The organism is Cohnella lubricantis (assembly GCF_014212015.1).
Lineage (GTDB): Bacteria > Bacillota > Bacilli > Paenibacillales > Paenibacillaceae > Cohnella > Cohnella lubricantis.
Genome location: NZ_JACJVN010000028.1, coordinates 56,989 through 114,659, shown reverse-complemented (window position 1 = coordinate 114,659; position 57,671 = coordinate 56,989). Strand labels below are relative to the sequence as shown.

Genomic DNA, 57,671 nt, shown 5'->3' with positions numbered 1-57,671 from the left:
CCAGGCGTGAAGGAGGATCTCGGACGCTTGATCGGACGGTTCGGCTCGAAGCCCGAACCGGATCGCATCCGGTTCGACGAGGTCCACGAGCTGGCTGGCGTTCTGCGCCACCTTCTGGAACGCAAGCTGCCCCTTCAAGCGTCAGAAGTGGCGCGCCGAACGGAGGAGCGAACCAACGAATTGCTGGATCTGCTATTAGTTGCCGATTCGTTGGGAGACGAGAAGTGGAAAGCCGAGCTCAAGTGCCGGCTCGCCCAATTAAGCGCTCAATACATAGCGTAAGACGAGACCGTCAAGGTCTCTTTTTTTTGCGCTTGCAGGATAATTCTGATACCATGAAAATGAACAGACTTATTTTCAAGGAGGGGTATCGATGGCCGACATGAGAAGCTTAATGTCGCTAGAGGACTGGGAGAACACGCTGCGCAAATCAAGCGAGAAGCCGCAGCTCATTTTCAAACATAGCACGCAATGCCCCATCAGCGCGGGAGCTTATGAGGAATTAACGCAATATATGGCGAGATCTGCGGGTGAAGAAGCGGACTTCTCGATCGTTCGCGTCATCGAGGAGCGTCCCGTCAGCAACGCGATCGCCGAAGCGCTCGGGGTGACGCACAAGTCGCCGCAAGCCATTCTAGTGAAGGAAGGACAGCCGGTATGGGACGAATCCCACTGGCGGATCACGCAGTCGTTCCTGAACGAGAAGTTTGGCGAATCAGGAGTTTCCGAGGCGTAACGGAGGCCGCTCGAATGCGGCCAAGAAGTGGAAGACCGTCTCCGCGATCATTGCGGAAACAACGTTTTTATCGTATCATTACCTTAATATCCCATGGACGAGCCGGTATGTGACGAGGTTGTTCATGACAATGGAGCGAGTGACGTGACCGTAACTATTTATGATGTGGCTCGTGAAGCCGGCGTATCAATGGCAACGGTATCGCGGGTTGTCAACAACAATCCGAACGTGAAGCCTCAGACCCGCAAGAAAGTATATGAAGCGATCGAACGGCTTGGCTACCGTCCGAACGCCGTCGCGCGCGGCTTGGCGAGCAAGAAGACGACGACGGTAGGCGTCGTCATTCCGGACATTTCCAACGCGATATTTGCCGAAGTAGCCCGCGGCATTGAAGACATCGCGAACATGTACCATTACAATATCATTCTCTGCAATGCAGACAAGCGCAAGGAGAAGGAGATTCGCGTCATCAACACGCTGTTAGAGAAGCAAGTAGATGGCTTGCTGTTCATGGGCGGCGCGGTGACGGAAGAGCATCTGCAGGCGTTCAGCTCGTCGAATGTGCCGATCGTGCTGTGCGCGACGACCGACGAGAGGGGGACGATGCCCTCGGTGGACATCGACCACGAAGCGGCTGCATTCGATGCCGTGAGCCGTCTTATTGCCGACGGCCATCGCCGGATCGGCATGATCAGCGGGACGCTGCAGGATCCGGCCAACGGTTATGCGCGTTACCAAGGCTATAAGCGCGCGTTGGAGGAAGCCGGCATCGCGGCGGACGAGCAGCTGGTCAGAATCGGTAATTATAAATACGAATCTGGCATGGAAGCCGCTCAATATTTCCTCGATCTAGCGGAGCGCCCGACGGCCGTCTTCGCGGCGACGGATGAGATGGCGATCGGCGCGATTCACGCCATTCAGGATGCGGGCCTTCGCGTTCCACAGGATATCTCGGTCATCAGTGTCGACAACATCCGCATGGCGTCTATGGTTCGTCCTCAACTGACCACTGTAGCTCAGCCGATGTATGACATCGGTGCGGTGTCGATGCGCCTGCTGACGAAGCTGATGAAGAAAGAATCGGTAGAGCAATCTAAAGTCGTGCTCCCGCACGAACTGATCATACGCCAATCGGCAGCATCGGTCTAACGGAGGTTATGGAATGATCGGCATTATCGGAGCGATGCAGGAAGAGGTTGATCTGCTGCTCGCAGCGCTGCAGGACTTTGTTGAAGTAGAGCGTTCCGGCATGCGTTATTATACAGGATCGCTGCACGGCAAGAACGTAACCGTAGGCAAGTGCGGCGTCGGCAAGGTGAATGCGGCCGTCTATACGCAAGTGATGATCGACCGCTTCAGCGTGAACAAAGTGCTATTCACCGGGGTAGCAGGCGCGCTCGACCCGGAGCTTGAGATCGGCGATATCGTGATCTCGACGAGCTGCCAGCAGCACGATATGGATGTGACGCCGCTCGGTTATCCGAAGGGCGTCATTCCTTATCAGGAAGTGTCGGACTGGCCGGCTGACCCGGAGCTGGTGCGGATCGCATCGGAAGCGGGCGAGACGGCTGCGCCGGGACGCTGCAGGAAGGGCAAGGTACTCTCAGGCGATCAATTCATCGCCGACCGTGAAGTCGTGAAGCAGCTCCGCGAGACGTTCGGCGGGGCTTGCACTGAGATGGAAGGGGCGGCCGTTGCGCAGACGTGCGCGATGAACCAGGTGCCATACGTTGTTATCCGATCGATGTCGGATAAGGCGAACGGATCGGCTTCGGTGAATTTCGCGGAATTTACGGTGGAAGCATCTAACCGATCGTATGCGATCGTCCACGAGATGCTGAAGCGGATATAATTGAAGCAGGGGCGCATGGCAGCGTCCCGCTGCTGAATTTGCGCAGCATACACAGAACAGCGGTAACGGGGACATGGTCTCCGTTACCGCTGTTCTTGTTGATCAGGAATACGGGCTGCCTCTTCGCGGCTAACGGGATATGGAACGGTATTCCCGCGGCGACATGCCCGTCCATCTGCGGAATTGCTTGCTGAACGTGGCAGCATCCTCGTAGCCGAGGCGCGCGGCGATTCCCTCCATGGTCAGGTCGGGGTCAAGCAATAGAAGCTTTGCCTCGCGAAGCATGAGGGCGGAGCGGAATGCGCGCGGCGACATGCTGTAGGTCTCATGGAAGACACGCCTGCAATAAGCGGCGCTGTAGCCGAGCATGCGGGCAATATCCCCGATCGCCGCCTCGCTGTCAACGCCAGCCTCGCGGCTCGTGACAGCTAGCTCGATGCGGCGGGCGATCGACTCGGCGAGCCGCGTTGCCTGAAGCGAGACGGACTGCCGCTCGCCGCTTCCGCCGCCGTCCTCCGGCGCCGCTTCGGATAGAGCCGCCAGCAGGCTGTAGACGGTGGACAATGCCTTCATGCGGTCTGCGGCGGTCTCGGCCTTCGTAACTGTGGCGAGCTCGATCAAGCGGGAGACGGCAGGGCCGATGCGGAGCTCCAAGGGAGAACCCGCCGGGTATAGACCGCGGTCCAGCGCGAGCAGCGTCCGGCGCAGTACAGGATCGTCCACGAGGAAGTGCATGCAGAAGTAAGACATCGTTCCTTGCCCGTCCGAGACGCACTCGTGAAGCTCTGCCGGGCGGACGAGGAAGATGTCGCCGGGCTGCTGCTCGTAGACGGCGCCTTCCCTCGTGAAGCGCTGCATCCCTTCGGTAACTACATTCAACTCGAACATAGCATGGGTATGGGAAGGGTACGACCACGGGGTTTGAACCCGGCGCAGATGTGCGGCGAACAGCTGGAACGTCGTCCGAATGTCAGGTAAGATATGCAGTTCCTTCGTTCCTTGCAACAGCATTTGGCCCGTGGTGTCTTCCATGCTACTTCACCCTTCGTATGTCGCGTCATCTGGACCCATTATACAATATTCTCTGGCTGTAGTCCGATTTGTCCAACTTTATACCTGATATGTCCCTGCCCGCCGCCGCGCGGTTACGATAGCATAGAACATGATTCATCTTAATAAAATTATGTGATCTTGGAGGGGAATTCCTATGCCCAATAATAATTGGTTTAATGCCCATCATGCCCCGATCGGAGCGTTCTCCAGCTTTACGCTGGGGTACCCTGGCGCGAATGGGGGGCTGGATCTTGAACGCGGCCGTCCTCCGGGACAGAAGATCTATATCGGCTTGGAGCGAAATGACGGAAGCGGGACGTACGACGCTTTGCCGTTCTTCGAGGACGTCGTGGACGAGAGCAAACGCTACGCGGTAGGCGGCATCGGCGCTTCGGAGGCGGCGCAGGGGCTGGGTGCAGGCGCGGTCGTCGCGCTCGACAAGAGCGCCGTATCGCGCGAGTTCCGCTTGACGACAGACACATGGAGCGCCGGGGATATGACATTCAAAGTATACTCACAAGCGCCTTCGATCCCGAACCCGGAGACTGCCAGCGAGGACGAGCTGAGGCTCGCGCTCGTGCCGGCTGTTCTTGTCGAAGTGACGATCGACAACACGAAGGGCTTGGCGCCGCGTCGCGCCTTCTTCGGTTACAAAGGCGACGATCCGTATGCAAGCATGCGCCGCTTGGAAGAGACGACCGACAACCGGCTTGCCGGCGTCGGGCAAGGCCGCTTAACCGCGATTGCGTCGACGGCGGCGCCGGACGTGCGCTCGGCGCTCGGCTTCACGCTGGAACGTATTCTGACGACGCAGCTGCAGGAGAACTGGACATTCGGTCTGGGCGGCGTGGGCGTCGTCCTGATGGATACGCCGGCGGGGCAGAAGGCTACGTACCGTTACGCGGTTGCTTTCTACCGCGGCGGTCTGGTGACGACAGGGATCGATTCGTCTTACTATTACACGAAGCTGTTCCCGAACATCGAGGCCGCGGCCTCATTCGCACTGGAGCGCTTCGACGATATCAAGGCCGCTTGTGAAGCAGCGGAATCGCGTTGGCGCCTCGAGGGCTTGAATGAGGACCAGCAGTTCCAGCTCTTCCATTCGATTCGCAGCTATTACGGTTCGACACAGCTGATGGAAGCGGACGGCAAGCCGGTGTGGATCGTCAACGAAGGCGAATATCGCATGATGAACACGTTCGACTTAACGGTCGACCATCTGTATTTCGAGATGCACATGAATCCGTGGGTCGTGAGGAATGCGCTGGACCTGTTCGTAGACCGCTACTCATATCGCGACAATGTCCGCTTCCCTGGCGACGAGACGGAATATCCGGGCGGCATCTCGTTCACGCACGATATGGGGGTCGCGAACGTGATGTCCCGCAAGCACTACTCCTCCTATGAGATGTATGGCTTGCACGACTGCTTCTCGCACATGACGCACGAGCAGCTTGTCAATTGGGTGCTTTGCGCCACCGTATATGTGCACGGGACAAGGGATGAGGAATGGTTCGAACGGCGCCGGCAGGTGTTTGTCGATTGCTTGGAGAGCATGCTGAACCGAGACCATCCGGATCCGGCGCAGCGCAATGGCTTGATGAGCCTCGACAGCACGCGTGTGATGGGCGGCTCGGAGATAACGACGTACGACAGCTTGGACGCTTCGCTCGGTCAAGCTCGCAATAACATCTATATGGCCGGCAAGTGCTGGGCTGCTTATGTGGCGCTCGAGCGGATGTTCCGCTTGCGCGGGATGGGGGACCTGGCGAATACGGCAGGCGTTCAGGCGGAACGCTGCGCATCGACGCTCGCCAGCCACTTGAAGCCTGAAGGCTATATTCCTGCGGTGCTCGAGAACGGCAACGACTCGCGTATTATACCGGCGATCGAAGGACTTGTGTTCCCTTACTTCACTGGTTGCGAAGAGGCGCTTGATCCGAACGGCCGCTTCGGCGGGTATATCCAAGCGCTCAAGAAGCACCTCGACACGGTGCTGGTGCCTGGCGTATGCTTATTCGCGGACGGAGGCTGGAAGCTGTCCTCGACGAGCGACAACTCCTGGCTCAGCAAGATCTACCTGTGCCAGTTCATCGCCCGCGAGATTCTTGGTCTGCCGTGGGACGAGAAGGGTATGGCGGCGGATGCGGCGCATGTGGATTGGCTGACGCATCCGGAGCTGTCGTTCTGGAGCTGGAGCGATCAGATTATCGCAGGCGAGATTACCGGCAGCAAATACTATCCGCGCGGGGTGACCAGCATCCTGTGGCTGCAGGAGACCGGCGCGGCCCAAATATTGCCGCAGCGTTAAAGAAGCGCTAGAGAAGGCGCCCAATCGGGAAGACCGATTGGGCGCCATTTGCGTTTGAACATATAGAATCATGGCAGAACCGCCAGCAAATCGACATCTGTCGCAGCGGGAATGAACCGGAGCCGGCGGCTCTATCGCCTTATCCAAGATGCTGAAGCGCGATCTCCAGCACTTCGCGATTCCTCGCCGCAATCTCCGAACGGCGGGGCATCGGCGTCCAAGCGGCGGGATCGTCAAGCCAGGTGCGAGGAAGCTCAGCCGGCCGTCGGTCGGAGGCGACTCGCGCCGCCCAATCCGGCGGTAGCTGGCCTCCGTCCGCGGCCGCATCGATGGTTCGAAGCAGCGGGTGATCGCTCATCTCCAGCCACAGGAGCCCCCATGCGCGCGGAACGACGTTCCAATGGTCATAGCCGCCGCCGCCGAGCGCGATCCAGCGGCCGCCGGTCCATTCATGCGCGAGTCGGTGAATCCGCTTCGGCATCTCCCGATAGATGCGCATGCTGCAGTGAATGTGCGCGAGCGGGTCGAACGCATGGGCGTCGCAGCCGTGCTGACTGACGATGACGTCGGGCTTGAACGACCGCATGAGCAGCGACAACGATTCCGAGAAGCAGTCCAGCCACGATTCGTCTTCGGTATAAGGCTCTACCGGAACGTTCAGGCAGGTGCCGTACCCCGAGCTGACGCCGCGCTCGTTCGCGAAGCCGGTTCCGGGGAACAGGAATTTGCCCGTCTCATGGATCGAGAACGTGAACACGTCCGGATCGGAGTAGAAGCACCACTGCACGCCGTCCCCATGGTGAACGTCCGTATCGATGTAGAGCACTTTGGCGCCGTAGCGCTCTTGAATCCAAGAGATCGCTGCCGCAGCGTCGTTGTAGATGCAGAAGCCCGAGCTCCTGTCGGGAAAAGCATGGTGAAGCCCGCCGCCGAGATGAAGGGCGTGCGGCGCGCGGCCGGACATGACGGCTTCCGCGGCGGCGAGAGAGCCGCCGACAACGGCTGCCGCCGCCTCATGCATGCCCGGGAAATACGGCGTGTCGCCGTCTGTCTCGAAGCCATACCGGGCGGCCTGCTCGATTGCGCTTCTCGGCGGGGCGGCGGCGCTCAGCTCCTTGACGATCTGCAAGTAATCGGAGCGGTGTATTCTTCGAATGGTCTTCTCGATAGATTTCGAGGAAGCCGGGATCATCTGTTCAGGCTTCAGCGCGTCGCAGGCGGTGAGCAAATCTTCGGTCAATTGCAGGCGAATCGGATGGAACGGATGATCGTCATGGAAGCGGTACCGCTTCGATGCGGCGTTATCGATCCACACGGGAGCGGAGGCAGATGAAGTCAACGCAATCTCTTCCTTTCGCTAAGCGATCGAATTCTACTACACTCTATCAATACATGAACCGCTGCCGGAAGCGAACGCGGTCGAATTGCTCCGCTGAAGCGAGCGGAACGTCCTTGCCGATCCGAACCATAAGGCAATTCGCCGGATGCGCGCAGATCTCCGGGTCGTCCGTCGCGAACCAGACCATGCCGACGGACTTCATGAGCTTCTCCATCATCTCCCGGTATTGCCAGACGGTTAAGCCGCTGCCTTCCAGGTCCCAATGCCAATAATATTCCGTCGTATAGACGATGGCGTTGTCGAGCTGGCCGTCTTCGAAAGCGGTAATAATCAGCGCTTTGCCGAGGCCTAAGCCGCGGTAATCGTCGGCGACTTCGATCGCGCCAAGCTCGATCAGATCGTCCATTCCGCCTTCGGACCAGCGTTCCAGCTCGTCCGGATAGTGGAAGGTGACGTATCCGACGATGACGTCTTCGTCGAGAGCGGCGATAATTCTCCCTTCGGGCAGCCCGGCAATCTCGACGAGCGCCGCATGCTGTTCGGCCGGCCGCCTGAAGGCGTCCAGTGACGGATGCATGCGATACCGCAGCAACTGCTCCGGCGGAATAGGCCCTTCAACGGCGATCGGCCCCGCTTTGCCTGGCCGGACGCGGCGCTTATATCGCTTCAGATGCTCCATTTCCGATCTCTCCTTTGGCTGCTGTCATTATACACCAATTGCCGCTTCGGCGATATTGTCCCTTCGTGGAGGATAATGTCCGCCTTCCGGAATGACCAATCGCGCATGCCTGTGCTATAATATAATGGTAACATCCTCCGATTCGCCGGTTGTAAGCGCATACTTAATTGATTATTCGGAGCGATTCACGTAACTATACGGGATGGTGATGGGAATGACGCTGCAGCACGATGAGAAGCTGGCGGTAACGGCTTCTGCTTCTAATCTTGGTTCATACGAAGAAGCGGTGAAGAATTTCCGCCTGGAAGACATTGAATCGCATTTCTCTTGGGCGGCGACGGGCAAGGTCAACATGGCCTATGAGGCAATCGATCGGCACGTCGAGAACGGCAAAGGAGAAGTCATTGCCTTGCACTACAGCGACAGTGTGCGCGACGAGAGCTACACCTACGCGGACCTGTCCCAAGCGTCCAACCGGTTCGCCAACGTATTGCGCGGACTGGGAATCGGCAAGGGAGACCGCGTCTTTATTTTCATGCCTCGAACGCCTGAATTGTATGTCGGCTTGCTGGGCGCGTTGAAGGTAGGCGCCGTCGTCGGCCCGCTGTTCGAAGCGTTCATGGAGACGGCGGTCAGGGATCGGCTGCAGGACAGCGGAGCCGTCGCCATCGTGACGACCCCGGCGCTGCTCCCTCGGATCGACAGAGATCAGCTCCCGGAGCTGAAGCATCTGATCGTCTACGGCGACGAGGTGGCCGAAGGCAACGGCATCGTCGATTACAAGAAAGCAATCGAGAGCGCCTCCGAAGAGACGAAGATCGAATGGCTGGACCGGGAGGACGGACTCATTCTTCATTATACGTCCGGTTCAACCGGCAAGCCGAAGGGCGTCTATCACGTTCAGAACGCGATGATTCATCACTACTATACCGGACGCGTCGTGCTGGATCTGCGGGAAGGCGATGTCTACTGGTGCACCGCCGATCCTGGCTGGGTGACGGGAACTTCCTACGGGGTGTTCGCTCCATGGCTTAACGGCGTCACCAACGTGATTCGCGGCGGGCGCTTCAGTCCCCAGGATTGGTACGAGACGCTGCAGAAGTACAAAGTCACCGTCTGGTACAGCGCGCCGACGGCATTCCGCATGCTGATGGGCGCCGGGGACGAAGCGGTGAAGCCTTATGACCTGTCGAGCGTTCGACATGTGCTCAGCGTCGGCGAGCCGCTCAATCCGGAGGTCGTGCGGTGGGGAGTGAAGGTATACGGCAAGCGCATTCACGATACCTGGTGGATGACGGAGACGGGCGGGCAGCTCATCTGCAACTATCCGAGCATGGAGATTAAGCCTGGATCGATGGGCAAGCCTGTGCCGGGCATCCGAGCCGCCATCATCGACGATCAAGGCAACGAGCTGCCGCCTTACCGAATGGGCAACTTGGCGATTCGCACGCCATGGCCGTCCATGATGCGCAAGATTTGGAACAACCCGGCGAAGTACGAGGAATACTTCCGGATTCCGGGCTGGTACGTCTCCGGCGACTCGGCGTATATGGACGAGGAAGGTTACTTCTGGTTCCAAGGACGGATCGACGACGTCATTAATACGTCCGGCGAACGCGTCGGACCGTTCGAGGTCGAGAGCAAGCTGGTCGAGCATCCGGCTGTAGCGGAAGCCGGCGTGATCGGCAAGCCCGACCCGCTGCGCGGAGAGATTATCAAAGCGTTCATCTCGCTGCGCGAAGGCTTCACGCCGTCCGATGAATTGAAGGCAGACATCGCCCAATTCGTGAAGCTCGGCTTGTCCGCGCATGCCGCGCCGCGCGAGATCGAATTCCGCGACAAGCTTCCGAAGACCCGCAGCGGCAAGATCATGCGGCGGGTGCTCAAAGCATGGGAGCTGAACCTGCCGGCCGGCGACTTGTCTACGATCGAGGACTAATCTAATCGCATCCTGCTCTCAAGCAATAAAGCCGCGTCCCGGCGCTTNNAAGCGCCGGGACGCGGCTTTTAGCTTGCCTTTTGTTATGCTTTGCTTGGAATTATTAATTGATTTGAATCTTGCCAGAAGGACTGGACGATCCGGCCGCGTTAACGGCGGTCACTCGATACCAGCCGGCGGGACTTACCGTCGGATAATTGAAGCTCGTGGATTCGGTCGACCCGAGCAGCGTGAAGTCATCGTTGTTCGGACTATACCATACCTCATACTTGCTTACTTTGTCGGCCGCCGGGTTGGCACTCCACGACAGCGTCACGCCGGTCGGCTCTCCTTGGCCGCTAAGCCCTGTCGGTACGGAAGGAACAGCTTGCGTTCCTTCCGGCGGAGCGGCGCCTCCTGTACCGCCAGTGCCATCCGTGCCTCCGCCAATGTCCCCTCCCGGAAGAGGCAGGGTCGGATCGATCAGATCGCCGTCTCCGCCGCCGACATGAACGACGGAGCTCGGGCTTGATTCGTTGCCGGCCACATCCACCGCTGTAACGTAGTATTGGTATTGGTTGCTAGCCGAAATGTAATTGACGAATTTCGGTTCATCGCCGGCGAACACGGACGCCTCGACCTTCTGGAAGGAACCGCCGCTTACCGAACGGTACAGACGGTAGCCGGCGACGTCCGCTTCCGGGCTTGGCGTGAACGTGATGCGGGCGAGACCGTCGAGCAGCTCAACCGCCGGGTTGCCCGGCGCAGTAGGCGTGCGTCCGTCTTCCGTTCGCGGATCGAGCTTGGACGGCGCGCTGGCTTTGGCATCTGTCGGCAGATAATAGCTGAGCGGCTTGCGGGCGTCGGCCGAGACGTTCGGCAGCGCCGCTTCAATCTCTTCCATCAGCTCATCGAGCGGCTTCTCGCGCTTCACCATGACCGATTCGCGCATGAGATCCTCCGGCGTTCCCGGCTGAGGCAGGTAATTGACGCCGTTGTAGGTAATGTACTTCACCTTGACGAGCGAATCGTCCTGTTCGGTCGGAATGTACTTCTTGTTGAAAATGTCGGTGGTCAGCTTGCCGGCTTCGCGAGTCAAATCCGTCGGCAGCTTGCCGCTGACGCTCGATACGGTCATCGATACGATGTCGTCGGGCTTCTCGAACGACTCGGTCGGGAACAGCTCAGGCTTCGCCTCGGTGACGGCGTTCATAATCTTCGCCCAGATCTCCTTCGAGCGGTTATGCCCTGCCGTCGACAGCGTGTAAATAGACTTCTCGTAGCCGGTCCAGACGCCGAGTGTAATGTCCGGCGTGTAGCCCTCGAACCAGACGTCGGAATAGTTCTGCGTCGTACCGGTCTTGCCGACGAACGGAATCTTGCCGTATCCCTTGAACAGCGACTTCAGCGAAGTTGCGGTGCCTTCCTGGATGACGCTCTTCAGCATGTCGGTCATCAGGTAAGCGGACTGCTCCGACGCCACGCGCTGAGGGTTAGGTTCGTGCTTGTAGACGTCCTCGCCTTTGGCATCGACAATCTCTTCAATTAGGTAAGGTTCGTTCAGCACGCCCTTATTGCCGATCGCGCCATATGCGCCTGTCAGTTCTTCGACGCTGACGCCGTACGTCAAGCCGCCGATAACGCCGGTCTGGGCTTGATAGTCCTGCTCGACGAGCGTCGTAATGCCCATCTTGCGGGCGAATGCCAACGCTTCTGGAATGGTTACCTTGTCGAGGTATACCTTGAGCGCCGGAATATTAAGCGACTGCGCAAGCGCCGTGCGGGCGGTGACAAGCCCCGAGTAACGATTGTTGGAGTTCTTCGGGATATGCTTGCTCGTTCCCCCGTTATTCAGAATGATAGGGGAGTCGTCGAGCACGCTAGCGGGCGATATAAGCCCTTTGTCAAGAGCCGGCAGATATGCGGCGATCGGCTTCATGGCCGATCCTGGCTGCCGGGTCATCTGCGTCGCGAAGTTCATCTGCTCGATGTGGAAGTCGCGTCCCTCGATCATGCCGAGGATAGCGCCAGTCTTCTGGTCGAGCATCACCGCTGCGGTTTGTTCCACGCCCTTGGTCTTGTTGTCCGGCGTGAAATTGTCGGGATCCTCGGCGATCTCGTGCATCAGGTCGTAGACCGTCTTGTCGATCGTCGTCGTGACCTTGTAACCGCCGCGAAGCAGCTGCTCGCGAGCTTCCTCAACCAGCGCGGCGTTCTCCGACTTGTTCAGATCCTCCATCGTCATATCCGGATTGTTCTTCAGCACAAGCAGTTGAGCGGCTTCGCGCTCCGCCTCGAGCATCAGATACGGATAAGTGTTGTACGCTTTCTCCGTCGGCTTGGCGAGTGAAGCATAGAGATCGAATGAGATCGCTTCGTCATATTGCGCTTGCGTGATTTTGCCATACTCGAGCATCTTCTCGAGCACTAGCTTCTGCCTTTTCAACGCGGCGTTGAAGCCGGACTCCCTAAACTCCCCTTTGCTCGTGAACGCGGAATAAGTGGAGGGAAGCTGCGGAACCCCTGCGAGATAGGCAGATTGAGCCAGATTCAGCTGGTTCAATTCAAGACCGAAAATGCCTCTGGCAGCCGCTTTGATACCGTACAGCGTATAGCCTGAAGAACCGTTGCCATAGTTGATCTTATTCAAATAGGCGGTAATGATCTCGTCTTTGCTTAAGTACTGCTCCAGCCGAAGCGCCAAGAAGATCTCCTTCGCCTTGCGGCTGGTCGTCTTGTCGAGCGTCAGGAACACCTGACGGGCGAGCTGCTGGGTCAGCGTACTGCCGCCGGTCTGCACATCTTCGTTCAGAAGCTGCTGCTTAACCGCGCGCAATAAGCCGTTCATATCGATGCCAATATGGTTAAAAAAGTTATGGTCTTCGATCGAAGTGACGGCATCGATAACGGTCTGGGGAATTTGGTCGTATGTAACCGGTTGCCGATCTTCCTCCGTGCGGAGCTGGCCGATCAACGTATTATCACGGAAATAGACGAATCCGGTGATGGCGTTTGCATTAATTTTCTCTTCAATAAGAGATTGCGGGCGGACCGGATCGTCCTTGACCAGCGCTGCTACATATCCCCCTACAGCCCCTACGGCGACCAAGCCGGACAGGATCCCGAATAGAACCAGCCAGAGAATCGTATAAATGAAAATGCGCGTCGCCATCCACCAGCCGGAGCCTTTCCGTTCTTGCGGCGGAGGGACTTGTTTCGACTCGTTCATATGCAGCCTCCTTCAAACAAACAACACATATTATAGCACACTCGACTTCATTTGACTTCCATCGGAAGGACGCTTAAATAAGAGAGAGAAATACATGCAATAAGAAACTTTATCCTGATTTGTCACGTATAATTGAATAATTACCGCTAATAGGAAATTAAGAGGAGCATCAGGAAAGGGGGAGGGTTGTCATGGAGGCGTTGTTCTGGTGCTGCCTCGTCTTCGGAGCGTTGATCGCGATTATCACGCTTATCTTCGGCGACGTGCTTGGCGGAGCGGCGGACGGCGCAACGGGCTGGCTGCCGATCGACGTGAATCATCTGTTCCAACCGGTTGTCCTGTCCGGCGCGGTGACGGTGTTCGGCGGAAGCGGACTGCTGCTGGACCGCTATTCTTCTTGGCCGAATGCTGGCGTATATGCAGGGGCTGTCACGATTGCTGTCGCAATCGGTGCGGGAATGTACTTCATCTACGTTCGCCCGATGCGGGACAGCGAGAATTCGACAGGGTATTCGATGGAGGATCTCGCCGGCAAGAGGGCGGAGGTGCTGACCTCGATTCCGGCGAACGGCTTCGGCGAAGTGCTGGTTCGTGTCGGGGCGGGCAACGTGAATCACACCGCCGCTAGCTTCGACAGAGAGGAGGTGCCGAGCGGAACCGCGGTTGTAGTTGTTGAAGTTAAGGAAGGAACGCTTTACGTGTCGCGCATGGATTAATAGAAGAAGCAAGACCAAATTGGACAGATAGAAGGAAGGATGCGTGTTAAATGGATAACATTCCGGACTTTTTGTACATACCCATCATTGTCGTTGCTGTATTGCTCGTGTTGGGCATCGCGTTCTGGGCTCGCTACAAGACGGTAGCGCCAGACGAAGCGATGATCGTCACCGGTTCGTTCCTGGGGAGCAAGAATGTGTCGATCGACGACTCCGGCCGGCGCATCAAGATCGTGCGAGGCGGCGGTGCCTTCATTCTGCCGATCTTCCAGCAAGCGCAATTCCTGTCGCTGCTGTCGCATAAGCTGGATGTGACAACACCGGAAGTGTATACGGAGCAAGGCGTTCCGGTTATGACCGATGCGGTGGCGATCATTAAGATCGGCGGGTCGGTAGAAGACATCGCCACAGCGGCGGAGCAGTTCATGGGCAAGCCGACGGAAGCGCTCAAGGGGGAAGCTCAGGAGGTGCTGGAAGGCCATCTGCGCGCCATTCTCGGCATGATGACCGTCGAAGAAATGTATCGCAACCGCGACAAATTCGCGCAGGAAGTACAGAGCGTCGCGGCGCGCGACCTGAAGAAGATGGGCCTTCAGATTGTGTCGTTCACGATCAAGGATGTTCGCGACAAACACGGCTATCTGGAGGCGCTAGGCAAGCCGCGGATCGCGGCCGTCAAGCGGGACGCCGACATCGCCGAGGCGCAGGCGATTCGGGATTCGCGCATTCAGAAGGCGGCGGCCGAGGAGGAAGGGCAGAAGGCGGAGCTGCTGCGCGACACGAATATCGCCGAAGCGACGAAGGCGAAGGAGCTGAAGGTCGCATCGTTCAAGAAGGAACAGGATCAGGCCAAGGCGGAAGCGGATCAGGCCTATTCTATCCAAGAAGCGCGCTCGAAGCAGAGCGTTGTCGAAGAGCAGATGAAGGTCGAGCTCGTTCGGAAGGAGCGCGAGATCGATCTGGAGGCGAAGGAAATTCTGCGCCGCGAGAAGCAATATGACGCGGAAGTGAAGAAGAAGGCGGACGCCGACCGCTACGCTGTCGAGCAAGCGGCCGAAGCCGATAAGGCGCGGAAGATGAACGAAGCGGATGCGCTGAAGTATAAGATTGAAGCGGAAGCGAAGGCGAATGCTGAGCAGAAGCGGCTCAGCGGCTTGGCGGAAGCCGAAGCGGAGCGGGCGAAGGGGACGGCCGAAGCGGAGGTTATCCGGCTTCGCGGCCTGGCGGAAGCAGAAGCGAAGGAGAAGCTCGCGCAGGCGTTCGAGAGCTTCGGCGAAGCGGCTGTGCTCGACATCGTCGCGAAGATGCTGCCGGAGCTGGCGGGCAAGGTGGCGGAACCGATCTCTTCGATCGACAAGCTGACCGTCGTCGATACCGGCCACGGCGAAGGCGCGGCTCGCGTCAGCAACTATGTAACGTCGCTGATGGCGACAGCGCCGGAGATGCTGAAGAGCGTGTCGGGCCTCGATATCAGCAAGCTCGTGCAGGGGCTGACGAACCGTTCTGCCTCGCCGGCCGCATCGGGCGTTGTCTCGCCGGCCGCCCCGGCCGCGAATCCGAAGCCAGCCATCGAGCCGGCATCGGCTCCGGCGGATTTGCCCCCGGGGAACGCGTAACGCAATCATTCATTATATGCCGTTCAATAGGATAGCGAATGAAAAACCCCGAACCGCACTGGCGGTTCGGGGTTTCGTTCCATCGCACGCTGAATCGAACGATTAGCGGTTGTAGAACTCGACGATTTGCTTCTCGTCAATCTCTTGGGACAGCTCGTCGCGGCTCGGCAGGCGAACGTACTTGCCTTCCATTGCCGCAGCGTTGAAGTCCAGGTACGTCGGCAGGTGATGACGGCCTTCGATCGCTTCCTTGATCGTCTTCAGGCCGCGGCTGCGCTCGCGCAGGCCGATCACGTCGCCCGGTTGTACGGTGTAGGAAGCGATGTCGACCTTCTTGCCGTTAACCGTAACGTGGCCGTGAGAGACCAATTGGCGAGCGCCCGGACGGGAGTTCGACCAGCCCAGACGGTACACGAGGTTGTCCAGACGGCTCTCGAGCAGGAACATGAAGTTCTCGCCCGCTTTGCCCTTCATCGCGGAAGCGCGATCGAACAGGTTGCGGAATTGCGTCTCGTTCAGGCCATACATGTGGCGAAGCTTCTGCTTCTCGAGCAATTGCTTGCCGTATTCGCTGACTTTGCGACGCTGGTTAGCGCCGTGTTGACCCGGAGGGAACGGGCGCTTCAGATCTTTGCCATTGCCGAGAAGGGAAATGCCCAGACGGCGGCTTAATTTAAACTTGGGTCCTGTATAACGTGCCATTAGTATGCGTAACTCCTTTTTCAAAATCAGATTTTGAAAATGGGGGTCCGTTGCGCCGGTCCATTCCAAACTTGGCGGAAAACTTGTCCGTCTTCCTACAAGACCCGGCAGGATCTCAGCCGCTGCCCGCCGGTGAATCTTCCGTGAGGGTGACACAAAGCGTTTGCCCAATATTCAACAAGTAATATTATACGATCATAGCTCGCGAAGTCAAGGGGGAATCAGCTTGAAATCATTCCCTAAGCCCAACTATTCGCGCCTTCGAAAACTCGCAACGAAAGTCCCTTTATTTTGAAGATGATATAGTGCAAAATTCCTGTATTCATTGTATAGTTAGGAGAGAAGAATTGGCAGAACGGAGCAAGGAGGTGCGGGGATGGCGCCTAATGGAGATAGCGGTCTATCGAACGGGTTGGTTCAAGCGGACAGCAGGCTGCCCCGTGCTGCGAGCGATTATCCGCAATGGCTGGAACGCCAAGATTTGGCTGAAGCGGATTTGCCTTATATGCATCGAATACTCGCCGAGAGCTTCGCGGATTGGCAGGAGCAATCCGAAGGGTTCCCATGGCCGTATGAGATTCCGATCTATCTGCTCCATCCGGACGGCTCGGTTGTCTCCTCTTTAGGAAGAGGAACTGAAGATCCGCCGTCCGCGCTGTCCGACTGGAGCCCGGATCTCATCGGCGCGAACGCGGCTGCAGCTGCGTTTAAGGCATGCCGTCCTATGACGCTTCGGGCGGACGAGCATACCTTGGCGCCGTTAAAGGCGTTCGATTCAGTCGCGGTGCCGGTCTTCACCCGCGCAACGGGAATTCCTTGCGCGGCGCTAGCCTGCCTGCTGCCGCCAGGAGAAGCGCATGCCGTTGAGATGAAGCTGCTTCAGGCGGCTGCGCTTCACTTCAGAAGCTGCTTGTACAAGCGCTTCGAGATGATGTTTGTCCGAGACCAGCTGCATTCGAATCAGCTGAGCAACCGCGAAGAGCTCAGACGGGACATGCTATTCGAAGTGCTGAGGCGGTTGAACGACCATATTGATGTTGAGAGCGTCTTGTCAGAAGTGTTCAACATCTTGGAACAGCTGTATCCTGCATGCAGGACCGATCTGTTCTTGTCCCAGGATTACAACAGCTCCAACGAGAGAGTGCAGCCGTTAGCGTTCCATCAGCAGGAGATGGACATCTGCTGGAGAGCTTTCATGGAAAGCGCCATTCGAGAAGAAACGGAAGGCGCCCGGCGGCGTTTCGCTTTTCCGCTGACGGGCAAGCAAGGCGTATACGGCGTTCTTCTGCTTGACGTGTCCGGCAAGCGCTTCGAAGAAGAGGATATGCGCTTCCTGCGAATATTGACAGGGGCGGCGGGGACAGCTTTCGAGAAGGCGAAGCTCCATGAACAGTCCAATACGCTGATCGGAGAGCTTCGGCTGATCAACGAGCTGACGAAGCGGCTCAATAGCAGCCTTAAGCTGTCGGACACGATGAAGTTCGCGACAGACGAACTGTTGGACATTTTCAAAGCGGATTATTGTTTTATCCTGCAGTTGGACCGGATGAACGGCCATTTCGTGGTCATGTCCACGAATGCGGCTAATATGGAGAGCGAGAAGTTCTCGATGGATTACGGCTTCTGCGGCGTCATGCTGTCCACCAAAGAACCGATCATTCTATCCGATTATCGCTCGGCTGCGCCGGTCGGTTCTTATGTGATGGACGTCACTCAATCACGGTCCTTGCTCGCTGCTCCGCTGCTGCTGGACGGCCTTGTGACCGGCGCCGTGATGGTAACCCATCGCCTGCCGAATCATTTCTCCTACGACAATTACAAGCTTCTGCAGGTTCTGTCCGCACATCTGGGCTTGGCGGTATCGAATTCTTCCCTGCATGCGGAAGTCCGGCGAATGGTCATTACCGACAATTTGACCGGCCTGTTCGCCCGCCATTATTTGAACGAGCGAATTCAGCACAAGCAGCAGAAGGACAGCTACGGTTCGCTGATTCTGGTTGATATCGACCATTTCAAGCAGATCAACGATACGTTCGGGCATCAGATCGGGGATGCGATCCTCGTCCAGGTGAGCTCGATCATCCGGTCGGCGATTCGGGATACGGATATCGCGGCCAGGTGGGGCGGCGAGGAATTGGCGATCTACTTGCCGAAGCTGACCATGGAGCAGACGATGCGGGTTGCCGAACGGATTCGTATGCGTGTGGAGGAAGAGACGAATCCGACGGTAACGGTCAGCTGCGGGCTGTCCGAATGGTCGGCCGCCGACGACAAGATCAGCGTCGAGTCGCTGTTCTACCGCGCGGACATGGCGCTCTACAGCGCCAAGCACAAAGGGCGCAACAACGTCGCGGTCGGGTGACTGCGCTTCAGAACTGCGGATAACCAGCCAATAGCCGCCGCAGGTAGAAGGTCGAGTTCAGAAGACTAGAGGACGAATCGGTTGAGGCCGGTTCGTCCTTACTTGTTGTTGCTTGGCGGCTGGAATAAGGTACGCCGAGGGGGAGACGCTAGGGGCGAGAGGGGCGTAGCGAATGAACGTCTGTGTTATGCGCTTGCGCTTGGCAGGCTCCTTGCTGGCTGCGCTAAGCTGCCTCGCGGCTTGCTCGGGCTGTCTGGCCCCTGCCGGGATGCCGGCGGACCAAGCATTCGCGCTGTCAGCATCGGCCCTTGCGGGAAGCGACCGCTACTCGTTCTCCGGTGAATATACCGTTATGAACGAAGGGGGAACGATGGAACGGCGGCGCCAGTTCCGCGGCGAGGTAGCGGGCCATCGGCTGGCTGCGCTTCAATGGGAGGCTTCTTCTGCCCGGCAGCCGGACGCGGATGGCGGAACCGATCCGTTATCGCTAATGGAAGCTGTGCAGCTTCAGGCGGCGGCGGTTGCTTACGAGCCGTCAGGCGCTAATACAGTTGCGCTTATGATAGCGCTGAAGCCTGAAGCAGCGAGGGCTAGAGCAGTCGATCTGCTGCGTGCCGACCTGAAGGCGTCCAAGCAGCGGGATGAGGCGCTCCAATCGCTGAAGGCGACTACCGTCTGCCGGTGGACGGCGGACCGGCGTACCTGGTTCCCGGCGGAGCTAAAGGAAGAGACCGTCCTGCAGTACCGAATAGGAGGCGCTTGGCGGACGCAGAAGCGAGCTTCCATCACACATTTTCGCCGGAGGGCGGACAGTGCTATAATAAACCAGGAAGAGGGGCATTAACGGCTGCTCTTCGCTTGGCATTCATTGCCATGGAAGCCAAAGTCGAGAGGGGATAACCATATGCGCGATTCGCGTATCCAGAAGCTTGCTGAGAATTTAGTCGGCTATTCCGTGAAGGTGCAGCCGGGAGAGAACGTATTGATCGAGATGATCGGTTCGGAACGCGAGCTGCTCAAGGCTTGTATCGAAGAAGTCGCCAAGCGCGGCGGACATCCGTTCGTGGAGATCGAAGACCGTTCCGTCACCCGTGCGCTCCTGAATCATGCGACCGAGGAACAGATGAAGACCTGGTCGGCCTACGACCTGAACCGGATGGAGCGGATGCAAGCCTATATCGGCATTCGCGCGGGCGACAATCTGAATGAACTGTCCGACGTGCCGTCCGACAAGATGAAGCTGTATGACCGCATTCATCGTCATCCCGTACATATGGAGCAGCGCGTGAAGAGAACGAAGTGGGTCGTCCTTCGCTATCCGAACCAATCGATGGCGCAATCGGCCAATATGAGCACGGAAGCGTTCGAGGACTTCTACTTCGATGTATGCAACTTGGATTACGCCAAGATGGACGAGGCGATGAATCCGCTCAAGAAGCTGATGGACCGCACGGACAAGGTGCGCATCGTCGGCCCGGGCACGGATTTGACGTTCTCGATCAAAGGCATGGGCGCGGTGAAGTGCTCCGGCGAGCGCAACATTCCGGACGGCGAAGTGTATTCCTGCCCGATCCGCGACTCCGTCAACGGCACGATCTCTTACAATACGCCGAGCGTCTATAACGGCTTCACTTACGAGAACATCTCCTTCACGTTCGAGAAAGGCAAGATCGTCAAGGCGACCGCTAACGACGATGCGCGCATCAACCAGTTGCTGGACAGCGACGAAGGAGCGCGCCGCATCGGGGAGTTCAGCCTCGGCTTCAACCCGTTCATTCTGCATCCGATGAAGGATACGCTGTTCGATGAGAAAATCGCCGGCAGCCTGCACTTTACGCCAGGCCAGGCTTATGAGACATGCGACAACGGCAACCGCTCGTCCATCCACTGGGATCTCGTCCTCATTCAGCGGCCGGAATACGGCGGCGGCGAGATTTACTTCGACGACGTCCTCATCCGCAAAGACGGCTTGTTCGTCATTCCGGAGCTGGAAGGGCTAAACCCGGAAGCTCTGAAATAAAGCGCTTTCCTACTTGCGCCTGAAGCAAGTTCAAGGTATGATGAGGGAAGAAAATGACCACCCTATAATTTGGAGGGATTTCCATGTCCAACAACGCAGCAATCGTGGAACTGTCTCAAACCGCGAACAAGTACCGGTCTTCCATCGTGTTGCAAGCCGAGAATAAATACATCGATGTGAAAAGCATCCTGGGGCTCTTCACTACGCTGGTGGGCGGACATGCTTACGAACTGCACGTGCATGGTCCCGACGCTGACGAAGCGAAGAAGGAACTGGCATCTGTATTCGCCAAGCACAACTTGAACGTCACAGTCGTCGACTAATCTTGCAAGGCAATCAGCTTTGACTTATTAACCGTATGTTGTACCAATAGTTAGAATCGCGCCCTCGTCCGCACTTGCGGACGGGGGCTTTGTTCCCCCTAAACGCAAGGAGATGTTCACGTGTCGATTACCGATCAACTGCTGGAGCTGGTGTTCCAGTATTCGTATTGGGGCTTGTTCGGGGCGACGGCGCTCGGATTGTTCGGGCTGCCGGTGCCGGATGAAGTGCTGCTGACCGCAGCGGGATATCTCATATCCCGCGGAAGCATGCACTTGGGTTGGACGATGCTGGCTGCCGTCGGCGGCAGCGTCGTCGGCATGTCTGCCAGCTATTGGCTGGGCCGTTCGCTAGGGCTTGCCTTGCTTCGCAGGTTCGGCAAGCGATTCGGCCTGACGGACAAACGATTGGAGCGGCACGAGAAGCTCGTGGAGCGTTGGGGGCAGGCCGTCGTGCTGATCGGCTACTTCGTGCCGGGACTGCGCCATATGACCGCGCTTCTCTGCGGCGTCGGCAAGCGCTCGTATGCGTCCTTTCTGTTCCATACGGCGCTAGGGGCGCTGCTCTGGACAAGCGTGTACGAGCTGGCTGGTTCCCTGTTGGGCGAGCATTGGCGCGATGTCGCGACAGTCGTGAACCGGGACTCCGTGATGCTGCTGACGGGAGCCGCCGTTCTCTCGGCGACGGCCTTGATCTGGAAGCGGATGTTCGGAGCCAGAAGCTAGACCGGACCATAAGGCTCCGGTCTTTAGGGCGAGGCCGGCTGCGCTTCGGGCGGCTACTGACTTTCTCCCTTCCTGTCCTTGTGTTTGCCGAGGATTTCGTCTAATATGAAAGGGATAGGATCGTAAGGGCACAGGGGGAGTTGGAATGGCTTCATCGGATGTCATGGTGCACCTGAATCAGAAGGCGCTTCGCCTCCTGCAAGAGGATGCGGACAAGATCGAGAAACTGATCGCCATTCAAATGGAGAATTTGGCGACCCGCAAATGCCCGCTTTACGAGGAAGTGCTGGACACGCAGATGTACGGCTTTTCGCGGGCGGTTGACTTTGCGGTGCGCGCGGGACTCGTGGACGAAGGCGCGGGCAAGCTTCTCATTATGCAATTGGAACGCAACCTTGCGTTGCTATACGAAGCACAAGCGCAGAGACAAGAGTAATTTGCTTGCTTCCCTGCGAGATAAGTACAAAAGAAGCCTTGGAGCGGCCGAGCCGTCCAAGGCTTTTTTCGTATGCTTATTTCGCGTCACTCTTGTGGAATTATTACTACACGAAGAAGAAGGCGACGCCTAGCACGATATACACGAGCACGAGCAGCTTGCCCTCATACCAGGTGGTTGAGCCGTCCCGCGAGATGGATGTAGCGATCAGCACAGCGACGGCGATGGCCGCCAGTTCGATGGTCGAGAACAGGATGTCCATGTGCTGGTTGAAGAAGAGGCTAATGAACACCAATACAGGTGCGACGAACAGGGCGATCTGCAGGCTGCTGCCGACGGCGATCTCGACGGCTGCGCCGATCTTGTTCTTCATGGCCAGCATGACCGCTGCGCTGTGTTCGGCGGCATTGCCGACGATCGCGACGACGAAGGCGCCGACGAACAGCTCGGACAATCCGAACTTGTGCGTGAATACCTCCAGCGTACCAACGAGCCATTCGCTGACGAAAGCAACCATGACAGTAGCGATAACCAAATAAAGAATCGACTTGCCTTTGGACCATCGCGGTTCTTCGTCATGGTCGACGCTAGTCTCGCTGCTGTCCTCCAGCAGGCTCTTATGTGTGATCATGGAGTAGACCAGCCAGCCTCCGTATGCGATGATCAGCACGGCGGCGACCGTCACGCTGATCGACATCGAATCGTGGGTGCTCAAGTGCTCGGTCTTGACGAACACGGCCGGGATGAACAGCGCGATAACGCCGAGCAGCATTAGCGAAGCGTTCTGCCCTGCCAGGTGGACGTTGAAATTCTGCACTTTGTGCTTGAGGCCGCCGGCAAAGGCGCTAATGCCTAGAACCAGCAGCAGATTGCCAATGATCGAGCCGGTGAGGCTCGCCTTGACCATATCGAATAAACCTTCCTTCACGAGGAAAATCGCAATAATCAACTCCGCGGCGTTGCCGAACGTTGCGTTCAGGAAGCCGCCGAGACGCTGGCCGGCGTAATGGGAGACGGCTTCGGTCGCTTGTCCGAGGAAGCCGGCGACGAAGATGACCGCGACAGCCGCAAGCCCGAATTGGACCATGGAATTCCAACCGGCATAATGGGCGATAGCGCTAAGCACGAAGAAGACGATCAGCAAGGGGAAAAACAGCTTTTTCAATGGAGCGACACCTCTGATTGGTTGATCTTGGAATGTAGACTTCTAACTTACTATATCGGAAAGCGGCCTTTAAGTAAATGTGAACACCTTCATGCCCCTTATATTGCCATACGGCACGTTCTTCCATTACAATAAGAACATAATGTTCCGGGAGAGTGAGCCGCCAATGACCGAAGAGATGCAGCAAGGATTGATCCGAATTTCCGATGATGTCGTCGCCACGATTGCAGGGCTGGCGGCCCTGGAGACGCCAGGCGTCGCCGCGATGTCGGGGGGCATATCGGAAGGGCTTGCCAAGCGGCTGAGCGGTCGCAACGCACAGAAGGGCGTGTCCGTTGAAGTCGGCCAGGTGGAAGCGGCCATTGATCTTCGAATCGTTATCCAATACGGCATACCGATTCAAGATGTCGGGCTTCGTCTCCAAGAGAACGTCCGGGAGGCGGTTCAGAATATGACCGGCCTTCGCGTGGTTGAAGTCAACATCAAGGTTGAAGGCGTCGCCTTCAAGGACGAGACAGAGATCGAAGAGACGCAGCGAGTCAAATAACATTCGCTGTTCAACAACAAAGCGCCTCATCGGCTGAACCAGCCGGTTGAGGCGCTTTGTTGTTAGATAAGCCTAAGCGGAACGGCTCTGTTCTGCATCGCGAACATTCGCTTTGCCGACCCGGTTGTATTCCCGGGATATGCTGAGCAGAATGCCCATGCCGATCATGAGCGCCAGCAAGGAGGAGCCTCCGTAACTGATGAACGGCAGCGTGACGCCCGTCATCGGGATCGCTTTGCTGACGCCGCCCATGTTAATGAGCGCTTGGAACGCGATAAGCGCCACCATGCCTACGCCGACCAGCGTTCCGAAGGTATCGGGACAGCGCAGCGCAACGATAATTCCTCGCCACAGGAGCAGAATGTAGCCCAGCAAGAAAACCATCGTGCCGATAAAGCCCAGCTCTTCGCCGATAATGGAGAAGATGAAGTCATTGTATGCGTAAGGCAGATAGAACAGCTTCTGCACGCTGTTGCCGAGCCCGACACCGTTAATGCCGCCGTGGCCGAACGCCTCGAGCGAGCGGAGAATCTGCATGCCGGAGCCTTCCTTGTCGGCGAATGGGTCTTTGAACGCCTCGAAGCGGGCAAGCTGATAGTCGCTGATAATGTCCGGCTTGATCAGCAGCGCTAGCGCGGCCAATAGGATACATACGCCGTATACAGCTGCCACCTGCTTCAGATTCGCGCCGCCCGCCAGGATGACCGAGGTCGCGCACAGGGCTAGAATGACGCAGGAGCCGAAGTCATTCTGCATCAAGACGAGAACGGAGATGATGAAGACCACGAACAGAACGGGAAACAGCCCGCTTTTGAACTCGCGGAACTTGTCCCCTTTCTTCGTAATAATAGCGGCTAAATAAAGAATGACCGCGATCTTCGCGAACTCGGTAGGTTGGATGCCTAGACCGCCGATGCCGAGCCAGCTGTGGGCTCCGTTAATATCCGAGGATACGAACAATACGGCAACAAGCATGACGAAGACCAATAACAGGAAGGGCGCAAACCATTGCTTGTACTTGACATAAGAAATGTTCATGAGCACAACCATTACAACGAACCCAAGTCCGGCCCACATGATTTGCCTCTTCGTAAAATAAAAGGCGTCATATCCGAATTTCTCGGAGACGGCGGTCATGCTGGAGCTAGCGCTGAGCACCATGACTAATCCGAAGCCGACCATGAGCAGCGTCAGGATGAGCAGCAAGAAATCCGGCGAACCTCGCCCAGCGCCGGCAGGGGTCTTCATATGAATATCTCCCCCGGCCGATCAGCTAAGCAGCTGCTTCAGCTGTTGAACCCGCTTGGAAGCTTCTTCGAGAATAGCTGCTGGAACCGGAGACTCATATTCCAGGCCATGCGGGAAGGTGGCGCGTCCGATATAGACCGATTCGATCTGAAGGATGGCGTCCGGGTTCTCCAGCTTGCCTTCCATGGCGCGTGTGCTGATGCGAAGATAATAATCGTTCTTGCTGTCATTATCCGGCAGCTTCAAATCGTAGGTAGCGCGGGTATATTCCCACTGCCAACGAATAAAGCCGATGCTTTCGGCGGACTCGTCCAAATGAGCCAGATCGCTCTTCAACCCATTCAGTCCCGTGTTCTCGAGAATCATTAAAGTTCCTCCTTTGGAAAATGCAAACAAGCCTCTGTTTACCCTCCATCATAGACGGTTTCAGAGCCATCTGCAAGCATCGGATGGCTTATAGCGCCTCCTTTCTTTGTCGTTCGACAACCTTCCGTTAAGATCCTTTTTTCTGTTACAATAAGAGATAAAAGCTTTTGTGGGAGAGGAGCGGCGCTGTGCCTGTAATAGAAAAAACGCTGCAGTCGCTGTATAGCGATATGGTGGAATGGCGCCGACACTTGCATCGGCACCCGGAGCTCTCGTTTAAGGAAGTTCAAACATCGTCATGGATTGCGGAGCGGTTGGAAGCGTGGGGACTCGAAGTCACCCGCGGAGTCGCCGGCACCGGCGTCATTGCCAGGCTGAAGGGAGGCCGGCCGGGGCGGACGATCGCGCTTCGAGCCGACATCGATGCACTGCCCATTCAAGATGAGAAGACTTGTGAATACGCATCGACCGTTCCCGGCGTGATGCACGCTTGCGGGCATGACGGACATACCGCGCAACTGCTGGCTGTCGCCCGGTATTATACGCTGCATCGGGAGGAGACAGCGGGGACGAGGGTATTCCTGTTCCAGCCGGCGGAAGAGGTGCTTCCCGGCGGCGCTGTCAGCATGATTGCAGCCGGGGCGCTTGAAGGGGTCGACGCCGTGTACGGCGTTCACTTATGGTCCCCGTTCCCTTACGGCATTGCGGCATCCCGTCCAGGACCGCTAATGGCTTCGCCGGACGAATTCGAGATCGAGGTTGCCGGCAGGGGCGGCCATGCCGGCTTGCCGCATCAGGCGGCGGACGCGCTAGTGGCAGGCGCTCACTTGGTGACGGCGCTGCAGACGATTGTCGCCCGCAACGTCGACCCGCTTGACTCGGCGGTCGTGACGGTCGGGCAATTCAGTGCGGGCACTGCGCGTAACGTCATCGCCGAGCGCTGCAAGCTCGGCGGCACGGTGCGCACGTTCACGCCCGAAGCGAGGAAGCTTGTGCGCGAGAGGATGGAGCAAGTCGTTCGCCACGTTGGCGCCATGCATGGAACCGAGGTGAGCTTCAAGTTCTACGAGGGCTATCCGCCGGTCGTGAACGACGCGGCGGAGGCCGAGCGTTTCCTGCGAGTCGCCCAAAGCCTGCTGGGCGCGGAAGACGCTTATCTCTGCCAGCCGATGATGGCGGGCGAGGACTTCTCGTATTATTTGCGCGAACGGCCAGGTTGCTTCTTCTTCGTCGGCGCAGGCCGGGAAGACGGGGCGAGCGCGCCGCATCACCATCCGCGCTTCGACATCGACGAGCGCGCGATGCTGACGGCAGCGAAGCTGCTCGTAGCGGTTGCGGACGATTCGGCGGAGGATGAGCTGCCGGCTAAGGGCTAATGGCTAGGGTGGTTTAAGGCGCATGCAAAGACTCCTTTTCGGCTACGCTATATCGAGCATCCCGAGAAAGGAGGAGAAGCGTTGTGCGTAAAGTGTCAGACATCATGACCAAAGACTGTGTAACCGTGACGCCGAAGGATAATATCTACGAGTGCGCGGTTCTCATGAAGCAGCACGACATCGGATTTCTGCCCGTCGTCGAAGGGCGCAAGCTGATCGGCGTCGTCACCGACCGGGACTTGGTCATCCGCGGTTACGCGAACAAGAATCCCGGTTCGGAGTCCGTTATGAACGTGTGTACCCAAGATGTGGAGACAATCTCGCCGAATTTGTCGGTAGATGAAGCAGGCGCAAGGATGGCAGCGAACCAGATCCGTCGGCTGCCCGTCGTCGAGAATGGCGAATTGCTGGGCGTCATCTCGATCGGCGATCTTGCCATGAGGGAGATATTCGTCAGCGAAGCGGGTGAGGCGCTCAGCGGCATCTCGGAGCATGAGCATCGGGAGCCGTCCTTCACGCATTGAGACTTTGGCTGCCGGAACGGCAGCAAGAGACGAAGCGGCATATGTTGCCGTTTCGTCTTTTTTTGCGTTGCCGAGCTTCTGCTTTAAATTGCGGTGAAATGGACATCATGGGGACGTGAGGGCATATCTGTGCTCCGGGCGAAGGGGAGTCCGGAGGAATCGCGACAGAAGGAGGAATCGCCGATGCTATCGGTCCAACCGCTGCCGATTCTCGCGCAGCAGGACGGCACGCTGTTAGTCAGCGAGTCGCATCCAAGATATGCAGAAGCCCGCGACCTGCTCCGGTCAATCGCGGAGCTTCGGAAGAGGCCGGGGGAATGGCATACGTACCGGATGACGCCGGTTACGTTGTGGAATGCGGCTGCTTCAGGCTGGACGGCTGACAAGGCCGTTCGCGAACTGTCATCGCTGACACGGTACGGCTTGCCGGCTTCTCTGGAAAGGGAGATCCGCCTGCTCATGGGCCGGTACGGCAAGCTGCGCCTAGTCGAGGATGAGGGGCTGATGCTCGTATCAGACGCCCCGTCTCTGCTGTCGGAAGTATTGTCTGGGCGCGGATTCGATGCCTGCCTGCTGGAGCGCCCGGCGACCGGGAGAAGTCGAATCCGCATTCGCCCGGATTCGCGAGGTTGGATCAAACGCGAGCTGATCGCGCGAGGCTATCCTGTCGTGGACGAGGCCGGCTGCCGGCAAGGGGAAGCGCTGCAAGTGAAGCTGCTGGGCCGAACGGAAGCGGGCCAGCCGATTGCGCTGCGCGATTATCAAGCGGAAGCGGTTGAAGCATTCGCGCCGGAGCCGGCGAATGGCCGCGAGGACGGCAGCGGCGTCGTTGTGCTGCCGTGCGGCGCAGGCAAGACTTGGGTTGGCATAGGCGCGATTGCGAGGCTGCAATGCGAGACGCTGATTCTGACGCCGAACGCGACGTCGGTGTCGCAATGGATTCGCGAGCTCCTTGCGGCAACGACGCTGAAGGAGGAGGAGATCGGCGCCTATACGGGGGAGAGCAAGGAAGTGCGGCCAATCACGGTGGCGACCTATCAAATATTGACGCACCGCAAATCGAAGGAAGAGGAGCATCCGCATTGGAAGCTGTTCGAGGGCCGCAATTGGGGGCTGATCATTTATGATGAGGTGCATTTGCTCCCCGCGCCGGTCTTCCGATTGACGGCGGATCTGCAAGCGACCCGGCGGCTCGGCTTGACAGCGACGCTCGTCCGGGAAGACGGGCGCGAAGGAGACGTCTTCGCACTGATCGGGCCCAAACGGTATGAAGCTGCATGGAGCGGCTTGGAGCGAGAGGGCTGGATCGCGAGGCCGACTTGCCGGGAGTTGCGGGTGCCGCTTCCGGAAGAGACGGCTGCCCGATACATGGAAGCGCCGAAGCGGGACCGGCATCGGATCGCGGGCGAGAATCCCTGCAAGCTGGATGCCGTTCAACGGCTGCTCTCGCAGCACCCGGAGAAGCCCACCCTAATTATTGGACAGTATTTGGATCAGCTCCGCAGCGTATCCCGGCGGTTCGGATTCCCTCTCATTACAGGAAGCATGCCGCAACGGGAACGGGAACGGCTGTACGATAAGTTCAACCGCGGCGAGTTCAGCGTGCTTGCCGTCTCCAAAGTAGCCAACTTCGCGGTGGATCTCCCCGATGCTTCGGTGGCCATTCAATTGTCGGGCAGCTTCGGCTCAAGGCAGGAGGAGGCGCAGCGGCTTGGCCGTATTCTGCGTCCGAAGCGGGACGGCGCAGACGTGTTCTATTACGCGCTTGTGAGTGAAGGGACGGACGAAGAAGAATACGCACGCAAGCGCCAGCGATTTCTATTGGAGCAGGGCTATCAATATGAGCAGGCCCGGTTCGAATCGGACGCCGGCTTGCGGGAGGAGGCTTAGAACGTGAAGCTGGCGGACACGCTTGCCCGTCTTCCGGCAGAGGAGAAGGAGCGGCTGCAGTCTCAGCCGCTTATAAGGGATCACATGCTGAGCGGCCATACGCTCGATGCGGCGTTAAGCGGCGCTGAATGGGCGGCACGCTGGGCGGAAGCCGCGAAGCCGCTTGATCGACAGCTGTTGCTTCGCCTTGTGCGCAGCTACGCAGGGCAGCCCTTCGGCGAAGAAGAAGCGGAGGCCAGGCTTCGGCAGGCGCCAGCTTGGACAGGGGCTGAGATTCGCGTGGCGCTCGCCCGGATGCGCCGGGACGGTGTTCTGTTCGCGATCCGCAAGGCGTGGGGTGAACGGCTGTTGTATGTGCCGGCAGATCTGGTCGGCGTCTGGCAGCTTGTTCTTCGGCCGCTCACAGCAGGAACACCGATTCGGAAGGAACCGGATCTCGGCGAGCGGGAAGCGCAGCTCCGGCTGCCTTTGTCATTGGCTCTGCTGAGCGCATGGTCGGACATTCGGCGGAAGGGGCTCCCTCTGACAGCGAAGGGAGCTCCGAACAAGCAACGGCTGGTGAAGCTGGCGGAAGCCATGGCTTTAAAGGAAATAGAGCTGAAAGGATTCGAGTTCTTTGCGCTGCCCGATCCAGCGGTGCCCGCCAATGTCGCTTTGGCGCTGGATCTGGGATTAAGTCTAGGCTGGCTTATTCGGGAGCCGCAAAGAATCGTTGCGGCGTCTAGCGCGCTTGAGTCTTGGGCGGACTTGCCGCTTGCCGCCGTGGATGCCAAGCTGCTAGAGATAGTGACCATACGGTATGCCGGGCAGGAGGCGACGATGCATTGGGCCGCCATCGCGCTTCGAGCGATGCCGCCGCATGAATGGTTTGAGGCGGACGATGCGCTCCGGCAGTGGGGCGAGGAACTGGTAGAGCGCGAGCGATTAGCGCTCGATCGGTGGACTGGGCTGCTCGTTGCCTTCGGCTGGATGGAGAGAATAGCCGGAAGGGATCAGGTATTCCTGCGGTGGCTGATCGATCCAACTCTTCCGGCGCTGCGGTCAACTGAACGTGCGCATGCCGGACATGACGGCCCCGGAGACGGCGTCTTGTACATTCAACCCGATCTCGATATTATCGTGCCGCCCGAAGCTACCTACGGCGTGTATTGGCGATTGGAACAAATTGCGGAGCGAACCTCGCTGGACATCGTATCTACGTATCGGATCACACGATCTTCTTGCATTCGCGCGGGCGAAGACGGTTATACGCTGTCAACCTTGACCGACTGGCTGGAGAGGGTGTCCGGCGCAGCGCTGCCCGACCCTGCCGCACACGCGCTGGAGGATTGGTTCGGGCGCATTGGCAAGCTGTCGATCGTCGACGCGAAGCTGCTTCGCGTGGCATCCAAAGAGCTGGCGGATCGGATTGCCGGGGATGGCCCGTTATCCGATTGGCTGCTGGAGAGGCTGAACGACTATATCTTCGCGGTCAAGCCGGAAGGTGTTCGCGTGCTGGCCAGACGACTGAGCGAGCTCGGTTATCCGCTCGCCGAGAACCGCGACTCCGCTCGGCCAGGCAGCTCCGCAAGCGAAGCCGATTCAAGCGCTAACGCTTCTGAAGCAGCGGCAGAAGCTTCAGCCGTAAAGGCTGCCTCCGGTGCGGATTTAGGTTGGATCCGCCTGAAGCAGCTGCTCGCGATATACGAGCCGGACGGTTCGATTCCGAAGCGAGAGGAGCTTTTTCCCGGCGTGGAATCCATCCCTTCTGTCTGGCTGGAGAAGCCGCGCAGCTATCATCCGTCAACCCGGCGCGAGATCATCGAACGGGCGATGGCTTGGCGCACAGGTGTCCGGGTGAAACGGGTAGACGGCTGGATCGAATTCATACCGGAAGCGCTGGTGACGGCAGACGGCAGCTGGAAGGTCGAGGGAACGGTTCGAACGCCGCACCCGGGAGGGACCGCCAAAGTCGAATGGTCCGGCGACAGCTTGGGAGAGCTTATGATCGAACTGCCGGACGGCGCTTCCGAGCTGCCAAGGACAAATCATTGACTGCCCGAACGTCCTTTATGGTATGATAGGAGGGAGTAAGGCTAAGGGAAGGTGGAATGAGCCCAATGGTCGAGACAATGACCGAGCACCTGCCCGACACAGCGGCGCCTGGAAGCGCAGAGGCCGGGGAATCCGCCGATTTTGCGTCTCTGATGATGCGCGCTTACGAGTTGGGCGAGATGATCAAACAATCCGCGTTAACCGCGGAATATGTTTATTTGAAGGAACAGGTGAGCCAGGACGACGACGTCCGCAAGCTGGCGCAGGATTTTGCCAAGGCGAAGGAACGGTTTGCCGAATGCGAGCGGTTCGGCCGGTTTCACCCGGATTATAACGAAGCGTTGGATCGGGTTTATGAATTGGAAGCCCGGATGGACGCCATCGAGCCGGTTAGACAATTCAAGCAGGCCGAGCAGGCTGTTGATCTTCTGCTGCACGAAGTGTCATTGATGATCGCAAGAGCGGTATCGGACACGATTAAGGTTCCGGACAATAATCCGAACCCCAAAGGCTGCGGAAGCGGCGGCAGCTGTTCGTGCGGCGGGGGAGGATGCGGATGACGAGCGAAGCGTTAGAGCCGATGGGACCCGAACCGGAAGAGAAGCAGGATAACGGGATCAGCCGGAAATTCGGGGAACGCACGGGATTCATCGTGTGGTACAGCGATTGGAAGGCGGCCCGCGGGTTGGAGAAGTACGGCTCGCTTCATTATTTATCGCGTAAGATGCACTATGCGGTGCTGTACGTCAATGCCGAATCCGCCGAAGAGACGATGCGGAACTTGCAGCGGCTGCCATACGTCAAGAAGATCGAGCGTTCCTACCGCAATGAGATCAAGACGGAATACGAGCGCAACGTGCCGGATAAGACCAGATTTTATGGGCTGTGAACGGTGCCGCGAGAAGGGCTTCCAGCGCTTGGAAGCCCTTTTTGCTGCGCTTATATTTGGTTAACAATTTCGTTCGAAAGTCCGAAGCAATGCGGAATGTGACTGTATAGACATCATTTTGTGATCCATATATAATTAAATAAAGTAAAATGTTAGCGAAATTTTAAGAATCAAAACAATTAACGTCGATTCGAGGTGCGGCTAAATTGACCAAAATTCTCGTTATCGAAGATGAGATAATAATCGGTGAAATGATATCGATGTATTTGACGGACGAACAATTCTCCGTATGCCGAGTCGAGAACGGGAAGGCCGGGCTCGAAGCGATGCAATCTTTCGCGCCGGACGTTATCCTTCTGGATCTAATGCTGCCGGATCTAGACGGCATCGAGCTTTGCGAAAGCGTGCGCAGGCATTCGGATACGCCGATCATCGTCATCTCCATGAATACGAAAGTGAACGAGCGTGTGAGGGCGTTGAATGCGGGAGCGGACGACTATATGTGCAAGCCGTTCAGCATGCAAGAGCTTAAAGCTAGAATCGGCGCGGCGGTGCGAAGGTACAAGCTCCCGCATCCTGCGTCGGCGGAAGAGGTTGAAGTTCAAGGCAAGGGCGAGCACGGCATCGTGCTGGATCTGCATAAGCGCCTCATATCGGTGGGCAGCGTCTCTGTCGAGACGACCTTCTCCGAATTCGAGCTGCTGAAGCTGCTGTTCGAATTTCCCGGACGAGTATTTACGCGGGACGAGCTGATCAGCGCGCTGCGAGGCATCGATTCTTACGTGAACGATAGGGCCATTGATGTCCATATTACGAACTTGCGCAAGAAGATCGAGACCAATCCGAAGGAACCCCAGTTCATTAAGACCGTTTGGGGCGTCGGCTACAAGCTTTCGCTCGATTAGCTGATCGTCTGCTGCATCTCTATCTCCTTCACGCCGGAATCTAACATTGTTACTGCGGCGAGAAGGAGGTTTTTATTGTCGCCGTTCAATTGCGGCCAATAGGCGGCGCTCCGAACGGCAAGCCACAATGTCCAGACTACCGGAGGGAAAGGCCTCATATGTTCCAATCGCTGCGCTTGCGCACCTGGCTGCTGCTGCTGTTAAGTACGGGAATTACGCTGCTGATCTGCGGATGGATCTATTATGCTTCCGCTCAGAAGACCATTCAAATTACGCTGACGAGCAGTGCGGACAATCTGGCAAGGACGAGCGCGGCTTCGCTCGCGTCGAGCACCAGCACCTTGCTGAAGCAAGCGAACGCGCTAAGCGACCGAATCTCCGTTGTCGCCCGCGGCGACGGAGATTATATGAAGGCTCTGAGGGAGGAGTTCTGGTCCCTTAGCTCGTTCTATGCTCTCGGCTATAGCGATTTAAAAGGAATTCTCTGGCGAACCGACGGATCGATTGAGAATATAAGCCGCGACCCTGTCTTTGTAATGGCGGCGGCAGGGCAATCGATCATTTGGAATATTCATGAAGGTATTGGCGATACCGGCCATCCCGGAATCAACCTGCTTGTCCCGGTGCGCGACCAATACAGGGTAATTACGGGCGTACTGTGGGCGTCGGCTCCAATCTCGGAGATAGAGAACGGACTGACTCTCTACCGGCCGGCGAATGGGGACTTGAAGGAACCGCTGGGAAGCTATTTGTTGTTCGACGGCGATGGCGACAAGATCTTCTCGACGGAGTCCGCTCCGGTCCTAAGCGATGACCTTCGCGGAAGCCTGCTTCGATTGGCGGGATCCCGCAATGCAAGCTTGGCTCGCGGAGGCAATCATTATTATGTCTCGAATGTAACCGGCACAGATTGGACGCTCATACTTGCCATTCCGACGGAAGAGTTGTATAAACCGCTGCAGACGCTGAAGCTCCGGACGATTCTGGTCTGCCTGTTGGCGGAGCTGGTGCTGGCATTCCTGTTGCTGCTTATGATCACTCCGCTATTCAAACGAATTCGGGAAATATTGCGATCGACGGAGAAGGTCGCAGCCGGCAACTTTCACGTGGAGCGGTTAGAGACCGGCGTCCGCGACGAGATCGGGGCGCTTGCTTCTTCGGTGAACAAGATGACCGAGCAGCTGCGGAACTTGTTCGAACCGCTGCAGGCGGTAACGAACCAGAATGATTACGGCATTATCGTGACGGATGAGGATGGCATTATTACGAGGTTCAACAAGACGGCACAGCTGATGCTGGGCTACGAGCCGGAGGAGATTGAAGGCGTCGTCACCCCGTTATTTTTCTCTCCTGCAGAAGAAGCCGAGATGAAGGCCAAGCGGTTATCGGGGAAGCTCGGACGCCATGTGTCGCCAGGCATCGATTATATGCACGCCATGATGGCAGGCGGAAAGTCTTTCTCAGACGAATGGATCTATACGCGCAAGGACGGGCGTCCGATTCCGGTGTACTTGAACGCGAGCAAAATCATCGACCCGTTGGGCCGAACGACGGGTTACGTAGCCTTGTTCCGGGACATCTCACATCAGAAGCAGATCGAGGCCGAGCTCATCGAGGCGAAGCAGATTGCGGAGGACGCCAACGAAGCCAAAAGCTCGTTCCTCGCGCGGATGAGCCATGAGATTCGGACGCCGATCAACGGCATTATCGGATTGTCTCAGCTTATGCAGCGAACCGATCTGACGGATGCGCAGCAAGATTATATGCAGAAGATCGTCACGTCTTCCGAAGTGCTGCTGGGCATCGTCAACGACATTCTCGATTTCTCCAAGATCGAAGCGGGCAAGGTTGAGCTGGAGAAGGATGTGTTTGATCCGGAAGAGCTGTTCCTCAGGCTCGGCGACACGATCGGCATTTTTCTGGGCAAGAAAGAATTGGATCTGATTTTCGACATATCGGACCAACTTCCAGCCCGTCTGGTTGGCGATTCGCTGAAGCTTGGCCAAGTGTTGATTAACTTGATGAACAATGCCGTCAAATTCACGAATTACGGCCATGTGCTTCTTCGGGTTCAGCCGGTAGCCTTGGAAGAGGGATTGGCAAGTATCGAATTCTCGGTCGCGGATACGGGCATTGGCATTACGCCTGATCAGATGAGCCGATTGTTCCAGCCCTTCACTCAGGCTGACGGTTCGACAAGCCGCAAATACGGCGGGACGGGTCTGGGTCTGGTCATCGCCGAAGAGTTGATCCGGATAATGGGAGGAAGGCTGGAGGCGGAGAGTATACCGGGCGTTGGAAGCCGATTCTTCTTCACGCTGTCGATTCCTGTCGCTCCGGAGTCGGCGTCGGAGCTCGTACCTGTTGCCGCTGCTGCGGAGAAGCGTTTAAAGCTGCTTTGTATCGAGCGGGAAGGTATGATGCGGCAGGCGCTCCAAGGCATGCTGGCGTCCCTTCCGGTCGATGCCGGATTCATCGGCAGCTGGAAGGACGCGATCTCTCTGTTGGACGAAGCAGAGGGATTCGGCGGCTTCGATTGCGTTCTGTGCAATATGGAGATGCCCGATATGCACGGCGTAGAGACGTGGCGGCAATTGAAGCAATCAGCGGGCTCCGCTCGCATCGTCGCGATGACGACCCCGCTCGGCCAGAGCGAATGGCTGCGAATGGACTTCTCCGACAAGCCGGACCGCATGCTGGTGAAGCCTGTGAACCGGCGCTCGCTCGTTCGGGTGTTCGACAGCTTCAAGCTGGAAGAGGCCCACGAGCGAATGAATAGTCAAGCTCAGGTCACAAGAAGAGGCGGCTCGAGCCGGCCGCGTATCCTGCTGGCTGAAGACCATGTCATCAATCAACAGATCGCCTGCGAGCTGCTGCAGAGCAAAGGCTACGAGACAGGCGTCGCGGCTAATGGCCGCGAAGCGCTGGAGATGCTTCAAGAAGAACAATGGGACCTGATTCTGATGGATCTGCATATGCCCGAGATGGATGGGATCGAAGCAGCGCTAGCGATCCGAGAGCATTGGAACGGATGGCAGCTTCCTATTCTCGCGATGACGGCGAACGTCATGGCGGAGGACAGGCAGAGGTGCTTCCAGGCCGGGATGAACGATGTAATTACGAAGCCGGTTCAGGCGGAGGTGCTGTTCGAAGCGGTCGATCGTTGGTTACAGCATGCCAAGCATATCGACTGGGAGGAAGCATTGGCGAGAGTGAACGGCAAGGAGACGATCCTTCGACACATGTTGAGCCGCTTCGTCGTGGAATATAATGGATTTTGCGGCGAGCTTCGCGAGTTGCTGCTGGCCGGGGATGCCGACGAAGCCGGCAAAAGGCTGCATACCTTAAAGGGAGTGTCTGGCAATTTGTCAGCCAAGCCTGTCTTTGATGCCGCGGAAGCATTGGAACGGGAAATGGCGGCAAGCGGCGTCTCGGCGATCGGCCAGAGAGGAACGGTATATATGGCGCGTTTGGAGACGGTTTTGCGAGAGCTTATCGACGCGGTCAAGTTAGAAGAAAATAGGCGTTCACCCTTATATTTTACATAATTGTATCCGTTTTATTTTTTTGTTGAATGATCGGGAAAGTGTGAGTTAGAATGTACTTAACTTCCTATTTTTTACCCTTGAACTAGTCCTTTGGACTCATACCCAGGAAGGGGGTAACCCGGTGAAAGACAAGCATACCGAACGTTGGAGTACATATGAGCCTTTTCATGTTCCGTTAGGGGACAAGAAGATTGTCGATATCATTATCACCAACCATGCTCGCGCCAGGTGGACTGACCGGGTGGAGTCCGACAAGACTGGATACTCCGATATCGCCCAGTTCATGTGGGAATGTCTGAAGGAAGGGCGCATCGTATCGTATTACAGGAACGAGCAAGATGTCTATACGATCGACGACGATCTGGTGTTCGTCGCCGAGTTCTCCGTCTCGGATAAAGAAGTGGATCTGCTGGGCAATCCGCTTCACAAGATGATCGTGGTGACCTTCCTGGGCCGTATGTCGGAGACGATGGAACTGAGGGATTTGAAGACGTATTATTCCTGGCTTCGCCATTCCAGGCGAATGACGTTAATTAAGAATAACCGCAAACGAAGATAATGCGGACGGCCTACGACGAAGCATGCCTTAAGGCATGCTTTTTTTTTAGATGGATTAGGCGATCGATCAAGCAGGAGCATGGAAATCCTATGTTATAATGGGAGACAACGCAGGATCGGAAAGGCGTGAATGAGACGGATGTCGCTTAATGTGCATCAACTTCACATATTCTACACAGTGGCGGAGAGGGGAAGCTTCTCAGCAGCCGCTCAAGCGCTTCATATGACGCAGCCCGCCATCACGATGCAAATCCAGGCTCTCGAAGAGCGCTTTGGCGTGAAGCTGCTGCTGAGGTCGACCAAGCGGCTGGAGTTGACGGAAGCCGGCCGCTGTCTGCTTCCGCAGGCGCGCAAAGCGGTGGAGCTTATGCGCGAGACAGATGCTCTGATGGCTAAGCACGTCGACAATTTGAAAGGCCAATTAAAGTTCGCCGCTAGCCTCACCATCGGGGAATATGTGCTGCCCAGGCTGTTAGGTCCGTTCCTGCTTCAATATCCGGAGGTGTCGGTTAGCATGCGGGTCATGAATACGAGCGAGATCGTCGAGGAGATCGCTCATCATGGGTTGGCATTCGGGCTTGTGGAAGCGCCGACCGACGACCCGGCCGTGATAACCGAGCCGGTCATGAACGATGAGCTCGTTCTCGTCGCGCCGGTCAGCCATCCGTTCGCTTCCCGCGAAGCGGTGACGCTTGAGGAAGTGCTGCGAGAGCCGTTGGTATTAAGGGAGAGCGGATCTGGAACGCGGCAGGTAATGGTGGAGGAGCTGGAACGCCAAGGCATCGGCGAGGACCAGCTTCGAATCGTCAGCGACTTCGGCAGCAACGGAGCGGTCAAATCGGCGGTGGAAGCGGGGCTGGGATTGACGTTCTTGTCGATCTGGGCGATCAAGAACGAATCGGCGCTGGGGTTGCTGAAGCCGGTTCGAATCGAAGGCATCTCGTTCCGCCGCCAGTTCTATGCGGTTCGGTCGAAGTTGGCTGATCTGCCGCTCCACGCTTCCGTATTAATCGAATATTTAAGGGGACTTTCATCATGAACAAGGCGGATCTGCATACCCATACGACGGCCTCGGATGGGCTTCATCGGCCGGAGGAGAATGTCCGGATGGCGAAGGAGGCAGGGCTTGCAGCCATTGCGATTACCGATCATGATACGACGGCAGGGATTCAAGAAGCGCAGAAGGCTGGCCATGCGCTTGGCGTCGAGGTGGTTCCGGGCGTCGAGATCAGCACCTCCTATGAAGGCCAGGAAGTACACGTGCTCGGCTATTATATCGATCCGGCCGATTCGCAGCTGACTAGCAGACTTCATTCCCAACGGAGCGTTCGCGAGCGGCGCAACGAGAGCATCCTTGAGCGTTTGAACGGGCTTGGCATTCCGATTACGATGGCGATGGTCGAAGAGGCAGCGGGACGTCAGCCTGGCAAGGACGAGACGATCGGCCGGCCGCACATCGCAGAAGCGATGGTGCGTCTCGGGACGGTAGCGTCGGTGCAGGAGGCGTTCGATCGGTATTTGGCGGAAGGCAAGCCGGGCTATGTGAATCCTCCCGAGCGTATATCGCCGGTAGAGGCGTTCCGATGGATTCACGAGGCCGGAGGAACGGCCATTGTCGCGCATCCGGGGCTGTATGGCAATGATGCCTTGGCCGAGAAGCTGCTCTTGAATGGCGCCGACGGACTCGAGGCGTATCATTCGGATCATGGCCCTGAGGCCGAAGCGTTCTTTCGCGAGATAGCGGAGCGCCATGGCAAGTTCGTCACAGGCGGCTCCGACTTCCACGGTGCGCGCAAAGGCAAGCTGTACCACGGTGCGATCGGCAACCGCACGGTGGACGCCTCCATGCTGGCGCAGCTTCGCCGCAACGCGGGAATGTAGGCGCGGGCGGCCGGCGGGTCGGTTTGGGCGATGCGCGCGGCGGATCGTTCCAGAGGGCTTACGGCAGCGGATTCCGTTATGCGTCCTGCTGCCCCGGCGTCTGCATCTGAAGCACTGCTTGCGAAGCATACAAAGAAGCCGTCCCGGGCAATAGAACCTGGGACGGCTTCTCTATGGTTATACCTGCTTGATTTGGCTAGGCAGACTGCGGATAGCCGCTTCATCCGGCGTCACGTATAACGTCTTCTGTCCGTCGTAAATGACGAAGCCGGGCTTCGCGCCGCTCGGCTTGCGGACGAGGCGGATGCGCGTGTAGTCGACCGGCACCCGGCTCGATTCCTTCGCCTTGCTATAGTAGGCGGCCAGCATGGCCGCTTCGTGCAGCGTCGTCTCTCCGTAATCGGTGCCGCGGATGAGCACGTGGGAGCCGGGAATGTCCTTCGTGTGCAGCCACGTGTCCGTCGGATGGCCAAGACGATTCGTGACATAATCGTTCTGCGTATTGTTCTTGCCCACATAGATCGGTACGCCTTCGCTGGACGTATAACAGAGCAGCGAAGGGCGGTCGCCGCGCTTCTTCTTCGCGCCTCTGGCCGATCTGCGAAGGCGGACGTAGCCTTGCTCCGCCAGCTCCTCGCGGATCTCTTCGATATCGGCAGGAGTGGCCGTCTCGAGCCCCTGCAGCACCGATTCGAGATAACGAATCTCCGTCTCGGCCGCTTCGATCTGTTCGCTGACGACCGCCTTGCTGTTCTTGAGCTTCGTATATTTGCGGAAGTAGCGCTGCGCGTTCTCGGTCGGCGTCAATTGCGGATCGAGCGGAACCGTCACCGCGGGCTGCTCTTCATCGTAATAGTCGATCACTTCCGCAGAGGCGTCTCCGCGCTTGATCTGATGCAGATGAGCGGTAAGCAGCTCGCCGATCCGGCGGAAGCGGTCTGCTTCGTCCGCTTCGATCAGCGTCTCCCGCAGCTTCTCCAGCTTCTTCTCGTTCTTCGCCGTCTCGTTCAGCAGCAGGCGGGTGAGGTCAGTCGTCCGCTGGCGGACGAGATCCCGCTCGGCCTTGTCTCCGTAGTAAACGTCCAAGCATTCGCCCATCGACTCGAATGCCCGCATCGTGCCTCCGAGATGAAGAAGACGGACAGCGGAGAAGTAAGTGCGTCCGTCCGCCGTCTCCGCCATGGACGGTTCGTAGCGATGATGGTGAAATGCTTCCATCATCTCGCGGAATGCGGGCCAGAGCTTCTCCTGCAAGCCGTCCGCGCGGTGAACGATCTCCTTGGCCAGCAGCGGGCTTATGCCGGAATAGGCGGCGACGAGCGCGCCGGCCAGCGCTTTGGCATTCGGTACGGCGTTGGCCGCCATAGCATCGCTCTTCGCGCCGCCGCCCGCACCGGTGACTACGCTAACGCTCGTGCTGTCGCCTCCGGCAAGTGCTGTCTCCAGCGCTTCGCGGAACGACGCCTCGGAGAGGCCGTTGAACGGGTTGCGCTTGCCCTGCGGAGGCGGCGAGACATATGGCGATCCCGGCATAACGACCCGATAGCTGCTGATCGCAGGCGTGACGTGGCGGATGCTGTCCAGAATAATGCCGGCGGCCGGATCCAGCAGGATTAAGTTGCTGTGGCGTCCCATGATCTCGAGGGTCAACCGTTTGATCGACAGGTCGCCAAGCTCGTCCCGGTGGCGAATGTCGAACCAGACGATCCGCTCTGCGGCGTCCTGGCGAATCTCTTCTATAATGCCGCCTTCGCAATGCTTGCGCAGAAGCATGCAGAACATCGGCGGCTCCATCGGATTGGTCCAAGGCTTCTCGGTGTAATGTACACGCGGCATGGAAGGGTGGGCGGACAGGAGCAGCTTCTTGCCGAACCCTTGTCCGCGAATATGAAGCACGGCTTCGTTGTCCGTCGGTTGATATATTTTATGAATGCGCGCGCCGGCCAAGACTTGCAACTCATGGACGAGCGCTCTCGTTACGATCCCATCGAGCGACATGGCGAATAACTCCTGGTTAGATTCAATTCGGAAGGATTCCGTTATCCTATGATGCCATAGTTGCCCGCAAAGGGAAAGTCTCGGGGCAGGGGATATTCCTCGGCTTGTCTGAATAGACATAGGGGAGAACGGCTGTCCAGCTAGGCGGCGGACGGCGATTGCGGGAGGGGATGACCGTCGTGGAAGGGAAGGCTTGGCACCAGTTAACAGAGGACGAGCTGGCAAAGTCGCTGGCGACCGACATCAAAGGAGGCATCGCGCCGGAAGAGGCGGAACGCCGGCTGAACGAGCACGGTCCGAACGAATTGGCGGAACGGCAGGGAGAGTCTCCGATTAAGCTGTTCATTAACCAATTCAAGGATTTCATGGTACTTGTGCTCGTAGGCGCGACCGTCGTCTCAGGATTGCTCGGCGAGATGCTGGATGCGCTGACGATTATCGCGATTATCTTAATTAACGGGGTGCTCGGGTTCCTTCAGGAATATCGGGCGGAGCGTTCGCTCAAAGCTCTTAAAGAGCTGTCGGCTCCATCCGCCAAAGTGATGAGGAATGGGGCGCTTGTCATCGTGCCGGCGAAGGAGCTCGTGCCGGGCGATCTCGTCTTGTTGGAGAGCGGCGACCGGGTTCCGGCCGACCTGCGGCTCATCGAGAGCAATCAGTGCACGATTGAGGAGGCCGCGCTGACCGGCGAGTCGGTGCCGGTCGCCAAGCATGCCGCAGCGATCGGTTCGCCCGAGCTGGCGCTGGGCGATCGGAAGAATTGCGCCTATCTCGGCACGATGGTCACCCGCGGGACGGCCAAAGGCATTGTGATTAAGACGGGCATGGCGACGGAGATGGGGCATATCGCCAATCTCATTCAGCAGACGGAGGAGTCCGAGACTCCTCTGCAGAGACGCTTGGAGCAATTGGGGAAAATTCTGATCGTCCTGGCTCTTGCGCTCACCGTTGTCGTCGTCTTGGCCGGCGTGCTGCACGGCCAGCCGATCTATGATATGTTCCTGGCTGGCGTGAGCCTCGCGGTGGCCGCCATCCCGGAAGGTCTTCCGGCGATCGTCACGATCGCGCTTGCGCTAGGCGTGCAGCGGATGATCAAGCGAAGAGCGATCGTGCGGAAGCTGCCTTCCGTCGAGACGCTCGGCTGCGCTTCGGTCATCTGCTCGGATAAGACCGGCACGCTGACCCAGAACAAGATGACCGTCACGCGGCTGTGGATCGGCGGCCGCCAGGTGGATGTGTCCGGCGAAGGCTACGAGCCGACGGGGCAATTCCTGTCGGGCGGCAAGCCGGTGGAAGTGAAGGGCGACGCCGGGCTGCGGCGGCTGACGCAGATCGCTGCGCTGTGCAACAACGCCGAGCTGGCGACGGAAGAGCGCAGCGATGAGGCGAAGCGCAAGAAGGCGGCCAAGGAGGCGGAGGCCGCAGGCTCGACGCCGTGGAACGTCAAGGGCGATCCGACCGAAGGCGCGCTGCTTGTGTTAGCCGGCAAGTCGGGCGTGTCGCGCTCCTCCCTCGAAGCGCTGTACCCGCGCGTGAAGGAATTTCCGTTCGACGCCGAACGGAAGCGGATGTCCGTCATGGTCGCTCATCAAGGCGGTAACCTCATCTGCACCAAGGGCGCGCCAGATATGTTGATTGAGCGCTGTTCTTACGTGCTGTGGGACGGCAACGTCGTGCCCTTCACCGGAACGCTTCGAACGAAGGTGCTGCAAGCGAACGAAGCAATGGCGTCGGACGCGCTGCGCGTGCTTGGCTTCGCCTATCGCGACGTCCGCGCTCACGAACAGTGCGACAATGAGGATCAAGCGGAGAACGGTCTCATCTTTATCGGCTTAGCCGGCATGATCGACCCGCCGCGGCGCGAGGTGTTTGAAGCGATCGTCAAGTGCCGGCAGGCCGGCATCAAGACGGTGATGATTACCGGCGACCACCGCACGACGGCGGAAGCGATCGCCCGGACGATCGGCATTCTGCCGAAGGACGGCAAAGCAATGAGCGGCGCCGACGTCGGGCTGATGACCGACGAACAGCTCGACAAGACGTCCGACGACGTCTATGTGTACGCCCGCGTCTCGCCGGAGCACAAGCTTCGCATCGTTCAGTCGCTGCAGCGGCAAGGGCATGTCGTCGCCATGACGGGCGATGGCGTCAACGATGCGCCGGCGGTCAAGGCGGCTGACATCGGCATCGCCATGGGCATCACCGGCACGGACGTCACGAAGGAAGCGTCGTCGCTCGTGCTCGCGGACGACAACTTCGCGTCGATCGTGGCCGCCGTCGAGGAAGGGAGAGGCATCTATGAGAACATCCGCAAGTTCATCCGCTACCTTCTCGCTTCCAACGTAGGAGAGATTCTAACGATGTTCCTCGCGATGATGGCCGGGCTGCCGCTGCCGCTCATCCCGATCCAGATTCTATGGGTCAATCTCGTGACGGACGGCCTGCCGGCCATGGCGCTTGGCGTCGATCAAGCGGAGAGCGACCTGATGCGCCACAAGCCCCGTTCGGCCAAGGAGAATATCTTCGCCCGCCGGCTCGGCTGGAAGATCATCAGCCGCGGCGTGCTGATCGGCGTCTGTACGCTTGCGGCATTCGTCCTGACGCTTGGCGGTATGTCTGGAGACGGCGCGCAGCTCGTGCACGCGCAGACCGTCGCGTTCGCGACGCTCGTGCTGGCGCAGCTCATTCACGTTTTCGACTGCCGAAGCTCGCGTTCGATCTTCCATCGCCGCTTCTTCGAGAACAAATTCCTCGTGCTCGCGGTGCTCTCTTCGCTGCTGCTGATGCTGGCCGTCCTGTACGTGGAGCCGCTGCAGCCGATCTTCAAGACCGTTCCGCTCTCGCTGCGCGACTGGGCGCTCGTATTCGTGGCAGCAGGCATTCCGACCTTCTTGATGGGCATCGGCAGCGTCTGGGGCTCGTCGCGGCGCCGCCGCAAGAGCGGCCGCATCTCCTACGGCAACGCAGCGCGTCCTGCCGTTCGCTAAGGTGTGACGGAATAATGCAAATAAAAAAGAGATTGCTATATGCGCAAACGGCTCTTCCTGCGTTATGATAGAAGCATTGGAGACCTGTCCGTCGCAGACGATTCGGGCAGGCTCGGCAGACAGGTACTCACGCAGGAGGCTAAAGCAATATGAATTTTACGAAAATGCATGGGCTCGGCAACGACTTCATTGTCGTCTACGGAGAGAAGGAGCTTCCCGCGAACGCATCCGTGCTCGCCGTGAAGCTGTGCAACCGGTTCTTCGGCATCGGCGCGGACGGACTCGTCTACATTCTCCCGTCCGAACGCGCGGACTTCAAGATGCGCATTATCAACTCCGACGGCTCCGAGGCGGAGCAGTGCGGCAACGCGATCCGCTGCGTAGCCAAGTACGTATACGATAACGGCCTGACGGACCGTACGGAGCTCACGATCGAGACGATCGGCGCAGGCGTGCAGCCGCTGCAGTTGACGATCGAAGGCGGCAAAGCCGTGAAGGTACGCGTCGACATGGGCGCGCCGGTGTTGAACGGCCTGGACGTGCCGACGACGATCGACGCGAATCCGATCATCGGGCATAAGGTTGAAGTGGACGGCAAGGAGTTCGCATTCACCGCCGTGTCGATGGGCAACCCGCACGCGGTCATCTATGTGGACGACGCTGCCGGCTTCGATCTGGCGAAGTGGGGGCCGAAGCTGGAGACGCATCCGCTCTTCCCTCGCAAGATCAACGTCGAATTCGCGACGGTGAACGCCCGCGATCAAGTGGACATGAGGGTGTGGGAACGCGGCGCGGGCCCGACGCTCGCATGCGGAACAGGCGCTTGCGCGACGCTCGTCTCCTCGGTGCTGAACGGGCTGACGGAGCGCCAGGCGACGATCTCTCTCGCCGGCGGCGACCTGTTCATCGAATGGAACGAAGACGACGGCCGCGTCTACATGACCGGCCCGGCCGCAATCGCTTATGTCGGCGAAGTTGAAGCGTAACGCGTCTCATCTATACGCGCCGCATCAGCTATATGCAGCACACCCGAAGACCCGGCGCATACCGGGTCTTCGTTCTGTTTCCAGATGCGATCCGGCAAGCGGATTGGCGACAGGATACGAGGAAATTCGATTATCACTAGGCGGGAGAGCCTCTTCCCTCTTGTCCGGCCCATCATTTTCAAGTAAAATAGTTCAATATGGCTTGCGATTCGGATATAACGTCCGGGTGCAGGGAGCTGTTGAATTTCAGTCGTATCAATGTCCCGCAGTATGCGGGGGGCCGCTTTCGGTAACAATGGGAGCGTAGAAGAGGCGCCCCGGAGATGCTTGCGAGGAATAACCGGAGGGAAAAGTTGCATGGCGATCAAACTGATCAACATCGGTTTTGGCAACATCGTTTCGGCGAATCGCATCATTTCCATAGTCAGTCCGGAATCCGCGCCGATTAAGAGAATCATCCAAGAAGCGCGGGACCGGCATATGCTGATCGATGCCACCTACGGCCGCCGTACGCGCGCCGTCATCATTACCGACAGCGATCATGTGATTCTGTCGGCCGTCCAACCGGAGACGGTGGCGCACCGTTTATCGACCAAAGACGACGATAATGACGAATGAATCGGGGAAGTCCATGAACAGAGGTTTGCTAATTGTATTATCCGGTCCGTCGGGTGTCGGCAAAGGAACGGTATGCGCGGAGCTGCGGCGCAGGGCGCCTAATTTGATCTATTCCGTATCCGCGACGACACGCGCTCCCCGAAGCGGCGAGCAGGACGGCGTCAACTACTTTTTTAAGACAAGAGAGCAATTCCAAGAGATGATTGCCGGCGACGCCTTGCTCGAGTACGCGGAGTATGTCGGGAACTACTACGGCACGCCGCGCGACTTCGTTGAGAAGACGCTCGCCGAAGGCAAAGATATTATTCTGGAGATCGAAGTCCAAGGGGCTCTCAAGGTGAAGGAGAAGTTCCCTGAGGGCGTATTCGTCTTCCTGCTGCCGCCGTCGCTTGGCGAATTGAAGCAGCGCATCGTCGGACGCGGCACCGAGACGCAGGACAAGATCGATCACCGCTTGTCCGTCGCCGTCGAGGAGATGAATCTGCTCAGCCGATACGACTACGCGGTCGTGAACGACCGGATCGAATGCGCGTGCGAACGCATCCAGGCGATCATTACGGCGGAGCATTGCAAGCGGGAACGGTTTCTTCACGAGCTGATCGATGAGCTGAAGGGCTTGGAGACAGCGCAAAACGGATCGGAGAGGTGAGCATATGTTATATCCATCGATTGATGAACTCGTACGTAAAGTAGACAGCAAGTATACGCTCGTCGTAGCGGCATCCAAGAGAGCGAGAGCGCTCCGCGACGGCAAGCAGTCGCAATTGACGGCTCCGAAGGCTCACAAGGTTGTCGGCTTCGCGCTGGAAGAGATCTATCATGAATACATCAGCGTCGAATCGATGGGGCAAGACTAATAAGATCAATAAGAAGCCGCCGCGCGCCGTAAGACCGGATCACAGCCCGGGACGCTGCAAGAGAGAGAATAGAGTCGCGGCCATTAGGACAACCCGAGCGGTTGTTTTTTTTCTCTATAGGCCGATATTGCGGCAGGCGGCCTATATCTCGTTTATACCAAAGTCGACTCTAGCAATCGGGAGGGGTAACGATGAGCAAGAGGCTGGAAGGGCGTACGATCGTGCTCGGCATCACTGGAGGAATCGCAGCCTATAAGGCGGCTTCTTTGTGCAGTCTGCTGGTGAAAATGGGGGCGTCCGTCCGCGTCGTCATGACGGAGGGGGCGACGAAGTTCGTTGCGCCGCTGACGCTTCAGACGCTGTCGCGGCATCCCGTGGCGACGGATGTGTTCGACGAGCACGACGCCTCCCGCGTGCAGCATATCGATCTGGCCGATTCGGCCGATCTCGTCATCGTCGCGCCCGCGACCGCCAACATCATCGCCAAGATGGCCCATGGCATCGCCGACGACATGCTAAGCACGACGCTGCTGGCGACGACGGCTCCGGTGCTTGTCGCGCCGGCGATGAACGTGCACATGCTCGCGCATCCGGCTGTAGAGGCGAATCTAGCGATCCTCGCCGATCGCGGCGTGCGGTTCGTAGAGTCGGGGACGGGGCAGCTTGCCTGCGGATACGTGGGCAAAGGCCGTCTGGCCGAGCCGGAGGAGATTGCCGAGGCAGCTTGGGAATTGTTGGCTGGCAGCAGGCCGCTCGCAGGCAAACGCGTGCTTGTGACGGCCGGCGGTACGATGGAACGGCTGGATCCGGTTCGCTACATCACGAATGATTCCTCGGGTAAGATGGGCTTTGCTATCGCCGAAGCCGCGCGCGATCAAGGCGCGGATGTGACGCTTGTCTGCGCGAGGACGGACGGACCGCCGCCAGCCGGCTTGCGGCTCGTGAAGGCGGAGTCAGCCGAAGAGATGCTGGAGGCTGTCATGGTTAGGCTGCCGGAGACGGACGCCGTCGTCAAGGCGGCCGCGGTGGCCGATTATCGCCCGGCTGTGCGCCATGAGAGCAAGATGAAGAAGGGGGCGTCGGAGCGGCTAACGCTGGAGCTGGTCCGCAACCCGGATATCTTGCAGGCCATCGGCGAATGGAGGCGGCAGGGGTCTGCGGCCGCGGTGCGCGGACCGTTCGTCGTCGGCTTCGCCGCAGAGACGAACGATGTCGAGCGCAATGCCGTGGAGAAGCTCAGCCGCAAAGGCTGCGACCTGATCGTCGCCAACGACGTGTCCCAGGAAGGCGCGGGCTTCGGCACGGATACGAACGCAGTGCAAGTATACGGCGCAGAAGGCTTGGTTGAAGCGTTGCCGCTGCAATCGAAGCGCGCCGTCGCGGAGCGGCTGTGGGCCATCGTGCGCGAGCGCGCGGGCTGGAACGGGCCCCAGGCGAGCGGTCCCGGCCGAGAGGAGACGCGCTCATGAGCGTCGCGCGAGTCATTGTCGACGTACCGAGCCGGGAGACGGATCGGCCGTTCGACTATCTCATACCGCCGCGGCTTGAAGGCTGGGTCGAGGTCGGCAGCCGCGTCGCGGTTCCGTTCGGCGGGCGAACGCTGCAGGGCATCGTCGTCGGTCTGGCCGAGGACGCTTCGGTCGACTTGAAGCGTCTGAAGGAACTGGCGGACGTGCTCGATGCCGTGCCGCCGCTCTCCGCCGAGCTGGTAGAGCTCGGCGAATGGATGAGCCGGCGCTGGCTGTGCCCGCTCGCGATCTCGCTGCAAGCGATGCTGCCGGCCGCATTGAAGGGCAAGACGGAGAAATATATCACATTAGCCCGCGGCGCACAGTGGCCTGCAGATACGCTGGAGACTTACGGCGATCTGAAGCAGGCGCTGGAGCGCCACTCTCCGCTGAAGATGTCCGGACTGCTCCAGCAATTCCCGGATCGTGCGGACGCGATCAAGAAGCTGCTGAAGGCGGGGCTGCTCGAAGAGGCGCAGAAGGTCGAAGACCGGCTGTCGGTGCGTACCGTGCTCACGGTATTCGCGCCGGAGCCGGACGCGCTGCGCGAGGGAATCGCCGCGATACCCGCCAGAGCGGCCAAGCAGCGCGAGACGCTCGAGTATTTGCTGGCGCATCCGGAGCCGATCGCCCAGCAGCGCCTTGCCGAGGAGGTTGGCACGGGAACGGCGACGATTCGCGCGCTGGCGGACAAAGGCTTGCTGGAGCTGAGGCAGGTGGAGGAGGACCGCGATCCTTATGCGGGCCGCAACTTCCCGCAGTCGGCGCCGATGCGTCTGACGCCGGCGCAGGCCGAAGCGTTCGCGCCGATCGCCGGCGCGGTGGCGGAGCGGCGGCATGACGTGTTCCTGCTCCACGGCGTGACGGGCAGCGGGAAGACGGAGATTTATTTGCAAGCGATCCAGAAGTGCCTCGATCAGGACCGCGAAGCGATCGTGCTCGTGCCTGAGATCTCGCTCACGCCGCAGATGGTTGAGCGCTTCAAGAGCCGGTTCGGCGAGCGCGTGGCGGTCATGCACAGCCGCCTCTCGAACGGGGAGCGCTATGACGAATGGCGCAGAATCCGGGACGGGCGCGCCCAAGTGGCGATCGGCGCCCGCTCCGCGATCTTCGCTCCGTTCAGCCGGATCGGCCTGATCGTCATCGACGAAGAGCATGAGACGTCCTACAAGCAGGAAGAGAGCCCGAAGTACCATGCGCGCGACGTCGCTGTGGAGCGGGCGCGGCAGCATGGCGCTGCCGTCGTTCTCGGATCGGCGACGCCGTCGTTGGAGACGTACGCGGCGGCCATTGCGCGGGGAACTGCAGCGGCTGGCGCTCGTCGTGCCTATGCGGCGTCCGCTGGCGAAGGGACAACTGCCCTTTCCGCTAGCGAGGACGATGCGATCCGTCCTGTCTACGTGCCGCTGCCGGAACGGGTTGGCGACCGTCCGCTGCCCGGTGTCACGATTGTCGACATGCGCGAGGAGCTGAAGCTCGGCAACCGGGCGATGTTCAGCGGGGCGTTGGCGGACGCGCTTAGAGCGCGGCTCGAGCGGGGCGAGCAGTCTGTTCTTCTGCTCAATCGCCGCGGTTACTCGACGTTCGTCATGTGCCGCTCCTGCGGCTATACGGCGCAGTGCCCGCATTGCGACATCGCTCTGACTTACCACCGCGGCTCCCAGAACCTGCGCTGCCACTATTGCGGCTACGCCGAACGGGAGCCCTCCGTCTGTCCTTCCTGCCAGAGCCCTCATATTCGTTTTTTTGGAACGGGAACGCAGAAGGTAGAAGAGGCGCTGTCGCAGACGTTCCCGGGCATCCGGGTCATTCGGATGGACGTGGACACGACTTCGGAGAAGGGATCGCACGAGAAGTGGCTGACCCAGTTCCGCGAACGGCGCGCCGACGTGCTGCTCGGCACCCAGATGGTGGCCAAGGGGCTCGACTTCCCCTACGTGACGCTCGTTGGGGTGCTGGCCGCGGATTCCGCGCTCAAGCTGCCTGACTTCCGAGCGCCGGAGCGGACGTTCCAACTGCTGACCCAGGTGGCGGGCCGCGCCGGTCGGCATGAGCTGCCAGGCGAAGTGATTATCCAGACGTATGAGCCGGAGCATCCGTCCGTCGCCTTGGTGCGTCACCATGACTATGCGGCGTTCACGGAGCAAGAGCTCGGCCACCGGCGGAAGCTCGGCTATCCGCCGTTCGGCCGGCTGATCTCGATCACGCTGTCTCATGAACAAGCGCCCGCGCTGATCGCGATGGGGCAATCGTTCGCCTCCAAGCTGCGGGAACGGGCATCCGCGGCAGGGCTTACCGGATCGAACGCCTACGGCGCGCCGAATGCGCTAGAGGTGCTGGGGCCTGTCGCTTCGCCGATTCCGAGGCTGAAGGATCGCTACCGTTTTCAATGTATGATAAAATATCGGGGAGACGTCGACGCGCTCGGCTGGACTGCACAAGCGCTTCAAGAGCTGGCCGAGGCGGCCAAGCGGACAGGCGCGCAGATCAGCGTAGACGTCGACCCGCAGATGATGCTTTAATTATCAACTATCCCGGTGAAGGGTGAGGATTCCATGGCTATTCGTATGATCGTTAAACATCCGGACGACGTCCTTCGGGAGCGTGCCCAGGAAGTAACGAAGTTTAACGCTAATCTTCATAAACTGCTTGACGATATGGCAGACACGATGTACGACGCGGACGGCGTCGGGCTCGCAGCGCCGCAGATCGGCATTTCGAAGCGAGTGTTCGTCGTCGACGCCGACGAGGAGCACGGCTTGATCGAGCTCATCAATCCCGAGATCGTATCGAAGGAAGGCGAACAGTTCGGTCCGGAGGGCTGCCTCAGCATTCCCGGCCTGCAGGGCGATGTGCGCCGGGCGCAGAAGGTTGTCATCCGCGGCCAAGACCGCCACGGCAACCCGGTGGAATATACCGGAACCGACCTGCTGGCGCGGGCGCTTCAGCACGAGCTCGACCATCTGAACGGTGTGCTGTTCATCGATTTGGCCGAATCCGTCTACGAGCGCAAGGCGGTTCCGGAACAGGACGGGGAGTAAGCCGATGCGTATCGTATTTATGGGGACGCCCGAGTTCGCCGTTCCTTCCCTGCGAATGCTATTGGAGAAAGGTTATAACGTCGCCGCCGTCGTCACGCAGCCCGACCGCCCGAAGGGTCGCAAGCGGGAGTTGACGCCGCCGCCGGTCAAAGCCTTCGCGCTGGAGCACGGATTGCCGGTGCTCCAGCCGGAGAAGATGCGCGCGGCGGAAGCCGTCGCTGCCATGGCGGAGTACGCGCCCGACCTTATCGTGACGGCTGCCTATGGACAGATCCTGCCGCGAGGCGTGCTCGATCTGCCGCGGCTCGGCTGCGTCAATGTGCACGGCTCGCTGCTTCCGCGTTATCGGGGCGGCGCGCCGATTCAGCGCTCGGTCATCGACGGGGAGCCGTCGACGGGCGTGACGCTGATGTATATGGCGGAGGGACTCGATACGGGCGACATGATCGCGCGCGTTGAAGTGCCGATCACCGACGAAGACACGTCGGGAACGATGTTCGAGAAGCTGAGCGTTGCGGGCGCGAAGCTGTTGGAAGAATGGCTGCCGCGTCTCGAAGCAGGCACGGCGCCGCGCGTGAAGCAGGACGACGCGCTGGCGACGTACGCGCCGAATTTGACGCGGGACGACGAGCGGCTGCATTGGGAGCATACGTCGCGCCAAGTGTTTAACAGGGTGCGGGGTTTGAATCCAATGGCGGGTGCGTTCACGCATCTGAACGGCGAAGTGTTCAAGGTGTGGGGGTGCAAGGCTCCGGCGGCGTCGGACGCCGAACTGCCGACCGAGTGGCTTGCTTCGCAGCCTGGCACAGTGCTGGACAGCGGCCCGTTCGGCATTCGGGTCCGGACGGGCGACGGCAGCATCGTATTGACGGAAGTGCAGCCGGCGGGCAAGAAAATGCTGTCCGCGGCAGAGTATGCGAGAGGGGCGAGACTAGCGCCCGGCACGGTGCTCGGTTAATCGAGCGCCGTTTTTCTATGTAAGGAAGTTCGCTCGGCTCCCCATCTCGCTGCAACCAGCGCCGATGTCAGGGTTCCGCGCGTTTATAGCCGCTCTCCCATTAACTCAGGATGCGAGAGGGGCGAGTGTTATTGGCGTCGCAATCCTATCGCTGACGGAATAGTTCCTATCACTGATAGCACAGTCACTGATGGAACGAGTACTGTAGTTGATTGAAGTGGCCTATCACTGAGCGACGGGGATAGTGGAATAGTGACGCGAATCTCCTGACGCAAGGGGAGAGCGGGCATAAAGCCCCAATAAGGCATTGTTATTGTTATGTCGGGTGGGGCGCGCTGTGTTGGATTAGATGACCTGCTTAGTGGCTCCTTGAGGCGAATTTTACAAGCTATATGTTTCAGGCCATACTAATGATAATTTCTGTTCGGAAAATCGGGGTGTTGTAACTTTGAGCCATAACGATAAATGGCAGCAGTCGAAGGGACGGGGAACCGGACTAGCGGGTTCAAGTCCAGCTCAGGCGAGCGCCAAGGCAGGCAAGTTCGGCGCCGAACGAAGCGGGACAGGTGAGAGGCAGAGGCATGCAGGCGCCAGGCCCAGCAATGTAGGCGCCAAGGCAGGCAACGCTGGCGCTAAGTCAAACAATGCGAGTGCTAAGCCCAATAATGCAAGCGCTAAGCAGAGCAATGCGGGAGCCAAGCTGAGCCAAGCCGCGAGAGCCGGCGGGAAGCCGGCGGGTGCGGCGGGTGCGGCTCGGCGGAAGCCGCAAGGCCCGCGCGAGGCGGCGCTGCGCGTGCTCGAGCGGGTGGATCGCGAAGGCGCGTACAGCGGGTTGGAGCTGAACCGCACGCTCACGGAGGCGGAGCTGTCCCGGCAGGACGCCGCGCTGGCGACGGAGATTGTGTACGGCACGATTCAGCGGCTGAACACAATCGACTATGTGCTGGAGAAAAGAGTCAAGGGCTGGCCGCGCAAGGTCGAGCCATGGGTGCGGAGCCTACTGCGCATGAGCTATTACCAGCTGCGCTGGCTCGACCGCGTGCCGGCGCACGCGGTGACGGACGAGGCTGTGCGCCTCGCCAAGAAGCGAGGCCACGCGGGCATCGCCGGCCTCGTCAACGGCGTCCTTCGCGGTATCCTCCGCGAAGGCGTCGCTCCGCCGCTGCCCGCGGGGCTGCCCGCGGCGGAGCGCATCGCTCTCGAGCACAGCCATCCGCGCTGGCTCGTCGAGCGATTCATCGCCGCTTACGGCGTGCAAGCGGCGGAGGCTATATGTGCGGCGGGCAATATGCCGCCGCACGCCTCGGCCCGCGTCAATCCGCTTCGCGCGGAACGCGGGGAGCTGCTGCGGGCAATGGCCGACGACGGCCTCGATGCCCGCGCATCCGAGCTTGCCCCCGCCGGGATCGTGGCTTCCCGGGCGGGAAGCCTGGCGGCGACGCCCTGGTTCCAAAGCGGCGAGCTCTCGGTCCAGGATGAGAGCTCGATGCTGGTCGCCGCCGTCGCTGCCCCGCAGCCGGGAATGCGCGTGCTCGACTGCTGCGCCGCGCCTGGAGGCAAGTCGGCCCATCTGGCAGAGCTGATGGGCGACCAAGGCGAGGTGATCGCGAACGATCTCCACCCGCACAAGGAAGCGCTCATCGCCCAGCAGGCCGAGCGGCTAGGCCTTAAGAGCATCCGCACGACGACGATGGATGCGGCCGAGCTGCCGGATCGGCTTCCGCCCGGTTCGATGGACGTCGTCCTGCTGGACGCGCCCTGCTCCGGCTTCGGCGTCATTCGGCGCAAGCCGGAGATCAAATGGAACAAGCAAGAAGAAGACGTCGCTGCTCTCGCAGCGCTGCAGCGAAGCTTGCTCGAGCGGGTTCATTCGCTCGTTCGCCCGGGAGGCACGCTCGTCTACAGCACATGTACGATTGCTCATGAAGAGAACGAGGATACGGTGCGCGGCTTCCTATCGCAGCATCCGGACTTCGCGCTGGATTCCGAGTGGCCGGAGGAGATCCTGAACGCGCTGCGGCGCGGCGGTGCGCTGCCGGCAGACTTCGAAGGCATGGCGCAGCTGCTTCCCCAGCAGTTCGGGAGCGATGGCTTCTTCATCGCCCGCTTGAAGCGCCGGCTGTGAGCCGGCGCCTTTCTCAAACAAGAACGGCCGCAAGCAAGTGGGAATGGCCGGTACTCGGATGAACAGCCGCTTGAGAGGCGGGAATCGTCTCGCTTCCTGCGCTTGCGGCGTTATGGTAAAATAGATCGAACGGTGGTGACCTTATGGAGAAAAAAGAACTTAAAGGTTTGGACAGCAAATTAAATTACAAGCCGGACAAACCTTTCATTTACGATTTATCGCTGGAAGGTCTGCAGGACTGGGTGAAGGAGCAGGGAGAGCCTGTATTCCGGGCCGGGCAGATTTTCGATTGGCTATATGTGAAGCGGGTCAGCTCCTTCGAGGAGATGTCGAACCTGCCGAAGCCTCTTCGCGACAAGCTCGCGGAAGCTTTCGCATTCGTCACGCTGACCGAGATTACGAAGCTGCAGTCGAAGGACGGAACGGTCAAGTTCCTGTTCGGCCTGCACGACAACCATGCGATCGAGACGGTTATCATGCGGCACAACTACGGCAACAGCGTCTGCGTCACGACGCAGGTCGGCTGCCGGATCGGCTGCACATTCTGCGCCTCGACGCTGGGCGGCTTGAAGCGCAACCTGACGGCTGGCGAGATCGTCGCCCAGGTCGTGAAGGCGCAGCAACTGCTCGATCCGGAAGGCGAGCGGGTGTCGAGCATCGTCATCATGGGTTCTGGCGAACCCTTCGAGAACTATGATAACACGATGACGTTCCTGCGGCTGATGACCCATCCGAAGGGGCTTAACATCGGCCAGCGCCACATTACGGTATCGACGAGCGGCATCGTGCCGAACATCTATCGCTTCGCGGACGAGGACACGCAGATTAACCTGGCGATCTCGATCCATGCGCCGAACGACGAGCTGCGCTCGAAGCTGATGCCGGTCAATCGCCGGTATCCGTTCGCTGAAGTGATGGATGCCTTGAAGTATTATATTGAGAAAACGGGCCGGCGCATTACGTTCGAATACGCGCTGATCGGCGGCGTCAACGATCGGCCGGAGCATGCGCAGGAGCTTGCCGACGTGCTGAAGGGCATGCTGTGCCACGTTAATCTCATTCCCGTCAACTACGTGCCGGAGCGAGATTACGTTCGCACTCCGCGCGATGATATATTTGAGTTCCATCGCATACTGGAACGCAATAAAATCAACGCCACCATTCGCCGGGAGCAAGGACACGATATCGCGGCCGCTTGCGGCCAGCTTCGGGCGAAGCATATGGAGGCACAGGCGAGGTGACCGTTGTGAAGACGGCAGTGCGAAGTCATGTCGGCAGAGTCCGGCACATTAATGAAGATAGCGCTTGGATCGGCTTGACGGCTAACGGGCTTGTCGCGGCGGTTGTCGCGGACGGCATGGGCGGACATAAGGCAGGGGAAGTGGCGAGCGGCCTCGCGGTGGAGAGCTTGACTCGCTCCCTGTCCGGCTGGGGAGAAGATATTGCGCTCGAAGCGAGCGCAGCTAAGCTGCGAGAGCTGATCGCCAGCGCTAACGCCACCGTGTTCGAGACGGCATCGAGCAATGAGCAATATTCGAATATGGGGACAACGGTTGTGATCGCCTTGATTGACAGCAGCAAGGTTCTGATCGGGCATATCGGGGACAGCCGGATTTATCGTCTTAGGGACGGTCTATTGGAGCTGTTGACCGAGGACCATACGCTGGTTAATGAACTGGTTAAGTCCGGCCAACTCAGCCCCGAGGAGGCGGCGATTCATCCGCATCGCAACTGGGTGACGCGCGCGCTCGGCACCGACAGAGAAGTCAAGGCGGACGTAGAATTGGTGGATTGGCAGGCAGGCGACCGCCTGCTTCTGTGCAGCGACGGTCTGACCAATCTCGTAGAAGGGGATCTGATTGAGCAGACGATGGCAGATCCCGAAGCGGGCTTGGATCGTATTGCCGAACAACTGATTGAGCTGGCTCTGCATGCTGGCGGCGACGACAACATCACGGTTGCACTCATAGATTACGATACTAAACTCGACGTCGCAGGAGGCGGTAAGGCATGATCGGTCAAACGCTGGGTGGACGATACGAGCTGCTGGCCCGCATCGGCGGCGGCGGCATGGCTTTGGTTTATAAGGCAAGAGATATATTGCTGAACCGGTTCGTCGCCGTCAAGGTGCTTCGGCAGCAGTTCGCGAACGACGACGACTTCGTTCGCCGATTCCGCCGGGAAGCACAAGCGGCCGCATCGCTGTCTCATCCGAACATCGTCAGCATTTACGATGTCGGCCAGGAAGATGACACGCACTACATCGTAATGGAACTCGTCGAGGGCCATAATCTGAATGAAATTATTCGCGACCGGGCGCCGCTTCAAGTGGAGGAAGCGGTTCGAATCGCTGCGCAAATATGCGACGCGCTCGACCATGCCCATCATAATCAAATCATTCATCGCGACATCAAGCCCCACAACATTCTGATCGGCAACAACGGCCGAGTGAAGGTGACGGACTTCGGCATCGCGCGGGCGGTCACTTCTTCGACGATTACGCAGACGGGTTCGGTTGTCGGTTCGGTGCATTACTTCTCGCCGGAGCATGCCAAAGGCGTCACTACGGGGGAGAAGTCGGACATCTACTCGCTCGGCATCGTGCTGTACCAGATGCTGACGGGCCGCCTTCCTTTCCTCGGGGAGAGCCCGATCAGCGTAGCGCTGAAACATCTGCAGGAATCGTTCGAAGATCCGCGGATTGTCAACCCGCACATTCCGCAGAGCGTCGAGAACGTCATTCTGAAGGCGATGCGTAAGAACCCGCAGGAACGCTATGCGTCAGCCCGGGCTATGCTTGGCGACCTGGAGACCTGTCTGCAGCCGCAGCGGCTGCATGAGCCGCGCGTGCAGTTCGCCAGCGAATACGAGGGCGAGGACAAGGACGGGGAAGAGGCGACGAGAGTCATTCCGGCGCTGAAGCCGGACATGCGCATGTCTTCTGAAGAGACGGTAGCCAAGAGCAGCAGCCGGAAGCGGGAACTGGCAGCCGAAGAGGAGGAGCCGAGGCGCCGTTGGGTACTTCCGACGGTATTAGGCGTCATTGCCGTTATCTTGATCGGCATTCTAATCTGGGCTATCTCGGCGCTTAATGGAGCGTTGAAGCCGAATGACGTTCAAGTTCCTGACGTCACCGGTTCCCAATACGAAGAGGCTAAAGCGGAGTTGGAGGCGCTTGGCTTGAAGGTAATGGATCCGCCTATTAAGCTGCCAAGCGACGAGTATGATCCGAACGAGGTCATGGATCAGGATCGCAAGAATATGACGGTCAAAGAAGGTTCGACGATAACGCTGACCGTTAGCACAGGTCCGGAATTATCTGTTATGCCCGATGTTTCGGGCGAGTCGTACGAGACGGCGGTCGAGCAGTTGAAGGCGCATGGGGTAGACGAGAGCCGAATTACCAAGGGCGAAGAAGTATATGACGATGCATCGCCGGGAACGGTTCTTGACCAGGAGCCGAAAGCCAATGCCGAATTCGATCCGAAGACGGCGGAGATCGTGCTGACCGTCAGCAAGGGGCCGGAATCGGTGGAAATGCCGGATCTGATCGGCAAGACGCTTGAAGAAGCCAAGGCGATTCTGCTGCAGAATAACCTTACTCTTGATGAAGATGCGCTTAGCTACGAGCCGAGCTTCACGCCGAA

The 57,671-nt window shown here is 58.8% G+C and carries 48 protein-coding genes (2 of these 48 only partly in view); 39 read left to right on the top strand and 9 right to left on the bottom strand.

Annotated features, from left to right (window positions below; translation table 11 throughout):
- From H4Q31_RS07905 to H4Q31_RS07890, 4 genes are all read left to right on the top strand, one after another.
- On the top strand, positions 1–282 hold the 3' portion of the coding sequence (locus tag H4Q31_RS07905; RefSeq protein ID WP_221626771.1) for a hypothetical protein. The gene continues 99 nt to the left of window position 1, outside the view; only the last 282 of its 381 coding nucleotides appear in the window; the start codon falls outside the window, past its left edge; its stop codon occupies positions 280–282.
- 91 nt (positions 283–373) lie between these two features.
- Complete coding sequence (ytxJ, locus tag H4Q31_RS07900; protein ID WP_185178526.1) at positions 374–736, top strand: bacillithiol system redox-active protein YtxJ; 363 nt, start codon at positions 374–376, stop codon at positions 734–736.
- Positions 737–880: 144 nt separating this feature from the next.
- A complete protein-coding gene (gene ccpA, locus H4Q31_RS07895; protein ID WP_185178525.1) occupies positions 881–1,885 on the top strand; it encodes a catabolite control protein A in 1,005 nt (334 codons plus the stop codon).
- Positions 1,886–1,898: 13 nt separating this feature from the next.
- Positions 1,899–2,588: a 5'-methylthioadenosine/adenosylhomocysteine nucleosidase gene (locus H4Q31_RS07890; protein ID WP_185178524.1), complete on the top strand. Its 690-nt coding sequence runs from the start codon at positions 1,899–1,901 to the stop codon at positions 2,586–2,588.
- Positions 2,589–2,717: 129 nt separating this feature from the next.
- On the opposite strand, the gene H4Q31_RS07885 is transcribed toward H4Q31_RS07890, so the two are convergent.
- Positions 2,718–3,620: a helix-turn-helix domain-containing protein gene (locus tag H4Q31_RS07885; RefSeq protein WP_185178523.1), complete on the bottom strand. Its 903-nt coding sequence runs from the start codon at positions 3,618–3,620 to the stop codon at positions 2,718–2,720.
- 175 nt (positions 3,621–3,795) lie between these two features.
- Between H4Q31_RS07885 and H4Q31_RS07880 the strand changes: the two genes are divergently transcribed.
- Positions 3,796–5,952 carry a glycoside hydrolase family 52 protein gene (locus tag H4Q31_RS07880; protein WP_185178522.1) on the top strand — a complete coding sequence of 719 codons (2,157 nt, stop codon included), beginning with the start codon at positions 3,796–3,798 and terminating at the stop codon, positions 5,950–5,952.
- A 139-nt stretch (positions 5,953–6,091) separates the two neighbouring features.
- Here the strand turns inward: H4Q31_RS07880 and H4Q31_RS07875 are convergent, their stop codons facing one another.
- Both H4Q31_RS07875 and H4Q31_RS07870 read right to left on the bottom strand, forming a co-directional pair.
- Positions 6,092–7,291: an acetoin utilization protein AcuC gene (locus H4Q31_RS07875; protein WP_185178521.1), complete on the bottom strand. Its 1,200-nt coding sequence runs from the start codon at positions 7,289–7,291 to the stop codon at positions 6,092–6,094.
- 46 nt (positions 7,292–7,337) lie between these two features.
- Entirely contained in the window at positions 7,338–7,970 is a 633-nt protein-coding gene (locus tag H4Q31_RS07870) for a GNAT family N-acetyltransferase (RefSeq protein ID WP_185178520.1), read from the bottom strand.
- Between the two features lie 214 nt (positions 7,971–8,184).
- Here H4Q31_RS07870 and acsA point away from each other — a divergent pair, with 214 nt between their 5' ends.
- The gene (acsA, locus tag H4Q31_RS07865; protein WP_185178519.1) at positions 8,185–9,909 is read left to right on the top strand and encodes an acetate--CoA ligase; all 1,725 of its coding nucleotides are present in this window, start codon (positions 8,185–8,187) and stop codon (positions 9,907–9,909) included.
- Positions 9,910–10,012: 103 nt separating this feature from the next.
- On the opposite strand, the gene H4Q31_RS07860 is transcribed toward acsA, so the two are convergent.
- Complete coding sequence (locus H4Q31_RS07860; RefSeq protein WP_185178518.1) at positions 10,013–13,117, bottom strand: penicillin-binding protein 1A; 3,105 nt, start codon at positions 13,115–13,117, stop codon at positions 10,013–10,015.
- Between the two features lie 191 nt (positions 13,118–13,308).
- Here H4Q31_RS07860 and H4Q31_RS07855 point away from each other — a divergent pair, with 191 nt between their 5' ends.
- Together H4Q31_RS07855 and floT are read left to right on the top strand one after the other, a co-directional pair.
- Positions 13,309–13,833, top strand: a complete 525-nt coding sequence (locus tag H4Q31_RS07855; RefSeq protein ID WP_185178517.1) for an NfeD family membrane protein — start codon at positions 13,309–13,311, stop codon at positions 13,831–13,833.
- Between the two features lie 50 nt (positions 13,834–13,883).
- A complete protein-coding gene (floT, locus tag H4Q31_RS07850) occupies positions 13,884–15,449 on the top strand; it encodes a flotillin lipid rafts scaffold protein FloT (RefSeq protein WP_245347189.1) in 1,566 nt (521 codons plus the stop codon).
- Positions 15,450–15,551: 102 nt separating this feature from the next.
- Here the strand turns inward: floT and rpsD are convergent, their stop codons facing one another.
- A complete protein-coding gene (gene rpsD / locus H4Q31_RS07845; protein WP_185178516.1) occupies positions 15,552–16,151 on the bottom strand; it encodes a 30S ribosomal protein S4 in 600 nt (199 codons plus the stop codon).
- Between the two features lie 376 nt (positions 16,152–16,527).
- Between rpsD and H4Q31_RS07840 the strand changes: the two genes are divergently transcribed.
- The 6 genes from H4Q31_RS07840 to H4Q31_RS07815 all read left to right on the top strand — a co-directional run bounded on the left by H4Q31_RS07840 (position 16,528) and on the right by H4Q31_RS07815 (position 22,015).
- Positions 16,528–18,513: a sensor domain-containing diguanylate cyclase gene (locus tag H4Q31_RS07840; protein ID WP_185178515.1), complete on the top strand. Its 1,986-nt coding sequence runs from the start codon at positions 16,528–16,530 to the stop codon at positions 18,511–18,513.
- Between the two features lie 172 nt (positions 18,514–18,685).
- Positions 18,686–19,357 carry a hypothetical protein gene (locus H4Q31_RS07835; protein WP_185178514.1) on the top strand — a complete coding sequence of 224 codons (672 nt, stop codon included), beginning with the start codon at positions 18,686–18,688 and terminating at the stop codon, positions 19,355–19,357.
- Between the two features lie 60 nt (positions 19,358–19,417).
- Entirely contained in the window at positions 19,418–20,533 is a 1,116-nt protein-coding gene (locus H4Q31_RS07830) for an aminopeptidase (RefSeq protein ID WP_185178513.1), read from the top strand.
- Between the two features lie 83 nt (positions 20,534–20,616).
- Positions 20,617–20,856 (top strand): HPr family phosphocarrier protein, encoded by a 240-nt coding sequence (locus H4Q31_RS07825; protein WP_185178512.1) that lies wholly within the window; start codon positions 20,617–20,619, stop codon positions 20,854–20,856.
- Between the two features lie 120 nt (positions 20,857–20,976).
- The gene (locus H4Q31_RS07820) at positions 20,977–21,579 is read left to right on the top strand and encodes a DedA family protein (protein WP_185178511.1); all 603 of its coding nucleotides are present in this window, start codon (positions 20,977–20,979) and stop codon (positions 21,577–21,579) included.
- 145 nt (positions 21,580–21,724) lie between these two features.
- Positions 21,725–22,015, top strand: coding sequence for an Fpa/YlaN family protein (locus tag H4Q31_RS07815; protein ID WP_185178510.1), 291 nt, complete (start codon positions 21,725–21,727; stop codon positions 22,013–22,015).
- Between the two features lie 106 nt (positions 22,016–22,121).
- On the opposite strand, the gene cax is transcribed toward H4Q31_RS07815, so the two are convergent.
- Positions 22,122–23,180: a calcium/proton exchanger gene (gene cax, locus H4Q31_RS07810; RefSeq protein ID WP_185178509.1), complete on the bottom strand. Its 1,059-nt coding sequence runs from the start codon at positions 23,178–23,180 to the stop codon at positions 22,122–22,124.
- A gap of 166 nt (positions 23,181–23,346) precedes the next feature.
- Here cax and H4Q31_RS07805 point away from each other — a divergent pair, with 166 nt between their 5' ends.
- Positions 23,347–23,727 carry an Asp23/Gls24 family envelope stress response protein gene (locus tag H4Q31_RS07805; protein ID WP_185178508.1) on the top strand — a complete coding sequence of 127 codons (381 nt, stop codon included), beginning with the start codon at positions 23,347–23,349 and terminating at the stop codon, positions 23,725–23,727.
- Between the two features lie 72 nt (positions 23,728–23,799).
- Here the strand turns inward: H4Q31_RS07805 and ftsW are convergent, their stop codons facing one another.
- Together ftsW and H4Q31_RS07795 are read right to left on the bottom strand one after the other, a co-directional pair.
- Positions 23,800–24,975 (bottom strand): putative lipid II flippase FtsW, encoded by a 1,176-nt coding sequence (gene ftsW / locus H4Q31_RS07800; RefSeq protein WP_185178507.1) that lies wholly within the window; start codon positions 24,973–24,975, stop codon positions 23,800–23,802.
- Between the two features lie 21 nt (positions 24,976–24,996).
- Positions 24,997–25,341 (bottom strand): YugN family protein, encoded by a 345-nt coding sequence (locus H4Q31_RS07795; protein WP_185178506.1) that lies wholly within the window; start codon positions 25,339–25,341, stop codon positions 24,997–24,999.
- A 230-nt stretch (positions 25,342–25,571) separates the two neighbouring features.
- Between H4Q31_RS07795 and H4Q31_RS07790 the strand changes: the two genes are divergently transcribed.
- The 11 genes from H4Q31_RS07790 to H4Q31_RS07740 all read left to right on the top strand — a co-directional run bounded on the left by H4Q31_RS07790 (position 25,572) and on the right by H4Q31_RS07740 (position 38,946).
- A complete protein-coding gene (locus H4Q31_RS07790) occupies positions 25,572–26,717 on the top strand; it encodes a M20 metallopeptidase family protein (RefSeq protein ID WP_185178615.1) in 1,146 nt (381 codons plus the stop codon).
- An 83-nt stretch (positions 26,718–26,800) separates the two neighbouring features.
- Complete coding sequence (locus H4Q31_RS07785; RefSeq protein WP_311771700.1) at positions 26,801–27,241, top strand: CBS domain-containing protein; 441 nt, start codon at positions 26,801–26,803, stop codon at positions 27,239–27,241.
- A 183-nt stretch (positions 27,242–27,424) separates the two neighbouring features.
- Entirely contained in the window at positions 27,425–29,131 is a 1,707-nt protein-coding gene (locus H4Q31_RS07780; protein ID WP_185178505.1) for a DNA repair helicase XPB, read from the top strand.
- A 3-nt stretch (positions 29,132–29,134) separates the two neighbouring features.
- Entirely contained in the window at positions 29,135–31,165 is a 2,031-nt protein-coding gene (locus H4Q31_RS07775) for a helicase-associated domain-containing protein (RefSeq protein WP_185178504.1), read from the top strand.
- Between the two features lie 65 nt (positions 31,166–31,230).
- Positions 31,231–31,725, top strand: coding sequence for a YlbF/YmcA family competence regulator (locus H4Q31_RS07770; RefSeq protein WP_376698226.1), 495 nt, complete (start codon positions 31,231–31,233; stop codon positions 31,723–31,725).
- A gap of 20 nt (positions 31,726–31,745) precedes the next feature.
- The gene (locus H4Q31_RS07765) at positions 31,746–32,054 is read left to right on the top strand and encodes a YlbG family protein (protein WP_185178612.1); all 309 of its coding nucleotides are present in this window, start codon (positions 31,746–31,748) and stop codon (positions 32,052–32,054) included.
- Positions 32,055–32,260: 206 nt separating this feature from the next.
- Entirely contained in the window at positions 32,261–32,959 is a 699-nt protein-coding gene (locus tag H4Q31_RS07760; protein ID WP_185178503.1) for a response regulator transcription factor, read from the top strand.
- A 158-nt stretch (positions 32,960–33,117) separates the two neighbouring features.
- Positions 33,118–36,507, top strand: a complete 3,390-nt coding sequence (locus H4Q31_RS07755) for a response regulator (protein ID WP_185178502.1) — start codon at positions 33,118–33,120, stop codon at positions 36,505–36,507.
- A gap of 121 nt (positions 36,508–36,628) precedes the next feature.
- A complete protein-coding gene (locus tag H4Q31_RS07750) occupies positions 36,629–37,066 on the top strand; it encodes a hypothetical protein (protein WP_185178501.1) in 438 nt (145 codons plus the stop codon).
- 138 nt (positions 37,067–37,204) lie between these two features.
- Positions 37,205–38,104, top strand: a complete 900-nt coding sequence (locus H4Q31_RS07745) for a LysR substrate-binding domain-containing protein (protein WP_185178611.1) — start codon at positions 37,205–37,207, stop codon at positions 38,102–38,104.
- Positions 38,101–38,946 (top strand): PHP domain-containing protein, encoded by an 846-nt coding sequence (locus H4Q31_RS07740; protein ID WP_185178500.1) that lies wholly within the window; start codon positions 38,101–38,103, stop codon positions 38,944–38,946. The genes H4Q31_RS07745 and H4Q31_RS07740 overlap by 4 nt, the downstream gene beginning before the upstream one ends.
- 177 nt (positions 38,947–39,123) lie before the next feature.
- Here H4Q31_RS07740 and H4Q31_RS07735 read toward each other — a convergent pair whose 3' ends face one another.
- On the bottom strand, positions 39,124–40,944 hold the full coding sequence (locus H4Q31_RS07735; protein WP_185178499.1) for an Rqc2 family fibronectin-binding protein: 1,821 nt from the start codon (positions 40,942–40,944) through the stop codon (positions 39,124–39,126).
- Positions 40,945–41,123: 179 nt separating this feature from the next.
- Here H4Q31_RS07735 and H4Q31_RS07730 point away from each other — a divergent pair, with 179 nt between their 5' ends.
- From H4Q31_RS07730 to pknB, 13 genes are all read left to right on the top strand, one after another.
- A complete protein-coding gene (locus H4Q31_RS07730) occupies positions 41,124–43,931 on the top strand; it encodes a calcium-translocating P-type ATPase, SERCA-type (protein ID WP_185178610.1) in 2,808 nt (935 codons plus the stop codon).
- A gap of 149 nt (positions 43,932–44,080) precedes the next feature.
- The gene (gene dapF / locus H4Q31_RS07725; RefSeq protein WP_185178498.1) at positions 44,081–44,917 is read left to right on the top strand and encodes a diaminopimelate epimerase; all 837 of its coding nucleotides are present in this window, start codon (positions 44,081–44,083) and stop codon (positions 44,915–44,917) included.
- 357 nt (positions 44,918–45,274) lie between these two features.
- A complete protein-coding gene (remA, locus tag H4Q31_RS07720; protein ID WP_005548256.1) occupies positions 45,275–45,535 on the top strand; it encodes an extracellular matrix/biofilm regulator RemA in 261 nt (86 codons plus the stop codon).
- A 13-nt stretch (positions 45,536–45,548) separates the two neighbouring features.
- Positions 45,549–46,184 (top strand): guanylate kinase, encoded by a 636-nt coding sequence (gene gmk, locus H4Q31_RS07715; protein WP_185178497.1) that lies wholly within the window; start codon positions 45,549–45,551, stop codon positions 46,182–46,184.
- Positions 46,185–46,188: 4 nt separating this feature from the next.
- Positions 46,189–46,392 (top strand): DNA-directed RNA polymerase subunit omega, encoded by a 204-nt coding sequence (gene rpoZ, locus H4Q31_RS07710; protein ID WP_185178496.1) that lies wholly within the window; start codon positions 46,189–46,191, stop codon positions 46,390–46,392.
- A 191-nt stretch (positions 46,393–46,583) separates the two neighbouring features.
- Positions 46,584–47,861, top strand: coding sequence for a bifunctional phosphopantothenoylcysteine decarboxylase/phosphopantothenate--cysteine ligase CoaBC (coaBC, locus tag H4Q31_RS07705; RefSeq protein ID WP_185178495.1), 1,278 nt, complete (start codon positions 46,584–46,586; stop codon positions 47,859–47,861).
- Entirely contained in the window at positions 47,858–50,422 is a 2,565-nt protein-coding gene (priA, locus tag H4Q31_RS07700) for a primosomal protein N' (RefSeq protein ID WP_185178494.1), read from the top strand. Before coaBC ends, priA begins: the two co-directional genes overlap by 4 nt.
- 33 nt (positions 50,423–50,455) lie before the next feature.
- Complete coding sequence (gene def / locus H4Q31_RS07695; protein WP_185178493.1) at positions 50,456–50,941, top strand: peptide deformylase; 486 nt, start codon at positions 50,456–50,458, stop codon at positions 50,939–50,941.
- Positions 50,942–50,945: 4 nt separating this feature from the next.
- Positions 50,946–51,899, top strand: a complete 954-nt coding sequence (gene fmt, locus H4Q31_RS07690; protein WP_185178492.1) for a methionyl-tRNA formyltransferase — start codon at positions 50,946–50,948, stop codon at positions 51,897–51,899.
- A gap of 448 nt (positions 51,900–52,347) precedes the next feature.
- Entirely contained in the window at positions 52,348–54,024 is a 1,677-nt protein-coding gene (gene rsmB, locus H4Q31_RS07685; protein ID WP_185178491.1) for a 16S rRNA (cytosine(967)-C(5))-methyltransferase RsmB, read from the top strand.
- A gap of 143 nt (positions 54,025–54,167) precedes the next feature.
- Positions 54,168–55,265, top strand: a complete 1,098-nt coding sequence (rlmN, locus tag H4Q31_RS07680; RefSeq protein ID WP_185178490.1) for a dual-specificity RNA methyltransferase RlmN — start codon at positions 54,168–54,170, stop codon at positions 55,263–55,265.
- 5 nt (positions 55,266–55,270) lie between these two features.
- The gene (locus tag H4Q31_RS07675) at positions 55,271–56,038 is read left to right on the top strand and encodes a Stp1/IreP family PP2C-type Ser/Thr phosphatase (RefSeq protein WP_185178609.1); all 768 of its coding nucleotides are present in this window, start codon (positions 55,271–55,273) and stop codon (positions 56,036–56,038) included.
- Positions 56,035–57,671 carry the 5' portion of a Stk1 family PASTA domain-containing Ser/Thr kinase gene (pknB, locus tag H4Q31_RS07670; RefSeq protein WP_185178489.1) on the top strand. It continues 511 nt past the right edge of the window, so 1,637 of the gene's 2,148 nt are visible here — the first part of the coding sequence; its start codon is at positions 56,035–56,037; its stop codon lies beyond the right edge, outside the window. The genes H4Q31_RS07675 and pknB overlap by 4 nt, the downstream gene beginning before the upstream one ends.

Excerpts from the sequence above, each read along its gene's own strand:
- ftsW (WP_185178507.1), bottom strand. The coding sequence starts at position 24,975 with ATGAAGACCCCTGCCGGCGCTGGGCGAGGTTCGCCGGATTTCTTGCTG.
- H4Q31_RS07860 (WP_185178518.1), bottom strand. The coding sequence starts at position 13,117 with ATGAACGAGTCGAAACAAGTCCCTCCGCCGCAAGAACGGAAAGGCTCC.
- rpsD (WP_185178516.1), bottom strand. The coding sequence starts at position 16,151 with ATGGCACGTTATACAGGACCCAAGTTTAAATTAAGCCGCCGTCTGGGC.
- ytxJ (WP_185178526.1), top strand. The coding sequence starts at position 374 with ATGGCCGACATGAGAAGCTTAATGTCGCTAGAGGACTGGGAGAACACG.
- H4Q31_RS07765 (WP_185178612.1), top strand. The coding sequence starts at position 31,746 with ATGGGACCCGAACCGGAAGAGAAGCAGGATAACGGGATCAGCCGGAAA.
- H4Q31_RS07740 (WP_185178500.1), top strand. The coding sequence starts at position 38,101 with ATGAACAAGGCGGATCTGCATACCCATACGACGGCCTCGGATGGGCTT.
- def (WP_185178493.1), top strand. The coding sequence starts at position 50,456 with ATGGCTATTCGTATGATCGTTAAACATCCGGACGACGTCCTTCGGGAG.
- H4Q31_RS07825 (WP_185178512.1), top strand. The coding sequence starts at position 20,617 with ATGTCCAACAACGCAGCAATCGTGGAACTGTCTCAAACCGCGAACAAG.
- H4Q31_RS07880 (WP_185178522.1), top strand. The coding sequence starts at position 3,796 with ATGCCCAATAATAATTGGTTTAATGCCCATCATGCCCCGATCGGAGCG.
- H4Q31_RS07780 (WP_185178505.1), top strand. The coding sequence starts at position 27,425 with ATGCTATCGGTCCAACCGCTGCCGATTCTCGCGCAGCAGGACGGCACG.
- H4Q31_RS07870 (WP_185178520.1), bottom strand. The coding sequence starts at position 7,970 with ATGGAGCATCTGAAGCGATATAAGCGCCGCGTCCGGCCAGGCAAAGCG.
- H4Q31_RS07815 (WP_185178510.1), top strand. The coding sequence starts at position 21,725 with ATGGCTTCATCGGATGTCATGGTGCACCTGAATCAGAAGGCGCTTCGC.
- remA (WP_005548256.1), top strand. The coding sequence starts at position 45,275 with ATGGCGATCAAACTGATCAACATCGGTTTTGGCAACATCGTTTCGGCG.
- H4Q31_RS07790 (WP_185178615.1), top strand. The coding sequence starts at position 25,572 with ATGGTGGAATGGCGCCGACACTTGCATCGGCACCCGGAGCTCTCGTTT.
- H4Q31_RS07835 (WP_185178514.1), top strand. The coding sequence starts at position 18,686 with ATGAACGTCTGTGTTATGCGCTTGCGCTTGGCAGGCTCCTTGCTGGCT.
- dapF (WP_185178498.1), top strand. The coding sequence starts at position 44,081 with ATGAATTTTACGAAAATGCATGGGCTCGGCAACGACTTCATTGTCGTC.
- H4Q31_RS07770 (WP_376698226.1), top strand. The coding sequence starts at position 31,231 with ATGGTCGAGACAATGACCGAGCACCTGCCCGACACAGCGGCGCCTGGA.
- acsA (WP_185178519.1), top strand. The coding sequence starts at position 8,185 with ATGACGCTGCAGCACGATGAGAAGCTGGCGGTAACGGCTTCTGCTTCT.
- rpoZ (WP_185178496.1), top strand. The coding sequence starts at position 46,189 with ATGTTATATCCATCGATTGATGAACTCGTACGTAAAGTAGACAGCAAG.
- H4Q31_RS07745 (WP_185178611.1), top strand. The coding sequence starts at position 37,205 with ATGTCGCTTAATGTGCATCAACTTCACATATTCTACACAGTGGCGGAG.
- fmt (WP_185178492.1), top strand. The coding sequence starts at position 50,946 with ATGCGTATCGTATTTATGGGGACGCCCGAGTTCGCCGTTCCTTCCCTG.
- H4Q31_RS07755 (WP_185178502.1), top strand. The coding sequence starts at position 33,118 with ATGTTCCAATCGCTGCGCTTGCGCACCTGGCTGCTGCTGCTGTTAAGT.
- floT (WP_245347189.1), top strand. The coding sequence starts at position 13,884 with ATGGATAACATTCCGGACTTTTTGTACATACCCATCATTGTCGTTGCT.
- rlmN (WP_185178490.1), top strand. The coding sequence starts at position 54,168 with ATGGAGAAAAAAGAACTTAAAGGTTTGGACAGCAAATTAAATTACAAG.
- priA (WP_185178494.1), top strand. The coding sequence starts at position 47,858 with ATGAGCGTCGCGCGAGTCATTGTCGACGTACCGAGCCGGGAGACGGAT.
- H4Q31_RS07855 (WP_185178517.1), top strand. The coding sequence starts at position 13,309 with ATGGAGGCGTTGTTCTGGTGCTGCCTCGTCTTCGGAGCGTTGATCGCG.
- H4Q31_RS07735 (WP_185178499.1), bottom strand. The coding sequence starts at position 40,944 with ATGTCGCTCGATGGGATCGTAACGAGAGCGCTCGTCCATGAGTTGCAA.
- H4Q31_RS07795 (WP_185178506.1), bottom strand. The coding sequence starts at position 25,341 with ATGATTCTCGAGAACACGGGACTGAATGGGTTGAAGAGCGATCTGGCT.
- coaBC (WP_185178495.1), top strand. The coding sequence starts at position 46,584 with ATGAGCAAGAGGCTGGAAGGGCGTACGATCGTGCTCGGCATCACTGGA.
- H4Q31_RS07805 (WP_185178508.1), top strand. The coding sequence starts at position 23,347 with ATGACCGAAGAGATGCAGCAAGGATTGATCCGAATTTCCGATGATGTC.
- H4Q31_RS07885 (WP_185178523.1), bottom strand. The coding sequence starts at position 3,620 with ATGGAAGACACCACGGGCCAAATGCTGTTGCAAGGAACGAAGGAACTG.
- H4Q31_RS07890 (WP_185178524.1), top strand. The coding sequence starts at position 1,899 with ATGATCGGCATTATCGGAGCGATGCAGGAAGAGGTTGATCTGCTGCTC.
- gmk (WP_185178497.1), top strand. The coding sequence starts at position 45,549 with ATGAACAGAGGTTTGCTAATTGTATTATCCGGTCCGTCGGGTGTCGGC.
- H4Q31_RS07840 (WP_185178515.1), top strand. The coding sequence starts at position 16,528 with ATGGCGCCTAATGGAGATAGCGGTCTATCGAACGGGTTGGTTCAAGCG.
- H4Q31_RS07830 (WP_185178513.1), top strand. The coding sequence starts at position 19,418 with ATGCGCGATTCGCGTATCCAGAAGCTTGCTGAGAATTTAGTCGGCTAT.